A 50,337-nucleotide genomic window follows, 5' to 3' on the forward strand; every position below is an offset into this window, starting at 1 on the left:
CTGTACCGCGCGGGCAATCCGCTCGTTCAGGACATCGTCACGCACTGGGGCGAATGGCGCGACGGCGTGCCGCGCCGTTGACGGCCAGCGTCTTCAGCGAGAGATCGACGCGAAGTTCAATGCGCGTGCGGCGCGGAACGGAACGGCGTCCAGACGGGCGTCGTGTCGTCCCAATGATCGAGCGGCGAAGGAAGTTGATCGTTCATCACAGGCTCCTGCAACTAACTGACTAATCGGGTGTTCGATGGCGGTGTCTCGATGCCGCGCCGCGGATCATCCGCTGCGCGGCGTTGCGCGTTGACCGATGCTCAACGGCCTGCGCCGGCGAGCTGATTGCCTTCCGGTGTCGGGCGATACGGGCCTTGCGCGAGTTCGAGCCCTTGCGGATACGAATTCGCCTTGCGCAGCCAGGCCAGCGTGCCGTCGCGGCGGGCCTGCTCGACTTCCGCGCTGACTTCGGCGCGCGTGCGCGGGCCGTTGTTGTGCTGCGTGTACCACGACGTGTTCGCGTAGTCGCCTGCGTGCGGGGTGGTCGTATCGGCGAAGGCCGGTGCGGACACGGCGAGTGCGAGGGCGACGGCGGAGAGAAGATGGCGGCGGTTCATGACGTAACTCCTGTGTTGGTCGGAGTTGGCGCGTCGGCGCTTGCTCCGGTCCCGTCAAGCGGGATCTGTTCGATGCGCAACGAGGTGCGCGACAGGGTTTACTCTAGGGGGACGTTCCGGCGCGATAAATGCGGCTGACGCGAATTGAATTGTCGTGATGGTGGAACAATCGCGATCCGTACTGTCGGCAGGGTTACTCGAAAATCGCGCACAGCCGCCTGCAGCGGGGCTCCCGGCGATTTAGCGCGACGCGCGTCGTCACGCACGCGGCCGATTGCCGCGCACGGCGCAAAGGTGTGATGCGGATTCAGGAAAGGCGCTGTGCGGGGCGGGGAAGGCGGCACGAACGTGACGCCGTGGCGGCGCGAAGGCAGGACGGCGCGCGGGCCGCACAGCCCGCGCGCCGCGGTTCAGACGATTACGCGACCCACTCGTTGATGACCGGCGTGTCGAGCGCCGGTGCGCGCTCGGCTTCCTCGAACGTGCGCTTGCTGCACGTCGCGTCGAGGCTGCCCTTGCCGCTCAGCAGCGGGCAGCGGTCGAACACTTCGGCGATCCAGTCGACGAACACGCGTACCTTCGGCGACAGGTGCCGGCTGTGCGGATACACGACCGAGATCGGCATCGGCAGCGGCTTGAGGCCGGGCAGCACTTCCTTGAGCCGGCCGTCGCGCAGGTGCGGCAGCACCATGAACAGCGGCGGCTGGATCAGGCCGAAGCCTTCGAGCCCGCACGTCACGTACGCATCGGCATCGTTGACCGACACGATCGCGTTCATCTTGACCTCGACTTCCTTGCCGTCGGTCAGGAACGTCCAGTCGATCGTGCGGCCCGTGCGGCTCGAGAAGTAGTTGACGGCCTTGTGGTCGTTCAGATCCTCGATCGTCCGCGGCTCGCCGAACTTCTCGAGATACGCGGGCGCAGCGACCGACACGCACTCGAACAATCCGACCCGGCGCGCAACCAGCGACGAATCCTGCAGCGCACCGACGCGGATCACGCAGTCGACGCCTTCCTGCAGCAGGTCGACCGGCCGGTCGGACAGGCCGAGCTGCAGGTCGATGTCCGGATAGCGCGTGTGGAATTCGCACAGCGACGGAATCACCAGCAGCCGCCCGATCGAGCCCGGCATGTCGATACGCAACTTTCCGTGCGGCTTGCGGTTGTTGTTCTGGAAGCTTGCTTCGGTTTCCTCGACATCGGCGAGGATCCGCACGCAGCGTTCGTAGTACGCGGCCCCGTCCGGCGTGAGCGACAGCCGGCGCGTGGTCCGGTGCATCAGCCGCACGCCGAGGAAGGCTTCGAGATTCTGGATGATCGTCGTGACGGACGCCCGCGGCAGGCTGAGCGACTCTGCTGCCTTGGTGAAGCTGCTTGTATCGACGACGCGAGTAAACACCTGCATGGCCTGAAGCCGGTCCATCACAACCTCCGCAATCTAATTTGCCGCCCGAACGACAAGGCTGCGCTACCTCATGGGTAAGCGCAGCCTGGATTGTTCGGGGGCGTTGAATTGTGTTGCCGGATTATAGGCATTTATCCGGATGTCTGCCGGACCCAGAATTCGTTCCATCTCGAAATGGATGCTGCATCGTCATGGACGCTTCTGAATTCAGCAAATTCCTGAAAGCCGCGTTGCCCGCCGAAGCCAGAGCCGGCGCGGCACTGACGGTCGCGGAGGTGGAAATCCCCGGCTACGCGCAGGACATCGTGCTGCGCCTCTATCGGCGCGCGGACAAGACCGGATTGCCGGTAGTGCTTTACTTCCACGGCGGCGGTTTCGTGCGCGGCACGCTGGATGACGCCGATTTCGCCGCGCGCTTTTTAGCAGAACGCTTACCGGCTCTCGTAGTGTCGGTCGATTATTCGCTCGCGCCGGCCTTTCCTTTTCCGGCCGCGCCGGAGGATGCGTATCGCGCGGCCGTGTGGGCCGCGACGCGCGCCCGCGCGTTCGGCGGCAATCCGAAGAAGATCGGCGTCGCGGGGCACGATGCGGGCGGCCAGCTCGCGAACTGTCTCGCGTTCATCGCGCGCGATCGCGGCGAAGTGTCGATTGCCGCGCAGGCCCTGTTCGGGCCGATGCTCGACCCGAGCATGACGCGCATCGGCGACGCCGAACGCCTTGCGTCGGACATCACCGCGCGCGAATGCGCGGCCTGTTATCGCGCCTATTTGCCGCAGGCGGCGCAGCGCATGCACCCGTATGCGGCGCCGCTCGAATCGGTGCGCCTCGCGGGCCTGCCGCCGACGCTCGTCGTCACCGCGCAGAACGACGTGCTGCACGTCGAAGCGGAGAAATATGCGGGCTGCCTGATTTCATCGGGCGTGCTCACGCAGGTGATCCGCTACCCGGACGTCACGCACGCGGCGCTCGCGACGCACGAGGCCGCGCTCGAGGAGGCCGTGCGCTTCTTCCAGTGCCGCTTCCAGGCGCGCCAGCCGAACCGTTCCGAATAACCAGAACCAATCCACGCTTATTGGAGATCCACATGGCCATCCTACGCACCTCCCGCTCCCGAATCGCGACCGCGGCGATCGCGACGCTCGCCGTCGTCGGCCTCGGCACGTTCGGCGCGATGCGCGTGAACGCGAACGCGCCCGAAAAGGCGGCAGCGCCGCTGCCCGAAGTCGACGTCGCGACCGTCGTGCCGCAGACCGTCACCGACTGGCAAGGCTATTCGGGCCGCCTCGAGGCGGTCGAGAAAGTCGACGTGCGCCCGCAGGTGTCGGGCACGATCGTCGCGGTGAACTTCAAGGACGGCGCGCTCGTGAAGAAGGGCGACGTGCTGTTCGTGATCGATCCGCGCCCGTACCAGGCGGAAACCGACCGCGCGGCCGCGCAGCTCGCCGCCGCGCAGGCCCGCAACGGCTATGCGCAAAGCGACTGGCAGCGCGCGCAGCGCTTGATCGGCGACAACGCGATCGCGAAGCGCGACTACGACGAGAAGCAGAACGCGGCGCGCGAAGCGACGGCGAACCTGAAGGCCGCCGAAGCCGCGCTGGAAACGGCGCGCATCAACCTCGGCTATACGCGCATCACCGCACCCGTGTCGGGCCGAGTGTCGCGCGCGGAAATCACGCTCGGCAACGTCGTGTCGGCCGGCGCGTCCGCCGCGCCGCTGACGACGCTGGTGTCGGTGTCGCCGATCTACGCGTCGTTCGACGCGGACGAGCAGACCTACCTGCAATACATCAACGGCGCGCGCAACGGCCGCAAGGTGCCGGTCGAGCTCGGCCTCGCGAATGAAACCGGCTACTCGCGCAGCGGCGAGATCGACTCGGTCGACAACCGGCTCGACACGTCGTCCGGCACGATCCGCGTGCGCGCGCGCTTCGACAACGCGGACGGCACGCTCGTCCCCGGGCTCTACGCGCGCGTGAAGGTGGGCGGCAGCGCACCGCACGAGGCGCTGCTCGTCGACGATGCGGCGATCAACACCGACCAGGACAAGAAGTTCGTGTTCGTCGTCGACCAGCAGGGCCGCGTGTCGTATCGCGAAGTGCAGCAGGGCATGCAGCACGGCAACCGGCGCGTGATCGTGAGTGGCCTCGCCGCCGGCGATCGCGTGATCGTGAACGGCACGCAGCGCGTGCGGCCGGGCGAGCAGGTGAAGCCGCACATGGTCCCGATGACGGGCGGCGATGCGCCGTCCGCGCCGCTCGCGGACAACGCGAAGCCGGCCGCACCGGCGAAGGCGGAATCGTAAGCGGCCCGCCGCTTCGATTTCCGCGTTCAACCAGACAGAGCAACCCATGAACATTTCCAAATTCTTTATCGACCGGCCGATCTTTGCAGGAGTCCTATCGGTGATCGTCCTGCTCGGCGGGGTGATCGCGATGTTCCTGCTGCCGATTTCGGAGTATCCGGAAGTCGTGCCGCCGTCCGTGATCGTGAAGGCGCAGTATCCGGGCGCGAACCCGAAAGTGATCGCCGAGACGGTCGCGTCGCCGCTGGAAGAGCAGATCAACGGCGTCGAGGACATGCTCTACATGCAGTCGCAGGCGAACAGCGACGGCAACATGACGATCACCGTCACGTTCAAGCTCGGCACCGATCCGGACAAGGCCACGCAGCTCGTGCAGAACCGCGTGAACCAGGCGTTGCCGCGCCTGCCGGAAGACGTGCAGCGGCTCGGCATCACCACGGTGAAGAGCTCGCCGACGCTGACGATGGTGGTCCACCTGATCTCGCCGGACAACCGCTACGACATGACCTACCTGCGCAACTACGCGCTGATCAACGTGAAGGATCGCCTGTCGCGGATCCAGGGCGTCGGCCAGGTGCAGCTGTGGGGTTCGGGCGACTACGCGATGCGCGTGTGGCTCGATCCGCAGAAGGTCGCGCAGCGCGGACTGTCGGCCGAGGACGTCGTGCAGGCCATCCGCGAGCAGAACGTGCAGGTCGCGGCCGGCGTGATCGGCGCGTCGCCGTCGCTGCCCGGCACGCCGCTGCAACTGTCGGTGAACGCGCGTGGCCGTCTGCAGACGGAAGACGAGTTCGGCGACATCGTCGTGAAGACGACGCCGGACGGCGGCGTCACGCATCTGCGCGACATCGCGCGCATCGAGCTGGACGCGTCCGAGTACGGGCTGCGCTCGCTGCTCGACAACAAGCCGGCCGTCGCGATGGCGATCAACCAGTCGCCGGGCGCGAACTCGCTGCAGATCTCCGACGAAGTGCGCAAGACGATGGCCGAGCTGAAGCAGGACATGCCGGCCGGCGTCGACTACAAGATCGTCTATGACCCGACGCAGTTCGTGCGCTCGTCGATCAAGGCCGTGGTGCACACGCTGCTCGAAGCGATCGCGCTGGTCGTGATCGTCGTGATCGTGTTCCTGCAGACCTGGCGCGCGTCGCTGATTCCGCTGATCGCGGTGCCGGTGTCGATCATCGGCACGTTCTCGCTGCTGCTGGCGTTCGGGTATTCGATCAACGCGCTGTCGCTGTTCGGGATGGTGCTCGCGATCGGGATCGTGGTCGACGATGCGATCGTGGTAGTCGAGAACGTCGAGCGCAACATCGAGAGCGGGATGAACGCGCGGGCGGCGACCTACAAGGCGATGCAGGAAGTGAGCGGGCCGATCATCGCGATCGCGCTGACGCTCGTCGCCGTGTTCGTGCCGCTCGCGTTCATGTCGGGCCTGACCGGCCAGTTCTACAAGCAGTTCGCGATGACGATCGCGATCTCGACGGTGATCTCGGCGTTCAACTCGCTGACGCTGTCGCCGGCGCTGTCCGCGATCCTGCTGAAGGGCCACGGCGACAAGGAAGACTGGCTCACGCGCGTGATGAACCGCGTGCTCGGCGGCTTCTTCCGCGGCTTCAACAAGGTGTTCCATCGCGGCGCGGAGAACTACGGCCGCGGCGTGCGCGGCGTGCTGTCGCGCAAGACCCTGATGCTCGGCGTGTACCTCGTGCTGGTGGGTGCGACCGTGCTCGTGTCGAAGGTCGTGCCGGGCGGCTTCGTGCCCGCGCAGGACAAGGAATACCTGATCGCGTTCGCGCAGCTGCCGAACGGCGCGTCGCTCGACCGCACCGAGAAGGTGATCCGCGACATGGGTTCGATCGCGCTGAAGCAGCCGGGCGTCGAGAGCGCGGTCGCGTTCCCGGGGCTGTCGGTGAACGGCTTCACCAACAGCTCGAGCGCGGGCATCGTGTTCGTCACGCTCAAGCCGTTCTCGGAGCGGCACGGCAAGGCGCTGTCGGCCGGTGCGATCGCCGGTGCGCTGAACCAGCAGTACGGTGCGATCAAGGATTCGTTCGTCGCGGTGTTCCCGCCGCCGCCGGTGCTCGGCCTCGGCACGCTCGGCGGGTTCAAGATGCAGATCGAGGATCGCGGCGCGGTCGGCTACGCGAAGCTGTCGGATGCGACCAACGACTTCATCAAGCGCGCGCAGCAGGCGCCTGAGCTGGGCCCGTTGTTTACGAGCTACCAGATCAACGTGCCGCAGCTGAATGTCGATCTCGACCGCGTGAAGGCGAAGCAGCTCGGCGTGCCGGTCACCGACGTGTTCAACACGATGCAGGTGTATCTCGGCTCGCTGTACGTGAACGACTTCAACCGCTTCGGACGCGTGTACCAGGTGCGCGTGCAGGCCGATGCACCGTTCCGTCAGCGCGCGGACGACATCCTGCAGCTGAAGACGCGCAACGACCGTGGCGAAATGGTGCCGCTGTCGTCGCTCGTCACGGTGACGCCGACGTTCGGCCCGGAAATGGTCGTGCGCTACAACGGCTACACCGCAGCCGACATCAACGGCGGCCCGGCGCCGGGCTTCTCGTCGGGTCAGGCACAGGCGGCGATCGAGCGTATCGCGCATGAAACGCTGCCGCGCGGCGTGCGGTTCGAATGGACCGACCTCACGTACCAGCAGATCCTGGCAGGCGATTCGGCGATGTACGTGTTCCCGATCAGCGTGCTGCTCGTGTTCCTCGTGCTCGCCGCGCTGTATGAAAGCCTGACGCTGCCGCTCGCGGTGATCCTGATCGTGCCGATGAGCATTCTGTCGGCGCTGACGGGTGTGTGGCTCACGCAGGGCGACAACAACATCTTCACGCAGATCGGCTTGATGGTGCTGGTGGGGCTGTCCGCGAAGAACGCGATCCTGATCGTCGAATTCGCACGCGAACTGGAGCATGACGGCAGGACGCCGTTCGAGGCCGCGATCGAGGCGAGCCGGCTGCGGCTGCGCCCGATATTGATGACATCGATCGCCTTCATCATGGGTGTCGTGCCGCTCGTCACGTCGACGGGGGCGGGTTCGGAAATGCGCCATGCGATGGGTGTCGCGGTGTTCTTCGGGATGCTCGGCGTGACGCTGTTCGGGCTGATGCTGACGCCGGTGTTCTACGTCGTGCTGCGCACGCTGGCGGGCGGCAAGATCCACGTCGCGGGCAAGGACTCGGCCGGTTATGGCGTGTCGCCTTCCGGTGCGCCGGCTACGGATGCTTGAGGACAACAAGATGGACAACATGCACAACACGAATGGCCTGATGCGCTTCGCGAAGGTGGCGGCCGCGAGCACCCTGCTCGCGACGCTGCTCGCCGCGTGCGCGGTGGGGCCCGACTACAAGCGCCCGGACGTGTCGACGCCCGCGGCGTTCAAGGAAGCGCCGACGCTCGCGGCCGGCGAACAGGCCGGCACGTGGAAGACCGCCGAACCGGCGGACGGCGAGCATCGCGGCGAATGGTGGAAGGTGTTCGGCGATCCGGTGCTCGACTCGCTCGAGTCGCAGGCGCTCGCCGCGAACCAGAACCTGAAGGCCGCGGCGGCGCGCGTCGAGGAAGCGCGTGCGGCGACCCGCACCGCGCGCTCGCAGTGGTTTCCGCAGGTCGGCGCCGGGTTCGGGCCGACGCGCGAAGGGCTGTCGTCGGCGTCGCAGTTCCAGCCGCAGGGCACGGGCCCGACCACCGCGACGCTGTGGCGCGCGCAGGGCACGGTGTCGTACGAGGCCGACCTGTTCGGCCGCGTGAGCCGCAACGTCGAGGCGTCGCGTGCCGACCAGGCGCAGAGCGAGGCGCTGTTCCGCTCGGTGCAGCTCGCGCTGCAGGCGGACGTCGCGCAGAACTACTTCGAACTGCGCCAGCTCGACTCGGACCAGGACCTGTACCGCCGCACGGTCGAACTGCGTGATCAGGCGCTGAAGCTCGTACAGCGCCGCTTCAACGAAGGCGACATCAGCGAGCTCGACGTGTCGCGCGCGAAGAACGAGCTGGCAACCGCGCAGGCCGATGCGGTCGGCGTCGCGCGCCGGCGCGCGGCGTCCGAGCATGCGCTCGCGATCCTGCTCGGCAAGGCGCCCGCGGACTTCGCGTTCAAGGAAACGCCGATCGTGCCGGTCGCGGTGAAGGTCCCGCCGGGTCTGCCGTCGGCATTGCTCGAACGCCGCCCGGACGTGTCGGCGGCCGAGCGCGCGATGGCGGCCGCGAACGCGCGGATCGGTCTCGCGAAGTCGGCGTACTTCCCGAAGCTGGATATCACGGGTGCATTCGGCTATGAGGCGTCGACGCTCGGCAACCTGTTCATGTGGTCGAGCCGCACGTTCCTGCTCGGGCCGTTCGCCGGCACCGCGCTGACGCTGCCGCTGTTCGACGGCGGGCGGCGGGCGGCCGGCGTGCAGCAGGCGCGCGCGCAGTACGACGAGCAGGTCGCGAACTACCGGCAGCAGGTGCTCGTCGCGTTCCGCGAGGTCGAGGACAATCTCGCCGACCTGCGTCTGCTCGACGACCAGATTCGCGCGCAGGATGCGGCCGTCAATGCGTCGCGCCGTGCGGCGACGCTGTCGCGGACGCAGTATCAGGAAGGCGAAGTGGCCTATCTCGACGTGATCGACAGCGAACGGTCGGTGCTGCAGTCGCAATTGCAGGCGAACCAGCTGACCGGGGCGCAGGCCGTGTCGACCGTGAACCTGATCCGTGCGCTGGGCGGCGGATGGGGCGCGGCGCCGACGGCGGTCGGCGATGCGGCGTCGTCCGTCAAGGAGGCGGTGGCCGCGCGTTGAGCGTGCGCGACGACGGGCGATACGATGCACCGCCCGCCCGGTCGTCGACGAATCGAACCCCGGTACGTGGGCGCAAGCCTGCGTGACCGGGGTTTTTGCTTGGTGATTGTGGTGTGTGGGGGGCGAGTGTTGCAACTAACGGTCAAGTCGACCGGCGCCTGCCAACGAGAAGCGATGCAGCCCGGACCCGCACCGTCTTTGAACCGGTTGAAGCAGGAAAGTCGGGCGACACGAACGCCGCCCGTGAACTTATGCCGCGACGAACTCGTGCACGTAGCGGTTGAACACGGCGGGGCTCGCCGCGTTCATCCCGTGCGACGCACCGGCGACGGTCTGCCGTTGCGCATCGCCGATCCACTGCGAAAGCGTGTCGACGTTGTTGCGGAACATCTTCGGGCTGCGCTGGCCGTCGATCAGCAGCGTGCGGCACGCGATATCCGATGCCGTGTGCTGCGAATACGCGGGCAGCGGATCCTGCAGCTGCTTCGGCAGCGTGCTCGCGTTGTCGATCGCCATCGTGCGAAAGCGCGACGTGCTCTTCTTCCACGCGCCCGGCAGGCTCACCGAGTCGACGAACATCTCGAGGCCGGCTTCCACTTCGCCTTGCCCGATCAGATTCACGGCCTGCGTGCGCAGCGCGATCGCGGCGGCCGGCAGCGCGGCTTCGCGCACGCCCGGCTGTTGCAGCGGGCCGCCCGGATCGGCGAGCGTCAGCGTGTCGACGAGCTGCGGATGCTGGCGCGCGACGTTGAACGCGACGCTGCCGCCACGCGAGTGGCCGACGAGATGCACGGGGCCGAGATCGAGCGCGTCGATGAATTCGGCGAGCTCGTCGACGTGGTTCTGCCAGCTGAACTCGTCCTGGATGCCCGCCTCGACGGCCGGCCAGTAATGGCTCAGGCTCGGCGCGATGCAGCGGTAGTGGGCCGACAGCGACGCGAGTTGCGGATCCCAGTAACGGTAGTCGCACAACGATCCGTGCACGAACACCATCGGCGCGCCGCTGCCCCGCTCGACATACGGCAGGCTGATGCCTGACGAAAGCGTCGCAAATTGCAGGTCGGGGTTCGCGAGCACCGAAGGCTCGATTCGCATGTTCATGACTGAAAACTCAATGGGTGCGTCATCACGTCGCAACTATGCCTCACGGCAAGCTGCAAGGAAAACGCATAATTTTCATCGTGACGATCAATTTTATTGATGGCTCGGCTGAAAACCCTTGTCCGGCTGAGAGACAGCGAACGAGTCGAGTAACGGATCGGGTACGTTAATGTTCCGTCCCCGAATGTGCGAAGGTCTCGGCCGGTGCCATGAACAATGAGCCGGGCATCGACAATGACGAGTGAAAGCGGTGCCGAATCGAGCAACGCTTGCGGCGCGCCGGCGATGGTCATGACTTGGCCATGTTATTTAACATGGCCAAGTGATTTCACTTGGCCAAGCGAGTGCGATACGAAACCCCTGCCGAACCCGATGCTGGCGCGCGTGGCGCTTGATGCTTTCCGGGCGTTGTTCGAGAAAGCGAATGCGTGGCGCCTGATCCAGGAGACTGCGGCGCCCGATCGTAGCGGGGCCTCATTCTCGGCCATGAAAACGGCCAAACATATGTCGCGAGCCTCAAGACGTTCAATGAGGGGCGCGCCGATCGCGTGACCGCGCTTTTTGCTCAGGCGCTCCGCACCGCCAGCGCGGGTGCGGTCTGAAGCTCGACCGGAAGGTCGTTGTCGGCGGCGAACTGCATCGCGAAGTCGAACGCGTCGGCGCATACGTCGCGCAATTCGTCCGACACGAACAGGCATTTGACGTTGCCGTCGACGACCGGCATCGCGAGCCGCGACAGTGCGCACGGATAGCCGGGCCGCCGCTCGCCGACGAACAGCGTGATGACACCCGCGAGGCGCTCGGGCCAGTCGCTCGGTCGGAAGGTTTTCTGCGCGCGCGTGACGCCGCGGATCAGGTGGCCGTCGATGCGGCCGTGTTCGGTGACTTCGATGCGATCCATGCTGTTCTGCGTATCCTCGTTCGCGTCATTCGCCGCCGTCGGCCGCCGCGTCGCCGCGCGCGGGAATCCGCAGGTTGCGCAGCTTGTGATAAAGCGTCTTCTTCGGCATGCCGAGCGCGACGCTCGCGTCCGCCACGTTGCCGTTGTGACGCCGCAGCATGTCTTCGATCAGCATCCGCTCGAAATACGCCATCTGCTCGGCAAGCGTGCCGCCGGCCGCCGGCGCGCCGCCGGACGACAGCAGGCTGTCGCCGGTCAACCCGAGCACGAAGCGATCGGCCACGTTCTGCAATTCGCGCACGTTGCCGGGCCATGCATGCGTCATCAGTTCGGACACCTGCGCAGCCGTGACGACCGGCGCCGGCTGCCCGAAGCGCCGTGCGGCAGCGAGCACGAAATGCTCGAACAGCAGCGGCACGTCCTCGCGCCGCTCGCGCAGCGGCGGCAGCTCGATCTGCGCGACGTTGAGCCGATACAGCAAGTCCGCGCGGAAGCGCCCGTCGGCCGCGAGTTCGGCGAGATCGGCCTTCGATGCGGCCACCACGCGGCAGTCGACCGGAATCAGCTCGTTCGCGCCGAGCCGCTCGACCACGCGCTCCTGCAGCACGCGCAACATCTTGATCTGCAGCGGAATCGGCATCGTCTCGATCTCGTCGAGGAACAGCGTGCCGCCGTGCGCCCATTCGATCTTGCCGATGCGCTTCTTGATCGCGCCGGTGAATGCGCCGGCCTCATGGCCGAACAGCTCGCTCTCGAACACCTGCTCGGGCAGGCCGCCGCAATTCAGCGCGACGAAATGGGCATCGCGCCGGCCGCCGAAGTCGTGCAGGCTGCGTGCGATCAGTTCCTTGCCGGTGCCCGTCTCGCCGGTGATCAGCACCGACACCGACGTATCGGCGAGCCGCAGGATCTTCTTGCGCACGTCGGCCATCGCGGGCGACTTGCCGAGCACGAACGCCTCGATGCCCTGCCAGTTGTTCAGCGCCGCGCGCAGCCCCTGCACCTCGAGCGTCAGGCGGCGCTTCTCGACCGCGCGCGCGACGCGCCCCGCGATCACGTCCGACGAAAACGGCTTCTCGATGAAGTCGTATGCGCCGACCTGCATCGCGCCGACGGCCGTCGAAATGTCCGCGTGGCCGCTGATCAGCACGACCGGAATCTGCGCATCGAGAGCCATCACGCGGTCGAGCAGCTGCAGCCCATCGATGCCGGGCATCCGCACGTCCGACACGATCACGACGGGGGCGCCCGGCGCGACGTGCGCGAGCGCGTCGGCGGCCGAAGCGAATGCGTCGACCGGGAACCCGGCGAGCGCGACGGCCTGCTCGACGCCGATCCGGACGTTTTCATCGTCCTCGACGACCAGCACGCGAATCTCATCTTCCATGCTCTATCCTCTGTTGCGGCGTCGCCGCCGCGAATTCGATACTGAACTGCGCGCCGCCTTCGTCGCGGTTCGTCGCGGCGATCTTCGCGCCGAACGCCTCGACGATGCGCGACGTGATCGCGAGGCCGAGCCCGAGGCCCTGGCCGCGCGGCTTGGTCGTGACGAACGGCTCGAACAGGTGCGGCAGCACGTCGGGCGCGATGCCCGCGCCGCTGTCGGCCACCGAGAAGCGCACGCGGCCGGCGTCGTCCGGCCCGGCGGCTTCGATCACGATGCGCCGCACCGGCGCGTCGTGCACCGCGTCGAGCGCGTTGCCGAGCAGGTTCACGATCACCTGCTGCAACTGGCTCGATTCCGCGGACACCGTCGTGCCGGGCGCGATGTTCACGTCGAGCTGCACGCCTTCGTCGCGGATCCGCGCATCGTAGATGAGGCGCGCATGCGCGACGGCCTCGTTCAGCGACACCGCGACGCGCTCGACGTCGGGTTTGCGCGCGAAGGTCTTCAGCTCGCCGGTGAGCACGGCCATGCTGTCGACGAGCTTGCCGATCCGTTCGAGATTCGCATACGCCGGCGCCGGCTGGCCGCGCTCGAAGAACGTACGCGCGTTGTCGCACAGCGTGCGGATCGCGACGAGCGGCTGGTTCAGCTCGTGCGTGAGGCCCGCGGCCATCTGCCCGAGCACCGCGAGCTTGCCCGCGTGCACGACTTCCTGTTGTGAATCGCGCAGCCGCTGCTCGGTGCGCTCGCGCTCGACGATCTCGCGCTGCATCCGCTCGTTCGCCGCCGTCAGCGCGGCCGTGCGTTGCGCGACGGTCAGCTCGAGCCGGTCGTTCGCGCGGCGCAGCGCATCTTGCGCGTTCAGCCGCGCGACGATCGCCCGGCGCCGCTGGATCGCGTAGCCGGCCAGCAGCGCGGCGATCAGGAGCGCGCCGGTGACGAACGCGAACGCGGTCTGCTGCTGGCGCCGCGCGCCGGCGATGTCGAGCAGCACCATCAGCGAATCACCGGCCTGCGGCGCGGGCCGCGACATCACGAGATAGCGCGTGCTGCGGCCGGCGTGACGCGGATCGGGGAACGTGCCGAACCATGCGGCGGCGCTGCGGTCGCCGAGGTGGCGGTAGGGCAGCATGTCGACCGTGCGGCCCGCGTATTGCCGCGACGCCTGGATGTCGCGCTGCTGCTGCGCGGTGATCGGGCGCAGCGCGGTGAACTTCCACGCCGGCTCGGTCGAGATCACGATCACGCCGTTGCCGTCGACCACCATCGCGGCGACGCCCGGCGCGCGCCACGCGGATTCGAGCGGGTCGACGCTGATCTTCACGGCCGCCGCGCCGATCGGCACGCCACCGTCGCGCACCGCGCTCGCGAAGTAGACGCCCGGCACGCCGGTGTTGGTGCCGATCCCGAAGAAGCGGCCGCTGCCGTGCGCCAGGGCATCCTTGAAGTACGGCCGGTACGACACGTTGGTGCCGACGAAGCTGATCGTCTCGTTCCAGTTGCTGGCGGCGATCACTTCGCCCCGCAGGTCGATCACGTCGACGGCGCCGCTGCCCGCGTCGCGGTTCACGGCTTCGAGATACGTGTCCACCGTGTGCGCGAGCGCGGGCCGGTCTTGCGGCGCGGCCCGCAGCAGCGCGCGCACGCCGTCTTGCCGGGCGACCAGGCCGGGCAGGATCTCGAAGCGGCCGAGTTCGCTCTTGAGGCTCGACGCATACAGGTCGAGCCGGTGCGCGCCGGTTTCCTCGAGCGCGTCGATCGCGCGTTCCCACGCGAAATCGACCGCCGCGCCCGCCACGCCGACATACAGCACGGCGGCCGACGCCCAGCCCCACCACGGGATTCCCTTGAAGCTCTTCTGCACGTTCGCCCTCATCGATGCCCGCAACCGGCCGTCCGAGACCGGCCGTCCGCAACTCCGGCCGTCCCAAACGCCCCGCCACAACGACGCGCGCCGCGCGCCGGCAAAGCCGGCGGCGGCGCGTGCGAAGCAGCCTGCGCGACAGTGCGCGCAGCGGCGCGTCATCCGAAATGCGCGACCAGGATCAGCGTCACGGTGACGACGATCGCGCCGCCGATGCGCGTGGCGATCTGCGCGAACGGCATCAGCTGCATCCGGTTCGCGGCGGTCAGGATCGCGACGTCGCCGGTGCCGCCTTGCCCGCTGTGGCAGGCGTTCACGATTGCGGTGTCGATAGGGTACATCTTCAGCAGGCGGCCGACCACGAAACCGGTGCCCATCAGCGTCGCGACGGTCGACACGATCGTGACGACGTTGACGATCGTGAAGGCGGCGGTCAGCTTGTCCCACGGCGTCATCGCGACGCCGATCGCGAACAGCAGCGGGTACGTGACGGCGGTCGAGAAGAACTTGTAGACGACGAACGCGCCTTCCTGCAGCGGCGGCGACACCGCGCGCGCGAGCTTCACCAGCACCGCGAGGAACAGCATCGCGACCGGCGCGGGCAGGCCGAACAGCTTGTGCGCCATCAGGCCGACGAGGTACAGCGTGATCGCCGTGATGCCGGCGCCCGCGATGTGCGTGACGTCGACGTGGCCGCGGATCTCCTCGCTTTCCGGCGTCATGTCGCCGCTTTCGCCGACCTGCAGGCGACCGTTGCCGGTCAGGTGCGGCAGGCGCTTGCCGAGCATGTCGAGCGCGCCCGACAGGATGATCGCGGTCAGGCTGCCGAGCATCACCGGCGGCAGCACCATCGCGAACATCTCGCCCTGCGGCAGGTGCATCAGTTCCGAATAGCCGATCGACAGCGGAATCGCACCTTCGCCGACGCCGCCCGCCATGATCGGCACGACGATGTACAGCAGCGTGTGGCGCGCGCCGAGGCCGAGCGCGGTGCCGACCGCCGTGCCGACGATCGCGGCCGCGACCGAACCGGCGGCGAGCGGAATGAAGATCTTCACGAAGCCCTGGATCAGCACGCGCCGGTCCATGCTCAGGATGCTGCCGACGATGATCGACGCGATGAACAGGTACAGGAAGTTGGTCGACTTCGTGAACTCGACGGTGAGGTTCAGCACCGGCTTCGGCAGCACGTGGTAGTAGGTGAGCGCCGACGGCACGAAGGTCGCGAAGATCGCGGCCGCGCCGATGTTGCGCAAGAGCGGCAGGCGCTTGCCGAGTTCCGCGCAGGTGAAGCCGAAGAACGCGAGCACGGCGATCGCCATCGAGATCTCGCCGGGCACCTTGCCCGTCACCGCGAAGCCGACGATCAGCCCGAACAGGATCACGTAGACCGGCAGAGGGATGATGCCGATGCGGATTTCCATCAGCTTCCACCAGCCTTCCGGCCAGAAGCGTGTGCGCGTGGCGGGACCGGCTTCGGCAAGTGCCTCCGGACGGGATTGGGTGGGGATTGAGGTCTGCAAGACGTGTCTCCTGATGTTTGGAATGCCCGCATTGCTACGCGGCATCGTGTGGCGTCTCTTAATGCAACCCCCGTGCCAAGCATTCCGGCCTGCCGGAATATTTTTAGGGCATTGATTTATAAGGATTTTGTTTCGTCTGGGGAAAGGATGGCAACACCCGGCTGGCCGAGATTTCGGAATTCGCCCGGCGGGCAGGCCGAGATTTCGGCCCGATGGCCGGCGGGGCGGCCGCCCGCGCATCGGACGCGCGCCGTGGCGCCATATCGCCGCACGCGATTTTCTTCGCACAATCGCTTCGTAGACCGCCTTCCTGCCGCTCTCTATCATCGGCTGATCTTTTTCCGATGTGACGACGACTGTCCGGAGAACGCCCGCGCGTTCGCCGCGGCGCCGCTCATCCGTCGATACCGTCTTTGGACAGGAGAGTGGTTCCCATGCTGCATGCCGTTTTTTCCGCCCGCTTTTCCTCCGGCCGCGTGGCCCGCCTGCTGGCAGCCGCGCTGCTCGGCGTCCTGATGCTGAACGGCGCCCGTGCCGACACCGCGCCGCTGAAGGTCGGCATCTCGACGAGCCCGCAGATCGACGCGCTGAAGATTGCCGCGAAGGAGGCGAAGGAGCAGGGCCTCGACGTGAAGATCGTCGAGTTCACCGACTGGAACACGCCGAACGCGGCGCTCGCGAACAAGGACATCGACGTCAACTACTTCCAGCACATCCCGTTTCTCGAGAACGCGAAGAAGCAGGGCGGTTACAACTTCGTGTCGATCGCGCCGGGCACGATCATGAAGATCGGCCTCTACTCGAAGAAGGTGAAGCGCTTCGACGAGCTGAAGGACGGCGCGCGTGTCGCGATCGCGAACGACCCGGTGAACGGCGGGCGCGGGCTGCTGCTGCTGCAGCGCGCGGGCCTCATCACGCTGAAGCCGGGCGCCGACTACCGCGCGACGACGCACGACATCGTGTCCAACCCGAAACACCTGAAGATCATCCCGCTCGAAGCGTCGCAGCTCGCGCGCTCGCTCGATGACGTCGACCTCGCGCAGGGCTATCCGAGCTTCATCAAGCTCGCCGGCACGACCGACCCGAACAGCGCGCTGCTGTTCGACGGCACCGAGAACAAGAACTTCGCGATCCAGTGGGTCGTGCGGCCCGAGAGCGTGAACGACGCGCGCATCCGCAAGTTCATCGCGATCTACCAGCATTCGCCGGCGGTGCGCCGTGCGCTCGACAACGCGTTCGGCTCGCTGTACGCGATCGCGTGGTGACGGAGGCGACATGACGACGGCGAACCGCAAGAAGATCCTGCTCAACGCGTTCAACATGAACTGCGTCGGGCACATCAACCACGGGTTGTGGACGCATCCGCGCGACCGCTCCGCGCACTACACCGATCTGGACTACTGGGCCGATCTCGCGAGGACGCTCGAACGCGGCAAGTTCGACGGGATCTTTCTCGCGGACATCGTCGGCGTGTACGACGTGTTCGGCGGCGGCCCGGACGCCGCGCTGCGCGAATCGGTGCAGGTGCCCGTCAACGATCCGCTGCTGCTCGTGCCCGCGATGGCGCAGGTCACGCAACATCTCGGCTTCGGCGTGACCGCGAACCTGACCTACGAGCCGCCTTACCTGTTCGCGCGCCGCATGTCGACGCTCGATCACCTGACGAAGGGGCGCATCGGCTGGAACATCGTGACCGGCTATCTCGACAGCGCCGCGCGCGGGATGGGCCTCGCACAGCAGATCGGCCACGACGACCGCTACGAACGCGCGGACGACTACATGGACGTCGTCTACAAGCTGTGGGAACAGAGCTGGGACGACGACGCGGTGATCCGCGACACGCAGGCGCGCGTGTTCGCGCAGCCTGGCAAGGTGCGGCGCGTGAAGCACGACGGGCCGTTCTATTCGGTCGACGCGATCCACCTGAGCGAGCCGTCGCTGCAGCGCACGCCGGTGCTGTACCAGGCCGGCTCGTCCGCGCGCGGCGTCGAGTTCGCGGGGCGGCATGCGGAGTGCGTGTTCGTGAACGGGCAGAGCAAGGCCGCGGCGCGCGCGGCGGCGCTGGATATTCGCGCAGCCGCCGCGCGGCAGGGGCGCGATCCCGCATCGATCAAGATTTTCGCGGGCGTGAGCGTCGTGACCGCCGAAACCGAGCGGCTCGCGCGCGAGAAGTTCGACGAATACCGGCGCTATGCGAGCCCGGAAGCCGGCCTCGCGCATTTCGCGAGCTCGACCGGCATCGATTTCGCGAAGTACGGCCTCGACGAGCCGATTTCGTACGTGAAGACCGACTCGATCCAGTCGGCCGTCGACGCGATCTCGCGCAAGAGCACGACCGGCACGTGGACCGTGCGCCGGATGCTCGAACAGATGTCGCTCGGCGGCCGCTATGCGCCGATCGTCGGCTCGCCGTCGCAAGTCGCGGACGAACTGCAGTCGTGGATCGACGAAACGGGCATCGACGGTTTCAACCTGACGCGCACCGTGATGCCCGAGTCGTTCGAGGATTTCGTCGACTGGGTCGTGCCCGAGCTGCAGAACCGCGGCATCTACAAGGAAGACTACGATCCCGCGCCGACGCTGCGCGAGAAGCTGTTCGGCGCCGGCGCGCGGCTGCCCGCGTGGCACACGGGCGCGCAGCACCGGCCGGCCGCCGTGCCGGCGCCCGAACCCGGGCATCCCGCGCATGCATGAACGTGACGGAGCGAAGCGATGACGCAATTGTTCGACACGCTGGGTTTCATCGAGGCATCGGCCGTGCGCGCCGGTGCGGGTGCGGACGTGCATGAGGTGCATGACGCGCATGATTCGCGTAACGCAGCGGCCGCGCGGGCCGACGGCGCCGCCGCCGTGTCGTTCGCACACGTCGGCAAGGTGTTCGCGACGCCGCGCGGCCAGGCCGCCGCGCTGCGCGACGTGACGCTCGACGTGCGGCGCGGCGAGGTGTTCGGCATCATCGGCCGCAGCGGTGCCGGCAAGTCGACGCTGCTGCGGCTCGTGAACGGCCTCGAACGTCCGAGTTCGGGCAGCGTGCGCGTGCAGGGCGTCGACGTCGGCACGCTCGACGAGGACGGGCTCGTCGCGCTGCGGCGTCGCACCGGCATGGTGTTCCAGCATTTCAACCTGCTGTCGGCGAAGACGGTGTTCGAGAACGTCGCGCTGCCGCTGAAGATCGCCGGCGTGCCGAAGGCCGAGCGCACGCGCAAGGCCGAGGCGCTGCTCGATCTCGTCGGGCTGGCCGCGAAACGCGACGCGTATCCGGCGAGCCTGTCGGGCGGCCAGAAGCAGCGCGTCGGCATCGCGCGGGCGCTGGTGCACGACCCGGAAGTGCTGCTGTGCGACGAGGCCACGTCGGCGCTCGACCCCGAGACGACGCAATCGATCCTCGCGCTGCTCGCCGACATCAACCGCCGCCTCGGACTGACGATCGTGCTGATCACGCACGAGATGGAAGTGATCCGCGCGGTGTGCGACACGGTCGCGGTGATCGAACAGGGCGAGGTCGTCGAAACGGGCCCGGTGTGGCGCGTGTTCGGCGATCCGCGCCACGGCGCGACGCGTGCCCTGCTCAGCACGCTCGTGCACGACCTGCCGGCCGAACTCGCCGCGCGCGTGCAGCCGTTGCCCGAGCTGGCCGCGCTGCCCGACGGCGCGCAAGTCGTGCTGGACGTCCGTTATACGGGCGAAAGCAGCGGCGAGCCGGACGTCGGCGCGCTCGCGGCGGCGCTCGGCGGCTCGGTGCGCTTCCTGCACGGCGGGATCGAGCGCATTCAGGGGCATGCGCAGGGGCGCCTCGTGATCGCGGCGTCGCCGCGCGCGGACGACGCCGGCCACCCGCCGGCACGCGGCGGCGCGGTCGCCGCGTTGCTCGAGCGCGCGCGCCGCCACGCGAATCATGCGGAGGTGCTCGGCTATGTTTGAACTCTGGTGGCCCGAACTGCTCGACGCGATCCGCGACACGCTGTCGATGGTCGCCGCGTCGGCCGCGATCGCCGCGCTGATCGGCATCCCGCTCGCGGTGATCCTGGTGACGACCGCGCCCGGCGGCATTTACGCGCGGCGTGGCCTGAACGCGGTGCTCGGCGCGCTCGTCAACGTGTTCCGCTCGACACCGTTCATCATCCTGCTCGTCGCGCTCCTGCCGTTCACGCGCGTGCTGATCGGCACGACGATCGGCGTGTGGGCGGCCGTCGTGCCGCTGTCGATCGCGGCGATTCCATTCTTCGCGCGGATTGCGGAAGTGAGCCTGCGCGAAGTCGATTGCGGGCTGATCGAGGCCGCGCTCGCGATGGGCGCGAAACGCCGCCACATCGTGTGGCACGTGCTGTTGCCGGAGGCGTTGCCCGGCATGCTCGGCGGTTTCACGATCACCGTCGTCGCGCTGATCGGCTCGACCGCGATGGCGGGCGCAGTCGGCGCGGGCGGGCTCGGCGATCTCGCGATCCGTTATGGCTATCAGCGTTTCGACACCACCGTCATGGTGACCGTGATCGTGATCCTGATCGCACTCGTTTCGGCCGTGCAAATCACGGGCGACCGCCTGGTCCGACGCGTGACCCGGCGTACCTGAGCGGCGCCACGAGCGCCGGCTCTTTTCATTGAGACCCTGAGAGAACGATACCCATGACCTTGCCCATCGGCGCGCCGCGCGAATGGAACGGACAATTCGAGGAAGCCCTGTTTCTGGACGTCGCACGACGCCATCGCCCCGGCTTCCCTGACAAACTGGCGACGCCGCCGCGCGAGCCGCACGGCGCGGACGAGCTCGCCGCCGTCGCCGACTACTACACGAAGATGGCGTCGCACGACCTGTTCATCGTGCAGGTCGTCGCGAAGGCGATCGACACGCTGTTTCGCGATGACCCGCATTTCCAGCTGATCCTGTCGCGCCAGCTCGGCGACGACGGCGCGCACGCGGTGATCGGGCGCGAGCGCGTGACCGAACTGACGGGCCGCGATCCGCTGCCGGAGGTCGAGCGGCTCGTCGCCGCGCACTGGGAACGCATCGGCGACATCGCGGTACGCGACGTTGCGGGCTTTCTCGCGTTCGAATGGCATTACGAGTTGCACATCCTCGCGAAGCTGTGGATCCAGCGCAAGACCGGCCGCATCGCCGACGGCGCGATGCGCGAGCACGGCGAGAACCGGATCCGTCCGGACGAGGAGTGGCATCGCGTGCAGATCGTCCAGTGGTGGTTCGACACGTTGAACGCGCTGCCGCCCGCCGAGCGCGACGCGCTGGTCGACCGCGTGATCGCGGCCGACGAGGAAACCCAGGCGCGGCTCGACGGTTATCTGCATGACGAATACGCGCAAACCGCGCACGTGTTCGGTGCGGATATCGCCGAATACCGCGCGATCTACGACGACTGGCGGCGCGAGATCCTGTCGCGGCTGACCGGCCGCCGGCTCGGCGCCTTGGTGCCGTTGTCGGGCGGAATCGTTGCGCACGAAACCGTTGCACAGGAAGCCGTCGCATGAACGATCCCCGCGGCCCGGCGACGCTGGCGCCGGAAACCGACGCATGCGCGCTCGACGCCGATGCGCTGGCGCGTGCGATCGACGCGCTGCGTGCGACGGCTGCCGAGCGCGACCGCGCGGGCGGTCACGCGGCCGATGAGAAGCAGCGGCTCGCCGACGCGGGCCTGCTGACGCTCGCGGTGCCGCGCGAATTCGGCGGACAGGAAGCCGAGTGGCCGGCGATCTACGACACGATCCGGCGGATCGCGCGCGTCGACAGCGCGCTCGCGCATCTGGTCGGGTTCCAGATCCTGCAGGTGGTGAGCGTCGACGTGTGGGGCAGCGCGGCGCAGCGCGAACGCTATCTGCGCGGCACGGTCGAGCATCGCTGGTGGTGGGGCAATGCGGTCAATCCGCTCGACACGCGGCTCGCGGCGACCGCCACGCCGGACGGCGGCTACCGGCTCGACGGCGTGAAGGGCTTCTGTTCGGGCACGCGCGGCTCGCAGCGGATGACCGTGTCCGCGCACGATCCGGAAACGGGCCGCGCCGTGTTCGGCGTGGTGCCGACCGATCGTGACGGGATCACGGTCAACGAGGACTGGGATCCGATCGGCCAGCGCCAGACCGACAGCGGCAGCGTGCGCTTCGACGGTGTGACGCTCGCGCCGGACGAGGTGCTGCACCGCTCCGAGACACCGCCGACGCCACGCGCGACGCTGCGCACGCTGGTGTCGCAGCTCGTGCTGACGAATCTGTTCGTCGGGCTCGCGGAAGGCGCGCTGGCCGAGGCGCGCGACTACGTGCTGAAGCACGGCCGGCCGTGGATCAACGCGGGTGTCGCGCAGGCGAGCGACGATCCCTATACGCTGCAGCGCTTCGGCGACATGCGCGTGCAGGCGGTCGCGGCGGCGGCGCTCGCCGACCGCGCGGCCGTCGCGTTGCAGCGCGCATGGTCGCGGCATGACGCGCTGACGGCCGACGAACGGGCCGAGGTGGCACTCGCGGTGTCGGATGCGAAGATCGTCGCGCAGCGCGCGGCGCTCGAGAACGGCGAGGCGCTGTTCGACACGTGCGGCGCACGTGCAACGGCTGCGTCGCTCGGCCTCGACCGCTTCTGGCGCAACGCGCGCACGCATACGCTGCACGATCCGCTCGACTATCGGCTGCGCGACGTCGGCCGGTTCGCGCTGACGGGGGAACTGCCGCTGGCGTCGCTTTATACGTAGCGTCCTGCCTGGATCGGCAGACGCACCGTCTGCTTGATGCGCTTCGCGCAAGGCGCGCTGTCCAACGTGTCGAATCCGAAGGTCGCGCTGTTCTATCTCGCGTGCCTGCCGCAGTTCGTCCCCGCGGGCGCCGCGCATCCGATGCTGTCGCTGTTCGTGCTCGGCACGACGTTTGCCGGCCTGACGTTTCTCGTCAAGGGGCCGGTCGCGCTGTTCGCCGGCCTGCTGTCGACGTCGATCCGGCGCAATCCGCGCATCCTGACCCGCATGCACCGGGCGAGCGGCGCGGTCCTGCTCGGGTTGGGCGTGAAGCTGGCGTTCGAGCGTCGTTGACGATGCTCACTGCGCCGGCAACGCGTCCGCCAGCGCGCGCATCGCGTCCGCCGTCTCCGGATTCGCCGGGAAAAACGCCTCGATCGCGAGTTCCGACAGCGTGACGTCGACCGGCGTGCCGAACACCGTCGTCGTGCTGAAGAACGTCAGTTCGCCGGCTGCCGTGCGTAGCCGCAGCGGCACCGCGATGTCCGCGTAGTCGGCGCGTGCCTGCGTGTCGGCGGGCTGGCCGGCCGGTGCCGGATAGTTCGCGAGTTCGTCGCGCAGCGCATGCAGCGTGCGGTCGCCGCTCGCGTCGATCTGCCGTTGCAGCCGGTGCAGGATATGCGCGCGCCACTCGTGCCAGTTGACGATCCGCGGCGCGAGGCCGTCGGGATGCAGGCTCAGCCGCAACACGTTGACGGGCGGCCGCAGGAGCGCCGGATCGGCCTGCGCGACCAGCGCGCCGAGCATCCGGTTCGCGGCGAGCAGCGTCCAGTGGCGATCCACGGCGAGCGCCGGGTAGGGCTCGTGGCCGCGCAGCACAGCTTCGACCGCCTGGCGCGCCGCATCGAGCTGCGGATCGGAGAACGGCCGCTCGCGAAACAGCGGCGCATAGCCGGCCGCGACGAGCAGCGCATTGCGCTCGCGCAGCGGCACGTCGAGGCGCTCGGCGAGATGCAGCACCATCTCCCGGCTCGGCTGCGCGCGCCCCGATTCGACGAAGCTCAGGTGCCGCGCGGACACCTCGGCCTCCAGCGCGAGCGCCATCTGGCTCAGGCGGCGGCGTTGACGCCAGGTGCGCAGCAGCGAGCCGATGCCGGACGCGCGGCCGGCGGACGGGGGCAGCGATTGGAGGGTGGCGGTCGAGTTCATGACGAAGATGATAGGCAATCCCGCGCGCGCCGGGCATTACCTGCGAGGTAAGCATTCCGGATCGGTGTGCAGCGCCGATGCTGCCCGCTGCCTGCGCCCGATGGGCAACTCGATCGACGAATCGGGGAACCGGCCGCTCGGCAGTTGCGCGAGCACGTACGCCCGGCTGAGCGCCGGGAAGATCCGGCCCGTCGTCACCGGATCATGCCGAACGCCTTGCGGATCGGCATGCCGGTGACCGACGGCGTCGTGCGGTCCGCATCGTTGAGCGTCGTGACGACGGACAGCGGCGCCCGGATCCAGTAGCGCACGGCGGTGCGGCACGCGCGCTGCCGGCGAGTTTGATCGGAAGATCTCTAGAGGTGCGCCGACTGAATGCTTAATATATGTCGTCGTATGACATGAGCCAAAACTTACCTGCAACGAGGGCGTGCGCACACCTCGGGTTTTCCCTTCGGACGGCCGAAGGAGAGGCAAGAATTTCCTGCTTGTGCCGAATGGATAAGGGTTTGTGGCCTGCGGTCGAGTAACTGTGGCGCGACGGGGATATCGCCATGTCGTCAGCAGACATCATATCTGTTGGGCTACAATGAGCGAACCATTCCCGAACCACGGAGCACACCCATGCAACTGACTGGAGAGATGCTGATCGGCGCCGACGCGGTGGCCGGCTCGGCCGGTACCCTGCGCGCGTTCGACCCGACGAAGGGCGCGCCGATCGATGCGCCGGCCTTCGGCGTCGCGACGCAGGCCGATGTCGAGCGCGCGTGCGAACTCGCGCGCGACGCCTTCGACGCGTATCGCACGCAGCCGCTCGCGGCCCGCGCGGCGTTTCTCGAGGCGATCGCCGACGAAATCGTCGCACTCGGCGACGCGCTGGTCGAACGCGCGCACGCCGAAACGGGCCTGCCCGTCGCGCGGCTGCAGGGCGAGCGCGGCCGCACCGTCGGCCAGCTCCGGCTGTTCGCGCGCGTCGTGCGCGACGGGCGCTTCCTCGCCGCGTCGATCGATCCCGCGCAGCCCGCGCGCACGCCGCTGCCGCGCTCGGACCTGCGGTTGCAGAAGGTCGGGCTCGGGCCCGTCGCCGTGTTCGGCGCGAGCAACTTCCCGCTCGCGTTCTCGGTGGCCGGCGGCGATACCGCGTCGGCACTCGCGGCCGGCTGCCCGGTGATCGTGAAGGCCCATGAGGCGCACCTCGGCACGTCCGAGCTGGTCGGCCGCGCGATCCGCGCGGCGGTGGCGAAATGCGGGATGCCGGCCGGCGTGTTCTCGCTGCTGATCGGCCCCGGCCGCGTGATCGGCGCGGCGCTCGTCAGCCATCCGGCGATCCAGGCCGTCGGCTTCACCGGGTCGCGGCAGGGCGGCATGGCGCTCGTGCAGCTCGCGAACGCGCGCCCGCAACCGATTCCCGTCTATGCGGAAATGAGCAGCATCAACCCGGTCGTGCTGTTTCCGGCCGCGCTGGCCGCGCGCGGCGACGCGATCGCGACCGGCTTCGTCGATTCGCTGACGCTCGGCACCGGCCAGTTCTGCACGAACCCGGGTCTCGTGCTGGCGGTCGACGGCCCCGATCTCGATCGCTTCGAGTCCGTCGCCGCACAGGCGCTCGCGAAGAAGCCGGCCGGCGTGATGCTGACGCGCGGCATCGCCGACGCGTATCGCAGCGGCCGCGGCAAGCTGGCCGAACTGCCGGGCGTGCGCGAAATCGGCGCGGGCGAGGCGGCGCAGACCGAATGCCAGGCAGGCGGCGCGCTGTACGAAGTCGCCGCGCAGGCGTTCCTGGCCGAACCGGCGTTCGGCCACGAGGTGTTCGGGCCGGCGTCGCTGATCGTGCGCTGCCGCGATCTCGACGAAGTCGCGCGCGTGCTCGACGCACTCGAGGGCCAGCTGACGGCCACGCTGCAACTGGACACTGACGACAAGCCGCTCGCGCGCCGCCTGCTGCCGATCTTCGAACGCAAGGCCGGGCGCCTGCTCGTCAACGGCTACCCGACCGGCGTCGAGGTGTGCGATGCGATGGTGCACGGCGGGCCGTTCCCGGCGACGTCGAACCCGGCCGTCACGTCGGTCGGCGCGACCGCGATCGACCGTTTCCTGCGGCCCGTGTGCTACCAGGACTTCCCGGACGACCTGCTGCCCGAAGGGCTGCAGGAAAGCAATCCGCTCGACATTCCGCGGCTGCGGGACGGGAAGGCGGAGTGACGGCACAGGACGACTGAAGGCCGCGTCCCGGGAGGGGCGCGTTCCGGCAAGGTTGAAACAAGGCGGCGCACGGTGCCCACGGGTACCCCGCCGCCTTTTTGATGGAGGGCCGGTTTTGCTCGATTAGAGAGCGGGGGGCATCGAATGATGCTTCTCATGATGCGCCGCCTTGACGAGATGGATGGCGGCTTCCACGCCGCCGGAATTTCTCCTACATTAGCGAGGCCTCGGACCCGCCGGTCCGCAGGCGAGCCTGAGAGACCGACAAAAACCAACAAGGAGCCCTCCGATGAATATCAGCAAGCGTGGCGACCACCTGTTCGCGGCCGGATTGTGGAAAGCGATCGGCGACGTCGCGAAATCGGTGCGCACCCAGATCGGCGAGACCAGCGAAGGGCGCGTGCTGGCCAATGCGCTGTTCGAATTGCAGCGCGACCTGGGCGGCAGTGAATTCGACGTGACGATCAATCAGGGGCGGCCCGTCACCGGCGCCGATCCGCATTCGCTCAGGTTCGGCCAGGCCGTCAAGCGGTTCCGGCTGGACATGGAGGCGCTGGTGTTTGCGCTGAAGCATCGCCGCAGCATCGATGAACGCGATCCGGGCCTGCGCACCGAGGCGCTGATGCAGGCCAACAGCCAGCTCGCGACCGCGAAACAGTATGCGACGCTCACGCTCGGCCGGTTTTTCGATGTGGTCGTGGATCCCGACGTGCTGGATCAGATTCTCGCCGACGATCCGAACACGCGCTTCCGGCGGTCGGCGGCCGGCACCGATATCGCCGCGACCCGTCTCAGGCTCGGCAGCCTGCGCTACCGGATCGTCGGAACCATCGCACAGATGTAATGAAAACGGCCGGCCCGCGAAGCACGGGGCGGCCGTCGAAAGGGAGGCGCCGGGCGGAACCGCCGGTCCCGCGCGGGCCGGCACGCACCGGATCGCGTGCCGTTGGTCAGCCTGCCGCTTACTGCGCCCCCATCTTCTTGATCAGCACGTCGAGTTCGGCCATTTCGGCGTCGGTGAGGTCGACGAGCGGCGCGCGCACCGGGCCGGCGTCGTGGCCGACGAGCTTCGCGCCCGCCTTCACGATGCTGACCGCGTAGCCCGCGCGACGGTTGCGGATCTTCAGGTACGGCAGGAAGAACTCGTCGAGCAGGCGGCCGACCGTTGCGTGGTCGTCCTTCGCGATCGCTTCGTAGAATTCCATCGCCGTCTTCGGGATGAAGTTGAACACGGCCGACGAGTACACCGGCACGCCGAGCGCCTTGTACGCGGCCGCGTAGACTTCGGCCGTCGGCAGGCCGCCGAGGTACGCGAAGCGGTCGCCGAGGCGGCGGCGGATCGTGACCATGCTCTCGATTTCGCCGACGCCGTCCTTGAAGCCGATCAGGTTCGGGCAACGATCGGCGAGGCGCTCGAGCATGTCGGCATTCAGCTTCGAATTCGCGCGGTTGTACACCACGACGCCGATCTTCAGCGCGCGGCACACCTGCTCGACGTGCTCGGCGATGCCTTCCTGGCTGGCTTCGGTCAGGTAGTGCGGCATCAGCAGCACGCCGCTCGCGCCGAGGCGCTCGGCTTCCTGCGCGTATTCGATCGCGACGCGCGTCGCGCCGCCGGCGCCGGCCAGGATCGGTACCTTGCCCTTGCAGGTTTCCGTCGCGACACGGATCACGTCCGAATACTCGCGCTGCGTGAGCGAGAAGAATTCACCGGTGCCGCCGGCCGCGAACAGCGCGGTCGCGCCATACGGCGCCAGCCATTCCAGACGCTCGGCATAGGTGGCCGGGCGGAAGCTGCCGTCCGCGTCGAAATCCGTCAGCGGAAACGACAGCAGGCCGTGGGAGATGATCTGTTTGAGTTCTTGCGGTGAAGTCATGGTTGGGTCGTCCGTCCAGCGCGAGTGCTGATGGGTTCGTCGGGTACGGCATCCGGGCCATATTGGCGATGTCGTTGTATGTCATCGTACAACGCGGAAAAGCGCGGCGCAAGCGGTTTGCCGGCCGGCGAGAGATAGGGTCTTTCCGGATAAGGGTTTACGCAGCATCGCGGCTTGGTGTCGAATGTCATATGATGACTAACGATTTGACCGGTAGCCTCCCAGGAATTCCGATGACTGCTTCCCCGCTTTATATCCGCGTGCATCCGGACGACAACGTCGCGATCGTCGTCAACGACGGCGGCCTGCCCGAGGGCGCGACGTTCGCCGACGGCCTGACGCTGCGCGAAGGCGTGCCGCAAGGGCACAAGGTCGCGCTGGTCGACCTCGCGGCCGGCGATCCGATCGTCCGCTACAACGTCGTGATCGGCTACGCGCTCGTCGAGCTGCGCCGCGGCAGCTGGGTCAACGAGCGCACGATGCGCATGCCCGAGCCGCCGGGGCTCGACGACCTGCCGCTCGCCACGCGTGCCGCGCCGCCGCTGGCGCCGCTCGAAGGCTATACGTTCGAGGGCTTCCGCAATGCCGACGGCTCGGTCGGCACGCGCAACATCCTCGCGATCACGACGACCGTGCAATGCGTGTCGGGCGTCGTCGAGCATGCGGTGAAGCGGATCAAGGACGAACTGCTGCCGCGTTACCCGAACGTCGACGACGTGGTCGGGCTCGAGCACACATACGGCTGCGGCGTCGCGATCGATGCGCCCGATGCCGACATTCCGATCCGCACGCTGCGCAACATCAGCCTGAATCCGAACTTCGGCGGCGAGGTGATGACGGTGAGCCTCGGCTGCGAGAAGCTGCAGCCCGAGCGCCTGCTGCCGCCGGGCTCGATTCCGGTGGCGGCCGACGGCGCGCCGGAAAACGGCGGCGTCGTGTGCTTGCAGGACGCCGCGCACGTCGGCTTCAACTCGATGATCGACTCGATCATGAAGATGGCCGAATCGCATCTCGAGCGGCTGAACCGCCGCCGTCGCGAAACCTGCCCGGCGTCGGATCTCGTCGTCGGCGTGCAGTGCGGCGGCAGCGACGCGTTCTCGGGGCTCACCGCGAACCCGGCGGTCGGTTTCGCGGCCGACCTGCTCGTGCGGGCGGGCGCGACGATCATGTTCTCGGAGGTGACCGAAGTGCGCGACGGCGTCGCGCAGCTCACGTCGCGCGCGGCGAACGAGGACGTCGCCCGCGAGATCATCCGCGAGATGGACTGGTACGACCGCTACCTGCAGCGCGGCCGCGTCGACCGCAGCGCGAACACGACACCCGGCAACAAGAAGGGCGGCCTGTCGAACATCGTCGAGAAGGCGATGGGCTCGATCGTGAAGTCGGGCAGCGCGCCGATCGCGGGCGTCGTGCGTCCCGGCGACCGGGCGCGGCAGAAGGGGCTGCTGTACGCGGCGACGCCCGCGAGCGACTTCATCTGCGGCACGCTGCAGCTCGCGGCGGGAATGAACCTGCACGTTTTCACGACGGGGCGCGGCACGCCGTACGGCCTTGCGCAGGTGCCGGTGATCAAGGTCGCGACGCGCAGCGATCTCGCGCGCCGCTGGCACGACCTGATGGATCTCGACGCGGGGCAGATCGCCACTGGCGCGGCGTCGATCGAGGACGTGGGCTGGGAACTGTTCCGGCTGATGCTCGACGTCGCGAGCGGTAAGCGCCGCACGTGGGCCGAGCAATGGAAGCTCGCGAATGCGCTGACGCTGTTCAATCCGGCGCCGGTGACCTGACGCGCGCCGCGACGGCGGCAGACGATGCGATGCGGGCGCCTTCGTGCGCCCGTTTTTGATGGCGGCGGCGGGTTCGCGGTTCGGCGCATGCGTATTTTCCGCGGCCGGCACGAATTCCTTACCTCGCACGTAATCGACCGCCCACGCGAGGCCGGCGACGATGGTGGCACGCGAACACGAAACGTTTGCGACATCGTCCCCCCATCGACACAAGGAGCCTCGCCATGAACACCGCCGAAACCGCCCAGTCGGCTCACGCCGACCTGATCGACCGCTATTTCGATGCCTGGAACGAACCCGACGCCGCACGCCGGCGCGCGCTGATCGATGCGACCTACGCGAGCGACGCGGCCTATCGCGATCCGCTGATGGCCGGCGACGGCCATGCGGGCATCGAGACGATGATCGCCGCGGTGCAGGAGCGTTTCCCCGCGTATCGCTTTCGCCGCACGACCGACGTCGACGGGTTCGGCCAGCACCTGCGCTTCTCGTGGGCGCTCGTGTCGCCCGACGGCGCGGCGGTCGTGAAAGGTTCGGACTTCGGCACGGTCGATGCGTCGGGCCGCCTGAAGTCGGTCACGGGTTTCATCGACGAAATGCCGGCCGCGGCGTCGTGATGCGAGCGACGCATGCCCGGCGGCGGCCGGGATCGGGTAACGTTATGCGATTCGTTCCCGATCCCGGAGCCTTTCCCACATGTTGAAGAATCTCGATCCGCTGTTGCACGCCGACATCCTGCACGCGCTGCGCGCGATGGGCCACGGCGATGAAGTGGTGATCTGCGATGCGAATTTTCCGGCGGAATCCGTCGCCGGGCACACGGTGGTCGGCCGCGCGCTGCGCATCGACGGCGCCGACTCGGCGCGCGTCGCGCGCGCGGTGCTGTCGGTGCTGCCGCTCGACACGTTCGTCGACACACCCGCTTGGCGGATGGAAGTCGTCGGCGATCCGGCCGCGGTGCCGCCCGTGCAGCGCGAAGTGCAGGCCGAGATCGATCGTGCGGAAGGGCGCGCGGTGCCGCTCATGGGCGTCGACCGTTTCGCGTTCTACGAGCGCGCGCAGCAGGCGTATGCGGTGATCGTCACCGGCGAGACGCGCGGCTACGGCTGTTTCATCTTCAAGAAAGGCGTGCTGTTGAGCGACGCCGGTTAGGGCCTGTTCCGTTATTTATCCGCCAGGGCCGAACACCGTGTTTCGCGGTGCTGCCGCGCGTGAATGACCGCCGCAGTGTAAAGATTTGCTACAACCTTTTTCTTGGACACCGCGGAAAGACCCTCTATGCTGGCCCATTTGCCGCCGGCCCGGCAGGGCCGCGCGACCCCGAACCGCACGGGCACGCCTCGTGCGGACGGCCGAATTGCATACGAGGAGAGAGGCATGACGCGTTCCGTCGATTCCGGCGTCATTTTTTTCGCGCGCCTGGCGCTGGCGGCGTTGTTCTTGTGGGGCGGTGTGATGAAGCTGCTCGGCTACAGCGATTTCATCGGCTATCTGCACGGGCTGAACGTGCCCTATCCGCAGGTGGCGGGGCCGGTCGTCGTCACGATCGAAGCGCTCGGCGGGCTGCTGCTGATCGTCGGCTACAAGGTGAAGCCGCTCGCGTTGCTGATGGCGTTCTATACGATCGCGACCGCGATGGTCGGACACAATTTCTGGGACGCGACGGACGCCGCGGTCCAGCACGACATGGTGATCCACTTCTGGAAGAACGTCGCGATCGCCGGCGGTTTCCTGCTGCTGTTCGTGACCGGCGCCGGCGGCGCAAGCATCGACGCGCTGCGCCGGCCGAGTTCGTCGTACGGCGCGCTGCGCTGAATTGAACCCGGTTGAACGGCGCGACGCGCGCACGTCGCCGCGCTGAAGCCCAAACAAAAGGGCCGAATCCCGCACGCCGCGGGATTCGGCCCTTTGTCCATCCGGGCGGCGCGTGCGCGCCGACGTTCAGCGCGTGTCCTTCGGGTCCTTCGCATCCTTCGAGAACTGCACGGCGATCGCGCCGAGTACGCAGATCGCCGCGACGTACACGACCGGCGCGAGCGGATTCGACTTCATCATCAGCGACACGATCACCGGCGTGAGGCCGCCGAAGATCGCATACGCGACGTTGTACGAGAACGAGATGCCCGAGAAGCGCACGACGGGCGGGAAGCTCTTGACCATCACGAACGGCACCGCGCCGATCGTGCCGACCATGAAGCCGGCGATCCCGTAGTACAGCGGCAGCGTCGACGCGTCGGCCGCGACCTGCGCGAACAGCAGGTAATAGCACGCGGCCAGCACGAGGCCGCCAATGCCGAGCACGCGCTTCGCGCCGATCCAGCCCGCGAGCGAGCCGGCGGTGATGCAGCCGGCCGTCAGGCACAGCGTCGCGACGCTGTTCGCGAACAGCGTGGTCGCGGGCGTCAGGTGAAACTGCTTCTGCAGCAGCGCGGGCGTCATCAGGATCACGACGACGATCGCCGCCGACAGCATCCACGTGAGCAGCATTGACACGATCACCGCGCGGCCGTGGTCGCGCAGCACGGCCTTCAGCGGAATCTCGGCCGCGAGCGCCTTCTTCGCCTTCATCTCGGCGAACACCGGCGTCTCGTGCAGCCAGCGGCGCAGGTACACGGAGAACAGGCCGAACACGCCGCCGAGCAGGAACGGAATGCGCCACGCGAACGCGGTGACTTCGGCGCCCGAGTAACGGCTGTTGATGCCCGCGGCGACCAGCGAGCCGAGCAGGATGCCGGCCGTAAGGCCCGCGGTCAGCGTGCCGCACGCGTAGCCGATGTGGCGCGACGGCACGTGCTCCGACACGAACACCCATGCGCCCGGCACTTCGCCGCCGACCGCCGCGCCCTGCAGCACGCGGAACAGCAGCAGCAACACCGGCGCGAGGATGCCGATCGAGTCGTAGGTCGGCAGCAGGCCCATCAGCAGCGTCGGCACCGACATCATCAGCACGCTCAGCGTAAACATCCGCTTGCGGCCGAACAGGTCGCCGAAGTGCGCCATGATCACGCCGCCGAGCGGGCGCGCGAGATAGCCGGCCGCGAAGATGCCGAACGTCTGCAACTGGCGCAGCCAGTCGGGAATGTCGTGCGGGAAGAACAGCTGCCCGATCGCGGGTGCGAAGAACACGAAGATGATGAAGTCGTAGAACTCGAGGGCGCCGCCGAGTGCGGCAAGGCCAAGGGTCTTGTAGTCGCTGCGCGTGAGCGCGCGTTCGGCGGCGCGAGGCACGCCGCTCAATTCGGAAGCTTGCATGGTCAGGACGATCGGTTTTCGAATGTAGTTGTCGGTGCTGCGTCTCCAGAACCCGCTATCGGCATGGACTGGCAAGGCGCGGCCTGCGTCGTCGAGCGTGCGTCGAATGCCGGATGGGGCATGTGACACGCACCGTCGCACCGGGATGGGGCACGACGCAGACGAAGCGTCAAAGCGGGTGGGGGGATTCTACAGGAGCGCGAAATGCGCGCGCGCGGGGCCGCGCCGAGGCATGCTTCGAACTTCGTCGAGCCCGAAACGCACGCGGCGCGGCAGGCGGGAGCACCGCTTGCCGCGCCGCGTGTGACAGGGTCTGCGCGATCAGTTGCCGGCGATCGTGTCGACCGGCTTGAACGCGCCGTGCTCGACCTTGTAGATCGTCACCGGCGCATCCTTCAGGTCGCCCTTCGCGTCGTACGCGATGCTCGGGGCCGACACGCCCTTGATCGACACCTTGCCGAGATACGGCGTATAGACCTTCGGGTCGGTCGAGTTCGCGTCCTTCATCGCGGTGAGCAGCGCGATCGTGCCGTCGTACGAGTAGGGCGAATAGGTGATCACGTCTTCGTTGAAGCGTGCCTTGTAGCGCGATGCGTAGCCGGCGAAGCCCGGCATCTTTTCCTTCGGCAGCCCGCCCATGTAGACGATCGCGCCTTCGGCCGCGTCGCCGCCGACCTTCAGGAACGTCGGCGAGCGCGACATCTCGCCGGTCACGAAGGCGGACTTCATCCCGAGCTGGCGCATCTTGCGGATCATCGGCGACGACTGCGCATCGCCGCCGCCGTAGAAGATCGCGTCCGGGTTGATGCCCTTCAGGTTGGTCAGGATCGCGGAGAAGTCGAGCGCCTTGTCGTTCGTGAAGTCGCGCTTGACGATCGTGCCGCCCGCGGCCTGCACGGCCTTCGCGAATTCGTCGGCGATGCCCTGGCCGTAGGCCGTGCGGTCGTCGATGATCGCGATGCGCTTGAAGTGCAGCGTCTTCACCGCATACGTGCCGACGATGCGGCCGGCCTGTGCATCGCTCGTCAGCAGCCGGTAGGTCGTCTTGTAGCCGCGCGCCGTGTATTGCGGCGACGTCGCCATCGAGATCTGCGGCAGCCCCGCGCGATCGTACAGGTCGGACGCCGGAATGCTCGTGCCCGAGTTGAAGTGGCCGATGACCCCGCGGACGTTGTCGTCGATCAGCCGCTGCGCGACCGTCGTGCCGGTGCGCGGGTCGGCCTGGTCGTCCTGCGAGTCGAGCTGGAACGTGACCGGCTTGCCGCCGATCGTCGGATTCGTCGCGTTGAAATCGGCGATCGCGAGTTGCACGCCCTTCTGCATGTCCGAGCCGTAGTTCGACTGCGGCCCCGTCAGCGGTGCGGCGAAACCGATCTTGACGACGTCGGCGGCGATGGCGTGTGCGCCCGACAGTGCGCAGGCAGCAGCCAGCGCGACGTGCGATACCTTCAGCTTCACTTTCACTTCCCCTTGATGGCATGGTTGGGCCGCCGCCGGCCAGCTGGCCGGCGCGGTAAACCGGGCGAGACGTATCGGGTTGCAGGCCTTTCCGAAAGCCGTGCGGGGTGTGCCATGCGCTGCGCGGGTTGTGCCGGAATCGGCGTGCGCGGCGGCGGCGGGATGTCGTCTCGTAACCGTTGATCGAAGTCTAGGTAGCGAAAATGCGCGCGTCTTGCGCGTTCGGAGCGCGGGCGGCGACGATTTCGGCATATCGTCGATAACCCTGATATATGCTGAAATCGTCATGACGAGTGCGCAAACGCGCCAAGACGCGACACGCCGGCATTTTTAGGATGGCGGGTTCGGGCGCGCGTAGTCTCGGCGCCGGCGGGGTGAGCCGATAGCGTCGGCAGCGCCGGCCGTGCGCGACGCCAGGCAACCTGCCGATGCGAAATCGTGCCCGCCGGACGTGCGTGCGGCGCAGTGGTTGCGCGCACAACCGCACGGCGCATGACGTGCTTGCCGGCCCATGCGAATCGCCCGATCGGTGCCGAGCGACGGCGGGTTGCGCTTGCCGCCATTCGCCGGGCCGCCCGATCGCCACGACGCGTTCGAGACGGCGCTCCTATAATCGACGCCATCAGCCACCCCCTTCGCAGATGCCGGGATGACGACCTTGCTTGCCGCACCGCCCATGAGCCTGTCCGATACGTTGCGCTACCAGCCCGACAACGCCGATCTCGGCGCGATGCTCGCGCACTTCCGCCTGCTCGAGCCGGTGTTCGATGCGCTGCCCGACGTCGCGTTCTTCGTGAAGGACGCGAACGGGCGCTATGCGCTCGTCAACCGCACGCTGGCGATGCGCTGCGGCTACAAGGACAAGCGCGACCTGCTCGGCAAGACGACCGACGAAGTGTTTCCGCGCCGCTTCGGCAAGACCTATTTCGAGCAGGACATGGCGACGATCACCGCGGGCCAGCAGTTGATGGACCAGCTCGAGCTGCATCTGTATCCGGGCCGCCAGCCGGGCTGGTGCCTGACCTGCAAGGAGCCGCTGCGCGACGCGGCCGGCAAGGTGGTCGGCCTCGCGGGCATCTCGCGCGACCTGAAGGCGCACGAGGGCTCGCATCCAGCCTACAGCAAGCTCGCCGACGTGGTGCAGCACATCCAGGATCACTACGTGCAGCCGCTGAACCTGAAGCAGCTCGCGCAGATGGCGGGGATGTCGGTCGCGCAGCTGGAGCGCTACTTCCACAAGGTGTTTCACCTGACGCCGCGCCAGGTGCTGCTGAAGACGCGGCTCGATGCGGCCACGGCGCTGCTGGTCACGCACGACAAGGTGACCGACGTCGCGGCGCTATGCGGATATACGGATCACAGCGCGTTCACGCGCCAGTTCAAGGCGACGGTCGGCGTGACGCCGACGGAATACCGGCTGATGCTGCAGGACCGGGCAGGGTGAAGTGACGCGCCGGCCGGGCCGGCGGATCTGAAGGGGCGAGACGGGATTCGGCGTGCGGCGGCTCAGCGGTAGCCGAGCCCTTTCAGGACGGCCGTGCCGTCTTCGGTCAGCCGGAAGCTCGGCGCCGTGTCGGCATCGAGCTTGATCATCTCGACGAGGCCGGCTTCCTGCAGCGCGGGCAATTCGGGTTTGGCGTTCGCGCCGATCGGTGCGTGCAGCAGCACGAGCAGCGTCGCGATTTCATGATGGCTGAGCAAACGGCGCAGCATCGTCTTTTTCACTGGGGGGGCGGCCGGGCGGCCCGCGGGTGCATCTACGGCGCTCATCGCTGTCCTCCTTTTCGGGATATCCGTCGGGTACTGGTTGCGGATGGTGCCGTCGGAGACTTAAGCGATTCTTAAAACCGCCGGGGTCGCGCGGATGTTGCGGTGCGGTGTGCGTTACCGGATGTAACGCCCGCCGGGCGGCCGTTTCCGGCCGCCGGCGGCCGGCCTTGCCGGGCGGGCGCCGCGGCGGGATTCACCACGATGGTGCGGTCGCGCGGCGCGCGTCGCAGGGTCGTCGTGTTTTTCTCATTCGATTCGACCCCTGGACGAAATTGCCTGCTCCCTTATTTCCTGCGCTGGGCCTGCGCGGCGAGCCGCACAGCCGCGTTGGCCGCGCCGTAGCCGTCGTAGCCGCCGCGCCGCTCGACGATTTCGAGCGAGAAGCGGTTATCGACCAGCTCGGTATACGCGTGCAGGAATTCACCGCCGTTTTCGTCGCGGTCGTACAGCAGGTGGTGGGCGCTCAGCGTGTCGATCAGCTCGTCCGGCAACGCGTAGCGCGCGGCCAGATCGTCGTAGTAGTTCGGCGGGATCCGCAGGAACGGCACGCCGTCGGCCGCGAACGCGGCGACCGTCTTCACGATGTCGTCGGTCCGGAACGCGACGTGGTTCAGCCCTGTGCCGTGATAGCGGTCGAGCGATTCGGCGACGGCCGTATGACGGTCGACCGACGCATTCAGCGCGATGCGCACCGAACCGTCCGTGCTGCGCACCGCGCGGCTGCGCATCAGGCCGTACGGATCGGGCACGAGCCAGCTGCGCTCGGCCTCGAAGCCGAAGGCGGTCTTGAAGAACAGGATCCACGTGTCGAGCGCGTCGGCCGGCAGCGCGAGGCAGACGTGGTCGATGCCCGTCAGCGGGCCGACCTCGCTCGGGCCGTCGATGTCGGTCAGCACGAAATCCGATTCATACAGCGTCGGTGCGTTCGGCGTCTCGTCGACGAAGTATTCGAGGCTGCCGTCCGGCGCCTGCACGCCCGGCAGCACGCGCTCGTTCGGGCCGACGCGCCCGGAAAACGGCGCGTAGCCGAAGCCGGCCGCGCGCTCGAATGCCACTTTCGCATCGTCGACGCGGAACGCCGACGCACACAGCGACAACCCGTGCTGCTGGAAGAACGCGTCGGCGAACGAGTCGCGCTCGGCGTTCAGCACGATCGACACGGCACCGTGCTGGAACAGCGTCACGTCCTTCGACCGATGACGGCCTGCGAGCCGGAACCGCATCCGGCCGAGCCATTCGCCGACGGTGGCCGCCGCCTGCGCGTCGACCGCGAATTCGATGAACTGGAACCCGACGTGCGCGGGCGGTGCCGGCGGCGCGAACAGCGGCTGGTCGGCGGCCGGCGCGCGGCCGTCCTGCGCGAGTCGCGCGCGCGTCAGTTCTTCCAGATAGAGCAGCGAGCGGTGGCCGTCGGCGGCCGTGATCGCGGTCGGCGCGGCGCGGAAGCCGTCGTTGAAGATCTCGAGCGACAGCGGCCCCTTGTAACCGGACTCGATCACGCGGGCGGTGAAGCGCGCGAGGTCGAAGTCGCCCTGGCCGGGGAACGAGCGGTAGTGACGGCTCCATTCGAGCACGTCCATCGCGAGCTTCGGCGCATCGGCGATCTGCACGAACGCGATCCGGTCGCCCGGGATGTCGGCGATCGCGTCCGGCGAATCGTCGAGCGATAGCGTATGGAAGCTGTCGAGCGCGAGGCCGAGGTGCGGGTTGTTCACCGCGTTCACGAGCTGCCACGCATGGCCGTACCGGTTCACGACGCGGCCCCACGCGAGCGCCTCGTACGCGGCGACCACGCCCGCCTGCCGCGCGGCTTCGGCGAGCGCGCCGAGCTGGTCGACCAGCAGCGCGTCGTCCGCGATCGTGTCGGGCGACACGCTGCTGCACACCAGGATGCGGTCGGTGCCGAGCGCGTGCATCACGTCGAACTTGCGGCGGATGCGGTCGAGATTGCGGGCGAGCTGGGCCGGGCTCACGCCCTCGAAGTCGCGAAACGGCTGGAACAGCACGATGTCGAGGCCGAGATCGGCGGCCATGCGCCGCACGTCGGCGGGCGATCCGTCGAAGTAGACGAGGTCGTTCTCGAAGATTTCGACACCGTCGAAGCCGGCGGCCTGGATGGCGGCGAGCTTCTCGGCGAGCGTGCCGGACAGTGACACGGTGGCGATCGAGCGCTGCATGGGCGAATCCTGCGGATGAGCGGGGTGTGGCGTCGGCCGGATCGGGCCGGAATGAACCAGTCGTTGAATTACCGGTGAGCGCCATATCCCGAATTTACTAGGGGAGTGAGTGAAATTATACAAACTAACTAGGTGGTACAAATTAGCGAAAACCCGAAAAGACATTGCGCTTGCGCAAGCGCACACTAGCGCCAAATCTTGACGTCAGAGGGCGAAGTCGACTAGCGATTCGCCCCTGTTTTAGGAGCAGAAACACCATGAGCAAGCACAAGGTGCTGGTGCTGAACGGCCCGAACCTGAATCTGCTGGGGACCCGCGAGCCCCATATCTACGGCGCGGAAACCCTCGCCGACCTCGAGCAGCGTTGCCGCACGGCGGCCGACGGGCTCGGGCTGGAGATCGATTTCCGCCAGTCGAACGCCGAGCACCAGCTGATCGACTGGCTGCATGCCGCGCGTCACGACACGCACGGCATCGTGATCAATCCGGCCGCCTACACGCACACGTCGGTCGCGCTGGCCGACGCGCTGTCCGCGATCGCGAAACCCGTGATCGAGGTGCATATCTCGAACGTGCATCGCCGCGAGGCATTCCGTCACCACTCTTATGTGTCGGCGGTGGCCGAAGCCGTGATCTGCGGCTGCGGCACCGAAGGCTACGTATTCGCGCTGCAGCGCCTGTCGACCATTTTTGCCCAAGGAGCCGCACGATGAGCCGCCCGTCTTTTCTGATCGGCCTGATCGGCCAGGGCATCGGCGGTTCGCTGTCGCCCGCGATGCACGAGGAAGAAGGCTTCCGCCAGGGATTCGGCTACGTGTACCGGCGCATCGATCTGGACGTGCTCGGCGTGAGCGCCGACGCGCTGCCGGAACTGCTCGATGCCGCGCAGCGGATGGGCTACAACGGGCTCAACATCACGCATCCTTGCAAGCAGCGCGTGATCGAGCACCTCGACGCACTGTCGGACGACGCGCGCGCACTCGGCGCGGTCAACACCGTGCTGTTCAAGGACGGCAAGCGGATCGGCCACAACACCGACTGGTCGGGTTTCGCGAAGTCGTTCCGCCGCGGGCTGCCCGATGCGTCGCTCGAACGTGTCGTGCAGCTCGGCGCGGGCGGCGCGGGTGCGGCCGTCGCGCATGCGGCGCTGCAGATGGGTGCCGCCGACCTGACGATCTTCGACGTCGACGGCACGCGCGCCACCGCGCTCGCGGGTGAACTGCAGCAGCGCTTCCCGGCCGCCCGGGTCACGCCGGGCAGCGATCTCGCGGCCGCGATGCAGGCCGCGACCGGCCTGATCCATTGCACGCCGACCGGCATGGCCAAGCATCCGGGCCTGCCGCTGCCGGCCGAGCTGCTCCGCGCGGGCATGTGGGTCGCCGACATCGTGTATTTCCCGCTCGAAACCGAACTGATCCGCGCCGCGCGCGCGGCCGGCTGCGCGACGCTGCCGGGCGGCGGGATGGCCGTGTACCAGGCCGTCGATGCGTTCGAGATCTTCACCGGACGAACGCCGGACGACGAGCGGATGTTCGAACACTTTCAGTCGCTCGTCGCACGCTGACCCTTCTAGCGACCAGCTGAAAAATAGACCAGGAGACAACCATGCAGCACACCACCCACACGAACGCCGCGCCCGCGGCGGCCGGTACGGTCCGGCGGACCTCGGCGCGCTACAAGATCCTCGCGCTGCTCGCGATCGGCACGATGATCAACTATCTCGACCGTACCGTGCTGGGGGTGGCTGCGCCGCAGCTCACCAAGGAGCTCGGCATCAACGCGGCCGTGATGGGCATCATGTTCTCTGCGTTCTCGTGGACGTACGTCGCGATGCAGGTGCCCGGCGGCCTGTTCCTCGACCGCTTCGGCAGCAAGATCACCTATTACTGGTCGATGACGTTGTGGTCGCTGTGCACGCTCCTGCAGGGCTTCGTGCCCGGCGTCGGGACGCTGCTCGCATGCCGGCTCGGCCTCGGCGTGACGGAAGCGCCGTGTTTCCCGACCAACAGCCGCGTCGTCGCGACGTGGTTCCCGCAGAATGAACGTGCGATGGCGACCGGCACCTACACCGTCGGCGAGTACATCGGTCTCGCGTTCTTCAGCCCCGTGCTGTTCGCGCTGATGGGTGCGTTCGGCTGGCGTTCGCTGTTCTGGGTCGTCGGTGGGGTCGGCATCGTGTTCGGCCTGGTCTGGTGGAAGTTCTATCACGAGCCGCGCAACCATCCGGCCGCGAATTCGGAAGAACTCGCGTACATCGAAGCGGGCGGCGGTCTCGTGCACGGCGCGCGCAAGGACGGCGACAAGGGCGGCAAGCCCGCCCAGGCCAAGTTCAGCTGGGCGATGGCCGGCCAGCTGCTGAAGAAGCGCCAGCTCGCGGGGATCTGCCTCGGCCAGTTCGCCGGCAACTCGACGCTCGTGTTCTTCCTGACCTGGTTCCCGACCTATCTCGCGACCGAGCGCCACATGGGTTGGCTGAAGATCGGCTTCTTCGCGATCATGCCGTTCATCGCCGCGTCGGTCGGCGTGATGTTCGGCGGGATCTTCTCCGACTGGTTGCTGCGCCGCGGCAAGTCCGCGAACCTCGCACGCAAGCTGCCGATCATCGCCGGCCTGCTGCTCGCGTCGACGATCATTCTCGCGAACTACGTGCAAAGCAACGAAGCCGTGATCGCGATCATGTCGGTCGCGTTCTTCGCGCAGGGGATGGCCGCGCTCGGCTGGACGCTCGTGTCCGACATCGCGCCGGACGGCCTGCTCGGCGTGACCGGCGGCATCTTCAACTTCGCGGCGAACCTGGCCGGCATCATTACGCCGCTCGTCGTCGGCTTCATCGTCGCATCGACCGGCTCGTTCGTCGGTGCGCTGGTGTTCATCGGCGTGATCGCGTTGATCGGTGCGCTGTCGTACATCTTCGTCGTCGGCGACATCAAGCGGATCGAACTGTAAGCACCGGCTCCACGCACTCTCGGTGCGTTCGCCCGGCGACCTGTGGGTCGCCGGGCTTTTTTGTATCCGCTCGCGACTGCGAAGCGGTTCAGGCCGCCGCGCTCACGCGTGCCGCATCGTGATCCCGAGCGATTCGACCGCCTGTGCGATCGCCGCGACCGCCCGCCGGATGTCGCCGGCATCGATCGCGCCGATGCAGCCGACGCGGAACGTCTCGAGTTGCGTCAGCTTGCCCGGATACAGGATGAAGCCCGCGTCGCGCACCGCGTCGTAGAAGCGGCGGAAATCGTAGGCCGGATGGTCGGGCGCATGGAACGTGACGATCACCGGCGCCTGCACACCGGCGTCGAGGAACGGCGTGAAGCCGAGCGCGCGCATCGATTCGACCAGCGTCCGGCAGTTTTCCGCATAGCGCGCACCGCGCGCGGGCTGGCCGCCTTCGGCCAGGTATTGGTCGAGCGCGGCGCGTAGCGCGGCGATCACGTGGGTCGGCGGCGTGAAGCGCCACTGGCCCGTCTTGCACAGGTACGCGTACTGATCGTGGAGGTCGAGCGCGAGCGACCGCGAGTTGCCTTCGCACGCGTCGAGCGCAGCGCTCCGCACGATCGCGAACCCCATCCCCGGCACGCCTTCCAGGCATTTGCCGCTCGCCGAGATCAGCGCGTCGATCCCGCTGTCCGCCAGGGTGATCGGCAGCGCGCCGAACGAACTCATCGCATCGACGATCAGCCGCTTGCCGTGCCGCCGGCACACGGCCGCGATCGCGTCGAGCGGATTCAGGATGCCGGCACTTGTTTCCAGGTGCACCAGCGCGACGTGCGTGATGCGCGGCTCGCGCGCGAACGCGGCTTCGACCGCGCCGGGGTCGACCGCCGCGTTCTCGCCGAACGGCAGCGCGATCGACTCGATGCCGAGCCGGCCGAGGATCTTCAGGATGCGCGCGCAATACGCGCCGTTGTCCGGCACCAGCACGACGCCGTCGCGCGGCACCAGCGTGCCGAGCGCGGCTTCGACCGAAAACGTGCCGCTGCCTTGCATCGGCACGCACACGTATGCGTCGCCGCCGCGCGCGATCGTGACGAGATCCGCGCAGACGCTCGCCGTCAGTTGATTGAAAGCGGCGTCCCACGAGCCCCAGTCGTGTTGCATTGCGTGGCGTGTTGTGGCGGACGTGGTGAGCGGGCCGGGCGTGAGCAGAATCGGGTCCGACATGATTTTTCTCCAGCAAAGGTCGGATGAAACGCCAGGGCGGCATTTCTGAATGACTTGCATGATATTGGCAAAATGTGTCATTTTTTGGAAATTGTGGCACACGTCACGGCGTTGTCATCGAACGCTGTGATCCTTCGGTTGCCGCGCGAGACCACCTGCAGCGCGGCAGCGAGACGGGCCGGTTGTCGGTCTGTCCGACTGAAAGGAGCCGGATCGTGCCCCGGCCGTTTGGTGTTCCGCCTACGGAGAAGTGAGATGACACTGCAGAATTCCTCGCGCGCCGCTGCCGGCGCGTTCCGCAAGCTCGCGCTGGCCGCCTGCGCCGCCGGTCTGCTGCAAGGTGCCGCGATGCCCGCGCACGCGGCGAACGCGGTCGTGCTGTATACGGCGGACGGTCTCGAGAACCTCTATCGCGATGTGCTGCCGGCGTTCGAGAAGAAAGAAGGCGTCAAGGTCAACATCGTGACGGCGGGCAGCGGCGAGGTTGTCAACCGCGCGAACATCGAAAAGAATTCGCCGAAGGCGGACGTGATCGTCACGCTGCCGCCGTTCATCCAGCAAGCCGGCCAGATGGGCCTGCTGCAGCCGTACCAGAGCGTGAACTACAAGAACGTGCCGGCGATCGCGAAGGCGGAAGACGGCACCTGGGCGACGTTCGTGAACAACTACTTCTCGTTCGCGATCAACCCGGACGTCGTGAAGAACCAGCCGAAGACGTTCGCCGACCTGCTGTCGCCGGCCTACGCGGGCAAGGTCGCGTACTCGAACCCGGCGACCGCCGGCGACGGGATGGCCGTGCTGATCCTGACGACGTCGCTGATGGGCGAGGACAAGGCGTTCGACTACCTCGCGAAGCTGTCGCAGAGCGTGAAGTTCCACACGAAGGGCACCGGCTACCTGAATGTGCTGCTGTCGCGTAACGAGATCAGCGTCGCGAACGGCGACCTGCAGATGGACCTCGACGACGCCGAGCACGGCGCGCTGTCCGTCAAGCCGATCTTCCTGGCCGCGAAGGACGGCGACCAGCCGACCACGTTCCAGCTGCCGTACGGCATCGGCCTGATCAAGAGCGGCCCGAATCAGGACGCCGGCAAGAAGCTGATCGACTACCTGATGTCGACCGACGTGCAGTCGAAGGTGCCGGACATGTACGGCATCCCGGGCCGCACGGACGTGCCGCTGGCCGGCAAGAACGGCGAGGCGGTCAAGAAGGCGATCGCGGGCGTGAAGCTGATCCCGGTCGACTGGACCCAGGTGATGGCGAAGAAGCCGGTGTGGATCGAGCGCTGGAAGAAGGACGTGATCGGCAGCTCGGGCAAGCAGCTCGACGTCGTCAAGCCGAAGTGATCGGCGCACGCTGCCTGTATTAGTGAGCAAGAGGATGAACCCGGTGGAAACCACCCTGACCCATCCCGGCGCATTCGGCGCCGCCGAACCGCAAGCAACGCTGCGGTCCGGCGCGCCGGGCGGCGTGCAGATCGAGCACCTGAGCGTGCGCTACGGCGCACGCACGGTGCTGGAAGATCTGTCGCTGTCGATCGGCGCCGGTGAATTTCTGACCGTGCTCGGCAAGAGCGGCTGCGGCAAGACCACGCTGCTGCGCTTCATCGCCGGGTTCGTGAAGGCCGACGGCCTGACCGGCACGCTGACCGTGGCCGGACGCGACCTGACCCATGCGCCGCCGCACAAGCGCAACCTCGGTCTGCTGTTCCAGAATTACGCGCTGTTCCCGCACCTGTCGGTGTTCGAGAACGTCGCATTCGGGCTGCGCGCACGCGGCATGGCGTCGCCGGAGGTGACGCGCCGCGTCGCCGACGCGCTGAAGCTCGTGCAACTCGGCGACGCGGGCCACCATCTGCCCGCGCAACTGTCCGGCGGGATGCAGCAGCGCGTCGCGCTGGCGCGCGCGCTCGTGATCGAGCCGGACGTGCTGCTGCTCGACGAGCCGCTGTCGGCGCTCGACGCCAATCTGCGCGCATCGGTGCGCAGCGAACTGAAGGCGCTGCACGAGCGCCTGCCGAACCTGACCGTCGTCTGCGTGACGCACGACCGCGACGACGCGCTCGTGCTGTCCGACCGCGCGCTGCTGATGCGCGACGGCCGCATCGCGCAGCTCGGCACGCCGCAGCAGCTGTACGACGCGCCGCGGGACGGCTACGTCGCGCGTTATCTCGGCCTGGCCAACCTGCTGCCGCCGCACGTGATCTTCCCGCTCGGCGACCCGCGTCACGACGTGCGCGGCAAGGTCGCGTGCGTGCGCCCCGAGCGGCTGACCGTGATGCCGCTCGCGGCGGGCGGCCTGCACGGCACGGTGTCGTCGGTCGAATGGCAGGGCGCGGACCTGTCGATCGCGGTCATGATCGACGCGGCGCCCGACGAACCCGTGCGCGTGACGATGCAACGCGGCCGCGGCGCGGCTCCCGAGCGCGGTGCGCGCGTGTCCCTGCATTGCGAGGCAGACGATGTCGTCCTTATCGAGCCCTGAAGCCGGCCTGCCGCCGCACGTGCTCGCGTCGGCCGCCGCGCATGCCGCCGCCGCGCGGCGCCGCAAGCGCATGGGCGACCTGCACCTCGCCGCGCTCGCGATCGTCGTGCTCGGCCCGCTCGTCGTCTATCCGCTGGTGCGGCTCGTGCTGCTGAGCGTGTCCGGCGATCACGGGCTGAGCTTCGCCGCATACCGGACCTTCTTCGGCAACCCCGATACGCGCAACGTGCTGCTGACGACGGTCGGCGTGCTGTTCGCGAGCGCCGGCACCGCATCGGTGCTCGGCGTGCTGCTGGCCGCGCTGCTGTTCTTCAAGCCGTTCCCGGGCGCGTCGCTCGTCACGCGCTTCCTGGAACTGTACGTCGCGTTCCCGTCGTTCCTCGTCGCGTTCACCTTGATCTTCCTGTACGGCTCGCAAGGCTCGATCAGCATCGCGCTGCAGCACCTGTTCCATCTCGAGAACCCGCCGCTCGACTTCCTGTTCGGCATCGGCGGCGTGATCCTCGCGCAGACCGTGTTCTATACGCCGTTCGTCGTGCGGCCGACGCTCGCGTCGTTCGCGACGCTCGACCTGCGCCTGATCGAAGCGGCGCGCAGCCTTGGCGCGTCCGGCTGGATGCTCGCGCGCCGCGTCGTGCTGCCGATCGCGTGGCCGGGCATCGCCGCCGGCACGGTGCTGTGTTTCCTGCTGACGCTGAACGAGTTCGGGATCCTGCTCGTGCTCGGCAGCGCGCGGCTCGTCACGCTGCCGGTCGCGATCTACAGCAGCGCGACCGTCGACCTCGACCTGCCGACCGCGTCGGCCGGCGCGGTCGTGATGCTCGCGCTGTCGCTGGCGCTCTATACGGTTTATCGCCGGGTGAACCGGCGTGCGACGGGAGGGAACGATGTCCGCTGAATTCCATATCGGGCAAGCCGTGCCGCGTCATCGGATCGGCTGGAGCGACACGCTGCTCAAGCATGCGTCGCGCGCCGCGCTCGCGCTGGCCGCGTTCGCCTGCTTCTGGCTGTTCGTGCTGCCGGTCATCGTCGTCGCGCTGTCGAGCGTGTCGACGCAGTGGTCGGGCACGATCCTGCCGGCCGGCTACAGCCTGCGCTGGTTCGAGCGGCTCGGGTCGCCGGAATACGACGCGCTGCTGACGAGCCTCGAAATCGGCTTCGGCGTGTCGGCGATCGGCACGATCCTCGGGCTGTGGCTTGCGCTTGCACTCGAGGGGCGCGACCGGCGCGGTCTCGGCGCGGTCGTCGACGCGCTCGTGATGGTGCCGAACGGTGTGCCGAGCGTCGTGCTCGGGCTCGCGGTGCTGATCGCGTATCACCAGAAGCCGCTCGACCTGTCGAGCTCCGCGGCGATCGTCGTGCTCGTGCAGCTCGCGCTGATCCTGCCGTTCTGCTATCGCTGCGCGGCCGCCGCGCTGCGTCCGGAGCTGACCGTGCTGCGCGAAGCGGCGGCGAGCCTCGGTGCACCGCCCGCGATGGTGCTGCGCCGCGTGCTGCTGCCGCAGCTCGTGCCGGCGCTGCGCGCGAGCCTCGCGCTCGGCTTCGCGCTGTCGCTCGGCGAACTCGGCGCGACGCTGACCGTCTACCCGCCGGGTTTCGCGACCGTGCCGATCGTCGTGATCGGCCAGGTTGAGCGCGGCTATTACCTGCCCGCCTCGGCGCTGTCGCTGCTGATGCTCGGCGCGTCGCTCGCGGCGCTGCTGCTGATCGCCGCGCGCGTGCCGCGCGGCAAGCGGGCGGCATCATGAACGCCGCGTTCGCATTGCGACAGCCCGGCGAGCAATCGGCCGCGGGCAAGGGTTCGGCGGATCTCGCGGGACGTTCCGTCGACGTCAACGGCCGACGCCACCGGCTACCGGTCGAACCGACCGTCGTCATTTGCGTCGACGGCTGCGAGTACGACTATCTCGAGCGTGCGGTGGAAGCGGGCGTCGCGCCGTTCATCGGCCGGATGATCGCGCAAGGCACCGCGTGGCGCGCCGACTGCGTCGTGCCGACCTTCACCAACCCGAACAACCTGTCGATCGTCTGCGGCGTGCCGCCGTCGGTCCACGGAATCTGCGGCAACTACTTCTGGGATCCGGCCGCCGACGGCGGTCGCGGCGCCGAAGTGATGATGAACGACCCGGCCTACCTGCGGGCCGGCACGCTGCTCGCGGCGGCGTCCGACGCCGGCGCGCGGGTGGCCGTCGTCACGGCGAAGGACAAGCTGCGCCGGCTGCTCGGCTGGCAGATGAACGGCATCTGTTTTTCCGCCGAGAAGGCCGCGCAGGCGAATCTCGCGGAAAACGGGATCGTCGACGTGCTCGACTGGGTCGGCCTGCCGTCGCCGGACGTGTACAGCGCGGCATTGTCCGAATTCGTGTTCGCGGCCGGCGTGCGGCTCGCGCAGACGCGCCAGGTCGACCTGATGTATCTGTCGACCACCGACTACGTGCAGCACAAGTGCGAGCCGGGCAGTGCCGGCGCGAACGCGTTCTACGCAATGATGGACGGCTATCTCGCGCAGCTCGATGCGCTCGGCTGGGCGATCGGGCTCACGGCCGACCACGGGATGAACGCGAAGCACGATCCGGCCACGGGTCGCCCGAACGTGATCTATCTTCAGGACGCGTTCGACGGCTGGTTCGGTGTGCGGGCCGCACGCGTGATCTTGCCGATCACCGATCCGTACGTCGTGCACCACGGCGCGCTCGGCTCGTTCGCAACCGTCTACCTGGCGCCCGGCGTCGACCGGGTCGAAGCGATGTGGCGCGTCGGCGGGCTCGACGGCGTCGAGCTCGTACTCGACAACGCGGAAGCGGCCGCGCGCTTCGAACTGCCGGCCGACCGGATCGGGGATCTCGTCGTGATCGCGCGGCGCGACATGACGCTCGGCACGCGCGAGCGCGAACACGACTTGTCCGGGTTGACCGTGCCGCTGCGTTCGCACGGCGGCGTGTCCGAGCAGGAGGTGCCGTTGCTGTTCAACCGTCGGATCGAGCGGGACGACCCTGCACGTCGTCCGCGCAACTTCGACGTCTTCGATTTCGTGCTGAATCGGGTCGCGACATGATGGCTCACCCTCGACAGGATCACCCCGCGTTCCGCGCCGAGACGCTGCGCTGGTGCGGCACGCGCGCGACGCGCGACCGTGTGCTCGACGTCGCCGATCCGTACACCGGCACGCGCGTCGGTACGGCGCCGCTGGCGAGCGTCGACGATGTGCGCGCCGCGTTCGACTACGCGATGGCATACCGGCCCGCGCTCACGCGCTACGAGCGTTCGCAGATCCTCGAGCGCGCGGCCGCGCTGCTGCGCGAGCGTGCCGAGGAGGCGTCCGACCTGATCACGCTCGAGTCGGGATTGTCGAAACAGGATTCGCGCTACGAGATCGGTCGCGTTGCCGACGTGCTGAAGTTTGCGTCGGTCGAAGCGCTGCGCGACGACGCGCAGAGCTTCTCGTGCGACCTGACGCCCCACGGCAAGGCGCGCCGCGTGTTCTCGCAGCGCCAGCCGCTCGACGGCGTGATCGTCGCGATCACGCCGTTCAATCACCCGATGAACCAGGTCGCGCACAAGATCGCGCCGGCGATCGCGACCAACAACCGCGTGATCGTGAAGCCGTCGGAGAAGGTACCGCTGTCGGCGTTTTATCTGGCGGACCTGCTGTATGAAGCCGGTTTGCCGGAGCCGATGCTGCAGGTGCTGACCGGCGACCCGCGCGAAATCGCGGACGAACTCGTCACGCATCCGCATGCATCGCTGATTACCTTTACGGGCGGCGTGTCGATCGGCAAGGCGATCGCCGCGCGGGCCGGCTACCGGCGCATCGTGCTGGAACTGGGCGGCAACGATCCGCTGATCGTCCTCGACGATGCCGATCTGGAACGTGCGGCATCCCTGGCCGTGCTCGGTTCGTACCGGAATTCGGGGCAGCGCTGCACGGCCGTCAAGCGGATCCTGGTACAGCGCTCGGTCGCGCCGGCGTTTACCGAGCTGCTCGTCGAGAAGACGCGCGCCTGGAAGTACGGCGATCCGTTCGATCCCGCAAACGAAATGGGCACGGTGATCGACGACGTCGCGGCGCGGCTGTTCGAGGCCCGGGTCGGCGAGGCGGTCGCGCAGGGGGCGCGCCTGCTGACCGGCAACGTGCGGCGCGGTGCGCTCTATTCGCCGACCGTGCTCGACAACGTCGATCCGTCGATGACGCTCGTGCGCGAGGAGACCTTCGGCCCCGTTTCACCCGTCATCGCGTTCGACACGATCGACGACGCGATCCGGATCAGCAACGGGACGGCGTTCGGGCTGTCGTCGGGTATCTGTACGGACAGTACGGCCGCGGTCGTGCGGTTCGTGAACGAGCTGAACGTCGGGACGGTGAATGTCTGGGAGGTGCCCGGATACCGGATCGAGCTGTCGCCGTTCGGCGGGATCAAGGATTCGGGGCTCGGCTATAAGGAAGGCGTTCAGGAAGCGATGAAGAGCTTCACGAACCTGAAGACGTTTTCGCTGCCTTGGGAGTGAGCGGATGGCATTGACGGTGGAAGAGATCGACGGACTGTATCGCGAGCACGGCCATGTCGCGTACAGCGGCGAACCGGTCACGCAGCTGGAGCATGCGTTGCAGAGCGGCTTGCTGGCGGAGGAGGCGGGTGCCGACGAGGCGCTGGTCGCGGCGGCGTTCCTGCATGACCTGGGGCATTTGCTGAATCGGCAGGGCGAGACGCCGAGCGCGCGCGGGATCGACGACCTGCATCAGTATTACGTGCTGCCGTTCCTGCGGCCGCTGTTTTCGGACGCGGTTCTGGAGCCGATCCGGCTGCACGTCGACGCGAAGCGTTGCCTGTGCCGCACGGACGCCGGCTACTTCGAGAGCCTGTCGCCGGATTCGGTGCGCAGCCTCGCGCTGCAGGGCGGCATCTTCAGTGAAGCGGAGACGGCGGCATTCCTGCAGCGCCCGTTCGCGGAAGACGCGCTGCGACTGCGCCGCTGGGACGATGCGGCCAAGGAAGAGGGCAAGGCGACGCCGGATCTCGATCACTATATCGAGATCGTGGCGCGCCAGGTGCGCGTGAGCTGACGATTCGGCTGCATCCATATAAGGCCTCGCAATATAAGGCCCCGCACGCGGCAGCGTGCGGGGCCTTATATTTTTCACGAAACCCCTTGCGCGATTGCCGGCAGGTGCTTAGAATCACGCCTCTTTCGCGCTAACGGAAACGCAGCGCGGGAGAAGAAGGGAAGCGGTGCTGTCGGGCGGGTCGTAGCGGCCTCGGCGGTGCAGGAAGTTGAACCCCAGCCGTCGCAACGAAGTAGTTAAAAAGTTGTTGACGAACTGAAAAAAGCGGTTCATAATCTCGCTTCTCTGCTGCTGAAAACGCAGCGCTGCTGAGAAAGCCTCCGGGTCCTCGCAGAAATGCTCTTTAAA

The 50,337-nt window shown here is 67.8% G+C and carries 43 protein-coding genes and 2 pseudogenes; 28 read left to right on the top strand and 17 right to left on the bottom strand.

Annotated elements, in window-relative coordinates; translation table 11 throughout:
- Positions 1 to 308: 308 nt before the first annotated feature.
- Both DIE12_RS34065 and ceoR read right to left on the bottom strand, forming a co-directional pair.
- Positions 309 to 605 carry a DUF4148 domain-containing protein gene (locus tag DIE12_RS34065; protein WP_044845765.1) on the bottom strand — a complete coding sequence of 99 codons (297 nt, stop codon included), beginning with the start codon at positions 603 to 605 and terminating at the stop codon, positions 309 to 311.
- A gap of 418 nt (positions 606 to 1,023) precedes the next feature.
- Positions 1,024 to 2,028, bottom strand: a complete 1,005-nt coding sequence (gene ceoR, locus DIE12_RS34070) for a putative multidrug efflux transcriptional regulator CeoR (protein WP_044845764.1) — start codon at positions 2,026 to 2,028, stop codon at positions 1,024 to 1,026.
- A 173-nt stretch (positions 2,029 to 2,201) separates the two neighbouring features.
- On the opposite strand from ceoR, the gene DIE12_RS34075 reads away from it, so the two are divergent.
- From DIE12_RS34075 to opcM, 4 genes are read left to right on the top strand one after another with little or no spacing between them, the layout of a single operon-like run.
- Positions 2,202 to 3,062, top strand: a complete 861-nt coding sequence (locus DIE12_RS34075; protein WP_044845763.1) for an alpha/beta hydrolase — start codon at positions 2,202 to 2,204, stop codon at positions 3,060 to 3,062.
- A gap of 32 nt (positions 3,063 to 3,094) precedes the next feature.
- Positions 3,095 to 4,312 carry a multidrug efflux RND transporter periplasmic adaptor subunit CeoA gene (gene ceoA / locus DIE12_RS34080; RefSeq protein WP_044845762.1) on the top strand — a complete coding sequence of 406 codons (1,218 nt, stop codon included), beginning with the start codon at positions 3,095 to 3,097 and terminating at the stop codon, positions 4,310 to 4,312.
- 46 nt (positions 4,313 to 4,358) lie between these two features.
- Entirely contained in the window at positions 4,359 to 7,559 is a 3,201-nt protein-coding gene (gene ceoB / locus DIE12_RS34085) for a multidrug efflux RND transporter permease subunit CeoB (RefSeq protein ID WP_124489336.1), read from the top strand.
- Between the two features lie 10 nt (positions 7,560 to 7,569).
- On the top strand, positions 7,570 to 9,108 hold the full coding sequence (gene opcM, locus DIE12_RS34090) for a multidrug efflux transporter outer membrane subunit OpcM (RefSeq protein ID WP_124489337.1): 1,539 nt from the start codon (positions 7,570 to 7,572) through the stop codon (positions 9,106 to 9,108).
- A gap of 249 nt (positions 9,109 to 9,357) precedes the next feature.
- Here opcM and DIE12_RS34095 read toward each other — a convergent pair whose 3' ends face one another.
- The 6 genes from DIE12_RS34095 to DIE12_RS34125 form a co-directional block, all read right to left on the bottom strand.
- Complete coding sequence (locus DIE12_RS34095) at positions 9,358 to 10,209, bottom strand: alpha/beta fold hydrolase (protein WP_044845756.1); 852 nt, start codon at positions 10,207 to 10,209, stop codon at positions 9,358 to 9,360.
- Complete coding sequence (locus DIE12_RS34100) at positions 10,206 to 10,502, bottom strand: hypothetical protein (protein ID WP_124489338.1); 297 nt, start codon at positions 10,500 to 10,502, stop codon at positions 10,206 to 10,208. Before DIE12_RS34100 ends, DIE12_RS34095 begins: the two co-directional genes overlap by 4 nt.
- Before the next feature lie 272 nt (positions 10,503 to 10,774).
- On the bottom strand, positions 10,775 to 11,110 hold the full coding sequence (locus DIE12_RS34110) for a DUF3579 domain-containing protein (RefSeq protein ID WP_124489339.1): 336 nt from the start codon (positions 11,108 to 11,110) through the stop codon (positions 10,775 to 10,777).
- 25 nt (positions 11,111 to 11,135) lie between these two features.
- Entirely contained in the window at positions 11,136 to 12,497 is a 1,362-nt protein-coding gene (locus DIE12_RS34115; protein WP_124489340.1) for a sigma-54 dependent transcriptional regulator, read from the bottom strand.
- Positions 12,487 to 14,373: an ATP-binding protein gene (locus tag DIE12_RS34120; protein ID WP_124489341.1), complete on the bottom strand. Its 1,887-nt coding sequence runs from the start codon at positions 14,371 to 14,373 to the stop codon at positions 12,487 to 12,489. The genes DIE12_RS34115 and DIE12_RS34120 overlap by 11 nt, the downstream gene beginning before the upstream one ends.
- A gap of 146 nt (positions 14,374 to 14,519) precedes the next feature.
- A complete protein-coding gene (locus DIE12_RS34125) occupies positions 14,520 to 15,884 on the bottom strand; it encodes a 2-hydroxycarboxylate transporter family protein (RefSeq protein ID WP_124523783.1) in 1,365 nt (454 codons plus the stop codon).
- A gap of 434 nt (positions 15,885 to 16,318) precedes the next feature.
- Here DIE12_RS34125 and DIE12_RS34130 point away from each other — a divergent pair, with 434 nt between their 5' ends.
- The 7 genes and pseudogenes from DIE12_RS34130 to DIE12_RS34160 form a co-directional block, all read left to right on the top strand.
- Positions 16,319 to 17,149 carry a MetQ/NlpA family ABC transporter substrate-binding protein gene (locus DIE12_RS34130; protein WP_124489343.1) on the top strand — a complete coding sequence of 277 codons (831 nt, stop codon included), beginning with the start codon at positions 16,319 to 16,321 and terminating at the stop codon, positions 17,147 to 17,149.
- A gap of 10 nt (positions 17,150 to 17,159) precedes the next feature.
- Positions 17,160 to 18,578 (top strand): LLM class flavin-dependent oxidoreductase, encoded by a 1,419-nt coding sequence (locus DIE12_RS34135; RefSeq protein WP_124489344.1) that lies wholly within the window; start codon positions 17,160 to 17,162, stop codon positions 18,576 to 18,578.
- Positions 18,579 to 18,596: 18 nt separating this feature from the next.
- Entirely contained in the window at positions 18,597 to 19,805 is a 1,209-nt protein-coding gene (locus DIE12_RS34140; RefSeq protein ID WP_124489345.1) for a methionine ABC transporter ATP-binding protein, read from the top strand.
- Positions 19,798 to 20,454, top strand: a complete 657-nt coding sequence (locus DIE12_RS34145) for a methionine ABC transporter permease (protein ID WP_124489346.1) — start codon at positions 19,798 to 19,800, stop codon at positions 20,452 to 20,454. The genes DIE12_RS34140 and DIE12_RS34145 overlap by 8 nt, the downstream gene beginning before the upstream one ends.
- Positions 20,455 to 20,507: 53 nt before the next feature.
- Positions 20,508 to 21,365: a hypothetical protein gene (locus tag DIE12_RS34150; protein WP_124489347.1), complete on the top strand. Its 858-nt coding sequence runs from the start codon at positions 20,508 to 20,510 to the stop codon at positions 21,363 to 21,365.
- Positions 21,362 to 22,573 carry an acyl-CoA dehydrogenase family protein gene (locus DIE12_RS34155; protein WP_185500438.1) on the top strand — a complete coding sequence of 404 codons (1,212 nt, stop codon included), beginning with the start codon at positions 21,362 to 21,364 and terminating at the stop codon, positions 22,571 to 22,573. Before DIE12_RS34150 ends, DIE12_RS34155 begins: the two co-directional genes overlap by 4 nt.
- Positions 22,574 to 22,606: 33 nt before the next feature.
- Positions 22,607 to 22,906: pseudogene (locus DIE12_RS34160) on the top strand (LysE family translocator); the annotation flags it as partial.
- A gap of 6 nt (positions 22,907 to 22,912) precedes the next feature.
- On the opposite strand, the gene DIE12_RS34165 reads toward DIE12_RS34160, so the two are convergent.
- Together DIE12_RS34165 and DIE12_RS34170 are read right to left on the bottom strand one after the other, a co-directional pair.
- Positions 22,913 to 23,761, bottom strand: a complete 849-nt coding sequence (locus DIE12_RS34165) for a helix-turn-helix domain-containing protein (RefSeq protein WP_124489348.1) — start codon at positions 23,759 to 23,761, stop codon at positions 22,913 to 22,915.
- Positions 23,762 to 23,893: 132 nt separating this feature from the next.
- Positions 23,894 to 24,107: pseudogene (locus tag DIE12_RS34170) on the bottom strand (MFS transporter); the annotation flags it as partial.
- Positions 24,108 to 24,385: 278 nt separating this feature from the next.
- Between DIE12_RS34170 and DIE12_RS34175 the strand changes: the two are divergent.
- Together DIE12_RS34175 and DIE12_RS34180 are read left to right on the top strand one after the other, a co-directional pair.
- A complete protein-coding gene (locus tag DIE12_RS34175; protein ID WP_124489349.1) occupies positions 24,386 to 25,963 on the top strand; it encodes an aldehyde dehydrogenase (NADP(+)) in 1,578 nt (525 codons plus the stop codon).
- A gap of 289 nt (positions 25,964 to 26,252) precedes the next feature.
- The gene (locus DIE12_RS34180) at positions 26,253 to 26,807 is read left to right on the top strand and encodes a hypothetical protein (RefSeq protein ID WP_124489350.1); all 555 of its coding nucleotides are present in this window, start codon (positions 26,253 to 26,255) and stop codon (positions 26,805 to 26,807) included.
- 118 nt (positions 26,808 to 26,925) lie between these two features.
- On the opposite strand, the gene kdgD is transcribed toward DIE12_RS34180, so the two are convergent.
- Positions 26,926 to 27,840, bottom strand: a complete 915-nt coding sequence (gene kdgD / locus DIE12_RS34185) for a 5-dehydro-4-deoxyglucarate dehydratase (protein WP_124489351.1) — start codon at positions 27,838 to 27,840, stop codon at positions 26,926 to 26,928.
- A gap of 233 nt (positions 27,841 to 28,073) precedes the next feature.
- Between kdgD and garD the strand changes: the two genes are divergently transcribed.
- The 4 genes from garD to DIE12_RS34205 all read left to right on the top strand — a co-directional run bounded on the left by garD (position 28,074) and on the right by DIE12_RS34205 (position 31,442).
- Complete coding sequence (garD, locus tag DIE12_RS34190; protein WP_124489352.1) at positions 28,074 to 29,627, top strand: galactarate dehydratase; 1,554 nt, start codon at positions 28,074 to 28,076, stop codon at positions 29,625 to 29,627.
- Positions 29,628 to 29,851: 224 nt separating this feature from the next.
- Positions 29,852 to 30,244 carry a nuclear transport factor 2 family protein gene (locus tag DIE12_RS34195; protein WP_124489353.1) on the top strand — a complete coding sequence of 131 codons (393 nt, stop codon included), beginning with the start codon at positions 29,852 to 29,854 and terminating at the stop codon, positions 30,242 to 30,244.
- A 79-nt stretch (positions 30,245 to 30,323) separates the two neighbouring features.
- Positions 30,324 to 30,779, top strand: coding sequence for an RbsD/FucU family protein (locus DIE12_RS34200; RefSeq protein WP_124489354.1), 456 nt, complete (start codon positions 30,324 to 30,326; stop codon positions 30,777 to 30,779).
- Between the two features lie 225 nt (positions 30,780 to 31,004).
- Positions 31,005 to 31,442, top strand: a complete 438-nt coding sequence (locus tag DIE12_RS34205; protein WP_124489355.1) for a DoxX family protein — start codon at positions 31,005 to 31,007, stop codon at positions 31,440 to 31,442.
- 126 nt (positions 31,443 to 31,568) lie between these two features.
- Here DIE12_RS34205 and DIE12_RS34210 read toward each other — a convergent pair whose 3' ends face one another.
- Positions 31,569 to 32,879: an MFS transporter gene (locus DIE12_RS34210; protein WP_044845735.1), complete on the bottom strand. Its 1,311-nt coding sequence runs from the start codon at positions 32,877 to 32,879 to the stop codon at positions 31,569 to 31,571.
- 321 nt (positions 32,880 to 33,200) lie between these two features.
- Positions 33,201 to 34,337, bottom strand: a complete 1,137-nt coding sequence (locus DIE12_RS34215) for a branched-chain amino acid ABC transporter substrate-binding protein (protein ID WP_044845855.1) — start codon at positions 34,335 to 34,337, stop codon at positions 33,201 to 33,203.
- 649 nt (positions 34,338 to 34,986) lie between these two features.
- Here DIE12_RS34215 and DIE12_RS34225 point away from each other — a divergent pair.
- Positions 34,987 to 35,781 carry an AraC family transcriptional regulator gene (locus tag DIE12_RS34225; protein WP_044845733.1) on the top strand — a complete coding sequence of 265 codons (795 nt, stop codon included), beginning with the start codon at positions 34,987 to 34,989 and terminating at the stop codon, positions 35,779 to 35,781.
- Positions 35,782 to 35,843: 62 nt separating this feature from the next.
- On the opposite strand, the gene DIE12_RS34230 is transcribed toward DIE12_RS34225, so the two are convergent.
- Positions 35,844 to 36,107, bottom strand: a complete 264-nt coding sequence (locus DIE12_RS34230) for a hypothetical protein (protein ID WP_059528378.1) — start codon at positions 36,105 to 36,107, stop codon at positions 35,844 to 35,846.
- A 284-nt stretch (positions 36,108 to 36,391) separates the two neighbouring features.
- The gene (locus DIE12_RS34235) at positions 36,392 to 38,284 is read right to left on the bottom strand and encodes a bifunctional sugar phosphate isomerase/epimerase/4-hydroxyphenylpyruvate dioxygenase family protein (protein ID WP_124523781.1); all 1,893 of its coding nucleotides are present in this window, start codon (positions 38,282 to 38,284) and stop codon (positions 36,392 to 36,394) included.
- 257 nt (positions 38,285 to 38,541) lie between these two features.
- Here DIE12_RS34235 and aroQ point away from each other — a divergent pair, with 257 nt between their 5' ends.
- From aroQ to DIE12_RS34250, 3 genes are read left to right on the top strand one after another with little or no spacing between them, the layout of a single operon-like run.
- Entirely contained in the window at positions 38,542 to 38,997 is a 456-nt protein-coding gene (aroQ, locus tag DIE12_RS34240) for a type II 3-dehydroquinate dehydratase (RefSeq protein ID WP_044845730.1), read from the top strand.
- The gene (locus tag DIE12_RS34245; protein WP_124489358.1) at positions 38,994 to 39,848 is read left to right on the top strand and encodes a shikimate dehydrogenase; all 855 of its coding nucleotides are present in this window, start codon (positions 38,994 to 38,996) and stop codon (positions 39,846 to 39,848) included. Before aroQ ends, DIE12_RS34245 begins: the two co-directional genes overlap by 4 nt.
- A gap of 41 nt (positions 39,849 to 39,889) precedes the next feature.
- Positions 39,890 to 41,230 carry an MFS transporter gene (locus tag DIE12_RS34250; RefSeq protein ID WP_124489359.1) on the top strand — a complete coding sequence of 447 codons (1,341 nt, stop codon included), beginning with the start codon at positions 39,890 to 39,892 and terminating at the stop codon, positions 41,228 to 41,230.
- Positions 41,231 to 41,332: 102 nt separating this feature from the next.
- Here the strand turns inward: DIE12_RS34250 and DIE12_RS34255 are convergent, their stop codons facing one another.
- Complete coding sequence (locus DIE12_RS34255) at positions 41,333 to 42,442, bottom strand: 2-aminoethylphosphonate--pyruvate transaminase (protein WP_124489360.1); 1,110 nt, start codon at positions 42,440 to 42,442, stop codon at positions 41,333 to 41,335.
- 255 nt (positions 42,443 to 42,697) lie between these two features.
- Between DIE12_RS34255 and phnS the strand changes: the two genes are divergently transcribed.
- Genes phnS through DIE12_RS34295 form a run of 7 tightly spaced genes read left to right on the top strand, consistent with a single transcriptional unit; the run spans position 42,698 to position 49,989 of the window.
- Positions 42,698 to 43,789 carry a 2-aminoethylphosphonate ABC transporter substrate-binding protein gene (gene phnS, locus DIE12_RS34265; RefSeq protein ID WP_044845726.1) on the top strand — a complete coding sequence of 364 codons (1,092 nt, stop codon included), beginning with the start codon at positions 42,698 to 42,700 and terminating at the stop codon, positions 43,787 to 43,789.
- A gap of 34 nt (positions 43,790 to 43,823) precedes the next feature.
- Positions 43,824 to 44,927 (top strand): 2-aminoethylphosphonate ABC transport system ATP-binding subunit PhnT, encoded by a 1,104-nt coding sequence (phnT, locus tag DIE12_RS34270; RefSeq protein ID WP_124489362.1) that lies wholly within the window; start codon positions 43,824 to 43,826, stop codon positions 44,925 to 44,927.
- The gene (locus tag DIE12_RS34275) at positions 44,905 to 45,825 is read left to right on the top strand and encodes a 2-aminoethylphosphonate ABC transporter permease subunit (RefSeq protein ID WP_124489363.1); all 921 of its coding nucleotides are present in this window, start codon (positions 44,905 to 44,907) and stop codon (positions 45,823 to 45,825) included. Before phnT ends, DIE12_RS34275 begins: the two co-directional genes overlap by 23 nt.
- A complete protein-coding gene (gene phnV, locus DIE12_RS34280) occupies positions 45,815 to 46,675 on the top strand; it encodes a 2-aminoethylphosphonate ABC transport system, membrane component PhnV (RefSeq protein ID WP_044845723.1) in 861 nt (286 codons plus the stop codon). Before DIE12_RS34275 ends, phnV begins: the two co-directional genes overlap by 11 nt.
- Positions 46,672 to 47,982, top strand: a complete 1,311-nt coding sequence (gene phnA, locus DIE12_RS34285) for a phosphonoacetate hydrolase (protein ID WP_124489364.1) — start codon at positions 46,672 to 46,674, stop codon at positions 47,980 to 47,982. The genes phnV and phnA overlap by 4 nt, the downstream gene beginning before the upstream one ends.
- Positions 47,979 to 49,433 carry a phosphonoacetaldehyde dehydrogenase gene (gene phnY / locus DIE12_RS34290; protein WP_044845721.1) on the top strand — a complete coding sequence of 485 codons (1,455 nt, stop codon included), beginning with the start codon at positions 47,979 to 47,981 and terminating at the stop codon, positions 49,431 to 49,433. Before phnA ends, phnY begins: the two co-directional genes overlap by 4 nt.
- A gap of 4 nt (positions 49,434 to 49,437) precedes the next feature.
- Positions 49,438 to 49,989 carry a phosphonate degradation HD-domain oxygenase gene (locus DIE12_RS34295; protein WP_124489365.1) on the top strand — a complete coding sequence of 184 codons (552 nt, stop codon included), beginning with the start codon at positions 49,438 to 49,440 and terminating at the stop codon, positions 49,987 to 49,989.
- Between the two features lie 114 nt (positions 49,990 to 50,103).
- On the opposite strand, the gene DIE12_RS38305 is transcribed toward DIE12_RS34295, so the two are convergent.
- Positions 50,104 to 50,337: hypothetical protein (locus DIE12_RS38305; RefSeq protein ID WP_185641044.1), on the bottom strand; the 234-nt coding region annotated here is incomplete at its 5' end.

Origin of the sequence: Burkholderia sp. Bp9015, from assembly GCF_003853505.1 — a bacterium.
In the GTDB taxonomy this organism is placed as follows: domain Bacteria; phylum Pseudomonadota; class Gammaproteobacteria; order Burkholderiales; family Burkholderiaceae; genus Burkholderia.

What these genes read in the sequence shown, in the direction of transcription:
- DIE12_RS34135 (WP_124489344.1), top strand. Translation starts at nt 17,160, where the DNA reads ATGACGACGGCGAACCGCAAGAAGATCCTGCTCAACGCGTTCAACATG.
- ceoA (WP_044845762.1), top strand. Translation starts at nt 3,095, where the DNA reads ATGGCCATCCTACGCACCTCCCGCTCCCGAATCGCGACCGCGGCGATC.
- DIE12_RS34145 (WP_124489346.1), top strand. Translation starts at nt 19,798, where the DNA reads ATGTTTGAACTCTGGTGGCCCGAACTGCTCGACGCGATCCGCGACACG.
- DIE12_RS34295 (WP_124489365.1), top strand. Translation starts at nt 49,438, where the DNA reads ATGGCATTGACGGTGGAAGAGATCGACGGACTGTATCGCGAGCACGGC.
- phnA (WP_124489364.1), top strand. Translation starts at nt 46,672, where the DNA reads ATGAACGCCGCGTTCGCATTGCGACAGCCCGGCGAGCAATCGGCCGCG.
- DIE12_RS34100 (WP_124489338.1), bottom strand. Translation starts at nt 10,502, where the DNA reads ATGACCATCGCCGGCGCGCCGCAAGCGTTGCTCGATTCGGCACCGCTT.
- ceoB (WP_124489336.1), top strand. Translation starts at nt 4,359, where the DNA reads ATGAACATTTCCAAATTCTTTATCGACCGGCCGATCTTTGCAGGAGTC.
- DIE12_RS34140 (WP_124489345.1), top strand. Translation starts at nt 18,597, where the DNA reads ATGACGCAATTGTTCGACACGCTGGGTTTCATCGAGGCATCGGCCGTG.
- DIE12_RS34255 (WP_124489360.1), bottom strand. Translation starts at nt 42,442, where the DNA reads ATGTCGGACCCGATTCTGCTCACGCCCGGCCCGCTCACCACGTCCGCC.
- phnY (WP_044845721.1), top strand. Translation starts at nt 47,979, where the DNA reads ATGATGGCTCACCCTCGACAGGATCACCCCGCGTTCCGCGCCGAGACG.
- DIE12_RS34200 (WP_124489354.1), top strand. Translation starts at nt 30,324, where the DNA reads ATGTTGAAGAATCTCGATCCGCTGTTGCACGCCGACATCCTGCACGCG.
- phnT (WP_124489362.1), top strand. Translation starts at nt 43,824, where the DNA reads ATGAACCCGGTGGAAACCACCCTGACCCATCCCGGCGCATTCGGCGCC.
- DIE12_RS34130 (WP_124489343.1), top strand. Translation starts at nt 16,319, where the DNA reads ATGCTGCATGCCGTTTTTTCCGCCCGCTTTTCCTCCGGCCGCGTGGCC.
- DIE12_RS34065 (WP_044845765.1), bottom strand. Translation starts at nt 605, where the DNA reads ATGAACCGCCGCCATCTTCTCTCCGCCGTCGCCCTCGCACTCGCCGTG.
- DIE12_RS34115 (WP_124489340.1), bottom strand. Translation starts at nt 12,497, where the DNA reads ATGGAAGATGAGATTCGCGTGCTGGTCGTCGAGGACGATGAAAACGTC.
- DIE12_RS34155 (WP_185500438.1), top strand. Translation starts at nt 21,362, where the DNA reads ATGAACGATCCCCGCGGCCCGGCGACGCTGGCGCCGGAAACCGACGCA.
- DIE12_RS34225 (WP_044845733.1), top strand. Translation starts at nt 34,987, where the DNA reads ATGACGACCTTGCTTGCCGCACCGCCCATGAGCCTGTCCGATACGTTG.
- DIE12_RS34110 (WP_124489339.1), bottom strand. Translation starts at nt 11,110, where the DNA reads ATGGATCGCATCGAAGTCACCGAACACGGCCGCATCGACGGCCACCTG.
- garD (WP_124489352.1), top strand. Translation starts at nt 28,074, where the DNA reads ATGACTGCTTCCCCGCTTTATATCCGCGTGCATCCGGACGACAACGTC.
- DIE12_RS34250 (WP_124489359.1), top strand. Translation starts at nt 39,890, where the DNA reads ATGCAGCACACCACCCACACGAACGCCGCGCCCGCGGCGGCCGGTACG.
- DIE12_RS34165 (WP_124489348.1), bottom strand. Translation starts at nt 23,761, where the DNA reads ATGAACTCGACCGCCACCCTCCAATCGCTGCCCCCGTCCGCCGGCCGC.
- DIE12_RS34180 (WP_124489350.1), top strand. Translation starts at nt 26,253, where the DNA reads ATGAATATCAGCAAGCGTGGCGACCACCTGTTCGCGGCCGGATTGTGG.
- DIE12_RS34275 (WP_124489363.1), top strand. Translation starts at nt 44,905, where the DNA reads ATGTCGTCCTTATCGAGCCCTGAAGCCGGCCTGCCGCCGCACGTGCTC.
- DIE12_RS34230 (WP_059528378.1), bottom strand. Translation starts at nt 36,107, where the DNA reads ATGAGCGCCGTAGATGCACCCGCGGGCCGCCCGGCCGCCCCCCCAGTG.
- DIE12_RS34175 (WP_124489349.1), top strand. Translation starts at nt 24,386, where the DNA reads ATGCAACTGACTGGAGAGATGCTGATCGGCGCCGACGCGGTGGCCGGC.
- kdgD (WP_124489351.1), bottom strand. Translation starts at nt 27,840, where the DNA reads ATGACTTCACCGCAAGAACTCAAACAGATCATCTCCCACGGCCTGCTG.
- ceoR (WP_044845764.1), bottom strand. Translation starts at nt 2,028, where the DNA reads ATGGACCGGCTTCAGGCCATGCAGGTGTTTACTCGCGTCGTCGATACA.
- DIE12_RS34095 (WP_044845756.1), bottom strand. Translation starts at nt 10,209, where the DNA reads ATGAACATGCGAATCGAGCCTTCGGTGCTCGCGAACCCCGACCTGCAA.
- aroQ (WP_044845730.1), top strand. Translation starts at nt 38,542, where the DNA reads ATGAGCAAGCACAAGGTGCTGGTGCTGAACGGCCCGAACCTGAATCTG.
- DIE12_RS34120 (WP_124489341.1), bottom strand. Translation starts at nt 14,373, where the DNA reads ATGAGGGCGAACGTGCAGAAGAGCTTCAAGGGAATCCCGTGGTGGGGC.
- DIE12_RS34150 (WP_124489347.1), top strand. Translation starts at nt 20,508, where the DNA reads ATGACCTTGCCCATCGGCGCGCCGCGCGAATGGAACGGACAATTCGAG.
- DIE12_RS34210 (WP_044845735.1), bottom strand. Translation starts at nt 32,879, where the DNA reads ATGCAAGCTTCCGAATTGAGCGGCGTGCCTCGCGCCGCCGAACGCGCG.
- DIE12_RS34245 (WP_124489358.1), top strand. Translation starts at nt 38,994, where the DNA reads ATGAGCCGCCCGTCTTTTCTGATCGGCCTGATCGGCCAGGGCATCGGC.
- DIE12_RS34195 (WP_124489353.1), top strand. Translation starts at nt 29,852, where the DNA reads ATGAACACCGCCGAAACCGCCCAGTCGGCTCACGCCGACCTGATCGAC.
- phnS (WP_044845726.1), top strand. Translation starts at nt 42,698, where the DNA reads ATGACACTGCAGAATTCCTCGCGCGCCGCTGCCGGCGCGTTCCGCAAG.
- DIE12_RS34075 (WP_044845763.1), top strand. Translation starts at nt 2,202, where the DNA reads ATGGACGCTTCTGAATTCAGCAAATTCCTGAAAGCCGCGTTGCCCGCC.
- phnV (WP_044845723.1), top strand. Translation starts at nt 45,815, where the DNA reads ATGTCCGCTGAATTCCATATCGGGCAAGCCGTGCCGCGTCATCGGATC.
- DIE12_RS34205 (WP_124489355.1), top strand. Translation starts at nt 31,005, where the DNA reads ATGACGCGTTCCGTCGATTCCGGCGTCATTTTTTTCGCGCGCCTGGCG.
- DIE12_RS34235 (WP_124523781.1), bottom strand. Translation starts at nt 38,284, where the DNA reads ATGCAGCGCTCGATCGCCACCGTGTCACTGTCCGGCACGCTCGCCGAG.
- opcM (WP_124489337.1), top strand. Translation starts at nt 7,570, where the DNA reads ATGGACAACATGCACAACACGAATGGCCTGATGCGCTTCGCGAAGGTG.